Annotated in this window: 43 protein-coding genes and 1 pseudogene; 21 read left to right on the forward strand and 23 right to left on the reverse strand. The window is 68.1% G+C overall.

Translation table 11 applies throughout. The features are described from left to right. Positions 1-70: 70 nt before the first annotated feature. Positions 71-433 carry an Rv3169 family protein gene (locus NN4_RS47205; RefSeq protein ID WP_503826347.1) on the reverse strand — a complete coding sequence of 121 codons (363 nt, stop codon included), beginning with the start codon at positions 431-433 and terminating at the stop codon, positions 71-73. A gap of 81 nt (positions 434-514) precedes the next feature. Here NN4_RS47205 and NN4_RS35180 point away from each other — a divergent pair, with 81 nt between their 5' ends. Both NN4_RS35180 and NN4_RS35185 read left to right on the forward strand, forming a co-directional pair. Continuing rightward, complete coding sequence (locus NN4_RS35180) at positions 515-1,111, forward strand: TetR/AcrR family transcriptional regulator (RefSeq protein WP_246181253.1); 597 nt, start codon at positions 515-517, stop codon at positions 1,109-1,111. A 45-nt stretch (positions 1,112-1,156) separates the two neighbouring features. Continuing rightward, positions 1,157-2,053, forward strand: coding sequence for an extracellular catalytic domain type 1 short-chain-length polyhydroxyalkanoate depolymerase (locus NN4_RS35185; RefSeq protein ID WP_147140305.1), 897 nt, complete (start codon positions 1,157-1,159; stop codon positions 2,051-2,053). Positions 2,054-2,060: 7 nt separating this feature from the next. Here the strand turns inward: NN4_RS35185 and NN4_RS35190 are convergent, their stop codons facing one another. Continuing rightward, complete coding sequence (locus NN4_RS35190) at positions 2,061-4,985, reverse strand: helix-turn-helix transcriptional regulator (RefSeq protein WP_147140306.1); 2,925 nt, start codon at positions 4,983-4,985, stop codon at positions 2,061-2,063. Between the two features lie 147 nt (positions 4,986-5,132). On the opposite strand from NN4_RS35190, the gene NN4_RS46800 reads away from it, so the two are divergent. Further along, positions 5,133-5,627 (forward strand): epoxide hydrolase N-terminal domain-containing protein, encoded by a 495-nt coding sequence (locus NN4_RS46800; protein WP_308633344.1) that lies wholly within the window; start codon positions 5,133-5,135, stop codon positions 5,625-5,627. After that, positions 5,546-6,289 carry an alpha/beta fold hydrolase gene (locus tag NN4_RS46805; RefSeq protein ID WP_308633345.1) on the forward strand — a complete coding sequence of 248 codons (744 nt, stop codon included), beginning with the start codon at positions 5,546-5,548 and terminating at the stop codon, positions 6,287-6,289. The genes NN4_RS46800 and NN4_RS46805 overlap by 82 nt, the downstream gene beginning before the upstream one ends. 56 nt (positions 6,290-6,345) lie before the next feature. On the opposite strand, the gene cysC is transcribed toward NN4_RS46805, so the two are convergent. The 3 genes from cysC to NN4_RS35210 are packed head-to-tail and all read right to left on the reverse strand — an operon-like array spanning position 6,346 to position 10,042. Further along, entirely contained in the window at positions 6,346-8,181 is a 1,836-nt protein-coding gene (gene cysC / locus NN4_RS35200; RefSeq protein WP_147140308.1) for an adenylyl-sulfate kinase, read from the reverse strand. Beyond that, positions 8,181-9,113, reverse strand: coding sequence for a sulfate adenylyltransferase subunit CysD (cysD, locus tag NN4_RS35205; protein WP_135236976.1), 933 nt, complete (start codon positions 9,111-9,113; stop codon positions 8,181-8,183). The genes cysC and cysD overlap by 1 nt, the downstream gene beginning before the upstream one ends. Further along, the gene (locus NN4_RS35210; protein ID WP_147140310.1) at positions 9,110-10,042 is read right to left on the reverse strand and encodes a helix-turn-helix domain-containing protein; all 933 of its coding nucleotides are present in this window, start codon (positions 10,040-10,042) and stop codon (positions 9,110-9,112) included. The genes cysD and NN4_RS35210 overlap by 4 nt, the downstream gene beginning before the upstream one ends. 94 nt (positions 10,043-10,136) lie before the next feature. Between NN4_RS35210 and NN4_RS35215 the strand changes: the two genes are divergently transcribed. The 3 genes from NN4_RS35215 to NN4_RS35225 are packed head-to-tail and all read left to right on the forward strand — an operon-like array spanning position 10,137 to position 13,280. Beyond that, entirely contained in the window at positions 10,137-11,300 is a 1,164-nt protein-coding gene (locus NN4_RS35215; RefSeq protein WP_147140312.1) for a hypothetical protein, read from the forward strand. Beyond that, a complete protein-coding gene (locus tag NN4_RS35220) occupies positions 11,300-12,076 on the forward strand; it encodes an SDR family oxidoreductase (RefSeq protein WP_147140314.1) in 777 nt (258 codons plus the stop codon). Before NN4_RS35215 ends, NN4_RS35220 begins: the two co-directional genes overlap by 1 nt. A 34-nt stretch (positions 12,077-12,110) precedes the next feature. Next, positions 12,111-13,280: a sulfotransferase family protein gene (locus tag NN4_RS35225; protein ID WP_147140316.1), complete on the forward strand. Its 1,170-nt coding sequence runs from the start codon at positions 12,111-12,113 to the stop codon at positions 13,278-13,280. A 179-nt stretch (positions 13,281-13,459) separates the two neighbouring features. Here the strand turns inward: NN4_RS35225 and NN4_RS35230 are convergent, their stop codons facing one another. Next, positions 13,460-14,134, reverse strand: coding sequence for a PaaI family thioesterase (locus NN4_RS35230; protein WP_147140318.1), 675 nt, complete (start codon positions 14,132-14,134; stop codon positions 13,460-13,462). A gap of 200 nt (positions 14,135-14,334) precedes the next feature. Here NN4_RS35230 and NN4_RS35235 point away from each other — a divergent pair, with 200 nt between their 5' ends. Then, positions 14,335-14,991: an HAD family hydrolase gene (locus NN4_RS35235; protein ID WP_147140320.1), complete on the forward strand. Its 657-nt coding sequence runs from the start codon at positions 14,335-14,337 to the stop codon at positions 14,989-14,991. Between the two features lie 284 nt (positions 14,992-15,275). Beyond that, positions 15,276-15,404 (forward strand): hypothetical protein, encoded by a 129-nt coding sequence (locus NN4_RS46700; RefSeq protein ID WP_281289444.1) that lies wholly within the window; start codon positions 15,276-15,278, stop codon positions 15,402-15,404. Positions 15,405-15,574: 170 nt separating this feature from the next. On the opposite strand, the gene NN4_RS35240 is transcribed toward NN4_RS46700, so the two are convergent. After that, positions 15,575-16,177, reverse strand: coding sequence for a TetR/AcrR family transcriptional regulator (locus tag NN4_RS35240; RefSeq protein WP_147140322.1), 603 nt, complete (start codon positions 16,175-16,177; stop codon positions 15,575-15,577). Between the two features lie 21 nt (positions 16,178-16,198). Between NN4_RS35240 and NN4_RS35245 the strand changes: the two genes are divergently transcribed. The 4 genes from NN4_RS35245 to NN4_RS45375 all read left to right on the forward strand — a co-directional run bounded on the left by NN4_RS35245 (position 16,199) and on the right by NN4_RS45375 (position 18,189). Next, complete coding sequence (locus NN4_RS35245) at positions 16,199-16,567, forward strand: hypothetical protein (RefSeq protein ID WP_147140324.1); 369 nt, start codon at positions 16,199-16,201, stop codon at positions 16,565-16,567. Then, a complete protein-coding gene (locus NN4_RS35250) occupies positions 16,564-17,073 on the forward strand; it encodes a hypothetical protein (RefSeq protein WP_147140326.1) in 510 nt (169 codons plus the stop codon). Before NN4_RS35245 ends, NN4_RS35250 begins: the two co-directional genes overlap by 4 nt. 72 nt (positions 17,074-17,145) lie before the next feature. Further along, a complete protein-coding gene (locus tag NN4_RS35255; protein ID WP_246181254.1) occupies positions 17,146-17,910 on the forward strand; it encodes an alpha/beta fold hydrolase in 765 nt (254 codons plus the stop codon). A 117-nt stretch (positions 17,911-18,027) separates the two neighbouring features. Then, positions 18,028-18,189: a hypothetical protein gene (locus NN4_RS45375; protein WP_159080367.1), complete on the forward strand. Its 162-nt coding sequence runs from the start codon at positions 18,028-18,030 to the stop codon at positions 18,187-18,189. Here the strand turns inward: NN4_RS45375 and NN4_RS35260 are convergent. The 3 genes from NN4_RS35260 to NN4_RS35270 all read right to left on the reverse strand — a co-directional run bounded on the left by NN4_RS35260 (position 18,183) and on the right by NN4_RS35270 (position 20,389). Continuing rightward, positions 18,183-18,656, reverse strand: coding sequence for a hypothetical protein (locus NN4_RS35260; protein ID WP_147140330.1), 474 nt, complete (start codon positions 18,654-18,656; stop codon positions 18,183-18,185). The genes NN4_RS45375 and NN4_RS35260 overlap by 7 nt on opposite strands. Before the next feature lie 88 nt (positions 18,657-18,744). Next, entirely contained in the window at positions 18,745-20,022 is a 1,278-nt protein-coding gene (locus NN4_RS35265) for an RNA polymerase sigma factor (protein ID WP_147140369.1), read from the reverse strand. 16 nt (positions 20,023-20,038) lie between these two features. Then, the gene (locus NN4_RS35270) at positions 20,039-20,389 is read right to left on the reverse strand and encodes a YciI family protein (RefSeq protein ID WP_147140332.1); all 351 of its coding nucleotides are present in this window, start codon (positions 20,387-20,389) and stop codon (positions 20,039-20,041) included. Positions 20,390-20,577: 188 nt separating this feature from the next. On the opposite strand from NN4_RS35270, the gene NN4_RS35275 reads away from it, so the two are divergent. After that, positions 20,578-21,927: a cytochrome P450 gene (locus NN4_RS35275; RefSeq protein WP_147140334.1), complete on the forward strand. Its 1,350-nt coding sequence runs from the start codon at positions 20,578-20,580 to the stop codon at positions 21,925-21,927. Positions 21,928-21,960: 33 nt separating this feature from the next. On the opposite strand, the gene NN4_RS35280 is transcribed toward NN4_RS35275, so the two are convergent. Then, positions 21,961-22,776 carry an ABC transporter ATP-binding protein gene (locus NN4_RS35280; RefSeq protein ID WP_246181255.1) on the reverse strand — a complete coding sequence of 272 codons (816 nt, stop codon included), beginning with the start codon at positions 22,774-22,776 and terminating at the stop codon, positions 21,961-21,963. 114 nt (positions 22,777-22,890) lie between these two features. Between NN4_RS35280 and NN4_RS35285 the strand changes: the two genes are divergently transcribed. Further along, complete coding sequence (locus tag NN4_RS35285; RefSeq protein WP_246181256.1) at positions 22,891-25,182, forward strand: ATP-binding protein; 2,292 nt, start codon at positions 22,891-22,893, stop codon at positions 25,180-25,182. A gap of 4 nt (positions 25,183-25,186) precedes the next feature. Here NN4_RS35285 and NN4_RS47035 read toward each other — a convergent pair. From NN4_RS47035 to xylB, 5 genes and pseudogenes are all read right to left on the reverse strand, one after another. Continuing rightward, a pseudogene (locus NN4_RS47035) lies at positions 25,187-25,545 on the reverse strand (mycothiol transferase). Positions 25,546-25,615: 70 nt separating this feature from the next. After that, positions 25,616-26,245, reverse strand: a complete 630-nt coding sequence (locus NN4_RS35295) for a maleylpyruvate isomerase family mycothiol-dependent enzyme (protein WP_147140338.1) — start codon at positions 26,243-26,245, stop codon at positions 25,616-25,618. Between the two features lie 85 nt (positions 26,246-26,330). Beyond that, on the reverse strand, positions 26,331-26,993 hold the full coding sequence (locus NN4_RS35300; protein WP_147140340.1) for a maleylpyruvate isomerase family mycothiol-dependent enzyme: 663 nt from the start codon (positions 26,991-26,993) through the stop codon (positions 26,331-26,333). Positions 26,994-27,181: 188 nt separating this feature from the next. Continuing rightward, positions 27,182-28,906 carry an N-acyl-D-amino-acid deacylase family protein gene (locus tag NN4_RS35305; protein WP_147140342.1) on the reverse strand — a complete coding sequence of 575 codons (1,725 nt, stop codon included), beginning with the start codon at positions 28,904-28,906 and terminating at the stop codon, positions 27,182-27,184. An 87-nt stretch (positions 28,907-28,993) separates the two neighbouring features. Continuing rightward, on the reverse strand, positions 28,994-30,472 hold the full coding sequence (gene xylB / locus NN4_RS35310) for a xylulokinase (RefSeq protein ID WP_147140343.1): 1,479 nt from the start codon (positions 30,470-30,472) through the stop codon (positions 28,994-28,996). Between the two features lie 77 nt (positions 30,473-30,549). On the opposite strand from xylB, the gene NN4_RS35315 reads away from it, so the two are divergent. Continuing rightward, the gene (locus NN4_RS35315; protein ID WP_147140345.1) at positions 30,550-31,065 is read left to right on the forward strand and encodes a hypothetical protein; all 516 of its coding nucleotides are present in this window, start codon (positions 30,550-30,552) and stop codon (positions 31,063-31,065) included. Here the strand turns inward: NN4_RS35315 and NN4_RS35320 are convergent. The 4 genes from NN4_RS35320 to NN4_RS35335 are packed head-to-tail and all read right to left on the reverse strand — an operon-like array spanning position 31,044 to position 35,488. Further along, the gene (locus NN4_RS35320; RefSeq protein WP_147140347.1) at positions 31,044-32,069 is read right to left on the reverse strand and encodes a glycoside hydrolase family 172 protein; all 1,026 of its coding nucleotides are present in this window, start codon (positions 32,067-32,069) and stop codon (positions 31,044-31,046) included. The genes NN4_RS35315 and NN4_RS35320 overlap by 22 nt on opposite strands. Then, positions 32,066-32,533 carry a thioredoxin family protein gene (locus NN4_RS35325; RefSeq protein ID WP_147140349.1) on the reverse strand — a complete coding sequence of 156 codons (468 nt, stop codon included), beginning with the start codon at positions 32,531-32,533 and terminating at the stop codon, positions 32,066-32,068. Before NN4_RS35325 ends, NN4_RS35320 begins: the two co-directional genes overlap by 4 nt. Before the next feature lie 58 nt (positions 32,534-32,591). Beyond that, on the reverse strand, positions 32,592-34,076 hold the full coding sequence (locus tag NN4_RS35330) for an FGGY-family carbohydrate kinase (protein WP_147140372.1): 1,485 nt from the start codon (positions 34,074-34,076) through the stop codon (positions 32,592-32,594). After that, entirely contained in the window at positions 34,076-35,488 is a 1,413-nt protein-coding gene (locus tag NN4_RS35335; protein ID WP_147140352.1) for an L-fucose/L-arabinose isomerase family protein, read from the reverse strand. The genes NN4_RS35330 and NN4_RS35335 overlap by 1 nt, the downstream gene beginning before the upstream one ends. Positions 35,489-35,626: 138 nt before the next feature. On the opposite strand from NN4_RS35335, the gene NN4_RS35340 reads away from it, so the two are divergent. Further along, on the forward strand, positions 35,627-36,601 hold the full coding sequence (locus NN4_RS35340) for a carbohydrate kinase family protein (protein ID WP_147140354.1): 975 nt from the start codon (positions 35,627-35,629) through the stop codon (positions 36,599-36,601). A gap of 44 nt (positions 36,602-36,645) precedes the next feature. After that, a complete protein-coding gene (locus tag NN4_RS35345; protein WP_147140356.1) occupies positions 36,646-38,793 on the forward strand; it encodes a trehalose-6-phosphate synthase in 2,148 nt (715 codons plus the stop codon). 11 nt (positions 38,794-38,804) lie between these two features. Here NN4_RS35345 and NN4_RS35350 read toward each other — a convergent pair whose 3' ends face one another. Then, positions 38,805-39,692 (reverse strand): glycoside hydrolase family protein, encoded by an 888-nt coding sequence (locus tag NN4_RS35350; protein WP_246181258.1) that lies wholly within the window; start codon positions 39,690-39,692, stop codon positions 38,805-38,807. Between the two features lie 59 nt (positions 39,693-39,751). Beyond that, positions 39,752-40,924, reverse strand: a complete 1,173-nt coding sequence (locus NN4_RS35355; protein WP_344318938.1) for an MFS transporter — start codon at positions 40,922-40,924, stop codon at positions 39,752-39,754. 159 nt (positions 40,925-41,083) lie between these two features. Here NN4_RS35355 and NN4_RS35360 point away from each other — a divergent pair, with 159 nt between their 5' ends. Next, positions 41,084-41,848, forward strand: a complete 765-nt coding sequence (locus NN4_RS35360; RefSeq protein WP_147140360.1) for a tyrosine-protein phosphatase — start codon at positions 41,084-41,086, stop codon at positions 41,846-41,848. Between the two features lie 33 nt (positions 41,849-41,881). Here NN4_RS35360 and NN4_RS35365 read toward each other — a convergent pair whose 3' ends face one another. Then, on the reverse strand, positions 41,882-44,167 hold the full coding sequence (locus tag NN4_RS35365) for an ATP-binding cassette domain-containing protein (RefSeq protein ID WP_246181259.1): 2,286 nt from the start codon (positions 44,165-44,167) through the stop codon (positions 41,882-41,884). A gap of 61 nt (positions 44,168-44,228) precedes the next feature. On the opposite strand from NN4_RS35365, the gene NN4_RS35370 reads away from it, so the two are divergent. Both NN4_RS35370 and NN4_RS35375 read left to right on the forward strand, forming a co-directional pair. Beyond that, positions 44,229-45,212, forward strand: a complete 984-nt coding sequence (locus NN4_RS35370) for a helix-turn-helix transcriptional regulator (RefSeq protein WP_147140364.1) — start codon at positions 44,229-44,231, stop codon at positions 45,210-45,212. Positions 45,213-45,312: 100 nt separating this feature from the next. Continuing rightward, the coding region (locus NN4_RS35375; protein WP_147140366.1) for a TRAP transporter permease at positions 45,313-46,985 on the forward strand (1,673 nt) is incomplete at its 3' end.

The raw sequence follows: 46,985 nt of genomic DNA on the forward strand, positions 1-46,985 counted from the left end.
CCGCGGGACCGATGGAACGCCGGTGTCTGCTCGTAGGCGGGGAAGGTCCCGCGGAAGTCGAGGTGCAGGCTCAGCCCATGCTCGTTGCCGCCCAACGTCGCTCGGGTGCCGAGCAGCGGTTCGGTGACCGCGTAGGTGTAGGGGCCGACCGTCCATGAGTCCAACGACGCACGGGAGTATTGAATTCGGTGGACAGGCGAACCACCCGCGCCTGTTTGCCGCCGATGGTGACCATTGCGTAGGCGTCCATCACATTGCGATTCGGGTAGCGGGCCAGCCCGGTCATCACGCTCACCTCGCCGGAGGTGTCGAAGCCGTACATCACCACCCGCTCGGTCCAGCGCAGATCGCTTTGCGCCACATGGTCGAACGTGGTTGCCAGCTGGTGGCACAGCATTTCGTCGTCGGGTACGAGCACCGGACTTCCCTTCATAGAACTGGTGCGGGTCAATATATTACGTTGCACCTCGCAACGTATTTGTTTTGCCGATTCCCGCCCGGTACGCTGCGCCGTGTGACGTCCACCGACCCCACCCGCTCCGCCGCGGGCCGCCCGCGCGACAGCCAGATCGACCACGCGGTGCTCGACGCCACCCGCGCGCTGCTCGCCGAGGTCGGCTACCAGGACGTCACCATCGCCGCGGTCGCCCGTCGCGCCGGCGTCGGCACCGCGCCCATCTACCGCCGCTGGCCCGGCAAGGATGCGTTGATCGAGGACGCGGTCTTCGGCTCCGAAACCCTCTGGTTGCCAGCGGTAACCGAGGACCTGCACGCCGACCTGATCGCCTGGGCCCGCCTATTTCTCGAGCGGGTCGCCGAGCCCGCCACGCGCGCCGCCGTGCCCGGCCTGATGTCGGCCTACCACCATGACCCCGCCCGCTACCGCGCGCTACACGACCGCGCCGATCTCCCCGCCCGCAAAGCCCTCGCCGATCGGATCGCGCCCGCCATCCCCGACGGCGCCGACGAATCCGCCACCACCGACCTGGTTTTCGAGATCCTCGTCGCGCGCACCCTCACCCGCGGGGTGACACACGGCCTCGACGACGCCGAAACCTTCTGTCTCCGAACGGCCGACGCCCTGTACGCGATAATACGTGCCGGAACCTGACGGCGAGTCGCCGCGCGGAACCGTCTTCGGTGTCATAGTGATTCGATGGGTCGGCTTCGTGGCTTCGCCGCCATCGCCAGTGTTGTTTGTCTGCTCGGCATCTCGGGGTGCACGGACTCGTCCGCGCCGGAGGACACCCCGACGGCGCAGCCGCCACCGGTCAGCACCACGGGCAGTACCGATCAGGACCGAACCATCCGCCTCGAATTCGGCGGTAAGCAGCGGTCTTACGTGGTGCACACGCCGCCGCGTTATCAGGAGAGTGCCGCCCTGCCGCTGGTAGTTGCCATGCACTCCTACCCGGGTGATGCGGCGCAGATCGCCACCACCTCTGGCTTGAATGCCAAGGCGGACAAGGAGAACTTCCTCGTCGTCTACCCGGAGGGGTATTCCCGCGCGTACAACGCCCTGATCTGCTGCGGTACGGAAGACGACGTGGGATTCATCAGGACGGTTGTCGCCGCGATGGTCGCCGAGTGGAAGGCCGATCCGAAGCGCGTCTACGCCACCGGTATGTCCAATGGTGGCGACATGTCTTTCAAGCTCGCGGTAGAACTACCCGGCACCTTTGCTGCCATCGCTCCGGTCAGTGGCGGCTTCATCGGCGCGAAGACCGAGGAGGAGTCCTACAAGCCATCCGTACCGGTTTCGGTGGTCACCTTCCTCGGTGGCCGGGACCGCTACAACGGCCAGTTCGAAACCGGAATCACGCAGTGGCAGCAGCGGCTTGCGTGCGCGCCCGCAGAACCGGCCGTTACCTCGGCCAAGGGAATCACCCGCACGACGGCCAGGTGCGGCGACGGCAGCGAGGTCCAGGTCTACCGGATCCCCGAGATGGGTCACGGGTGGGCAGGCGCGGCGCAGGGCACGCTGTCCGAGCCGGACGCCGGGGTGAACGCGACCGATCTACTGTGGGAGTTCTTCGCGGCGCACGCGAAATGACCGCTGATCAGCCCTCGCTCGCCACCAGCTGGTGCGTGTGAGCGGCGGCGGCCGCTTCGGTGCGGGTGGCGACGCCGAGTTTGGTGAGGATGCGGGAGACGTGCACGCCCGCGGTGTTGCCGCTGATGAAGAGTTCGGCGGCGATCTGACGGTTGCTCAATCCCTGGGTGACCAGGCGTAGTACGTCGAGTTCGCGCGGGGTGAGGCCGAAGGTCGACGGGCTTGCGGTTGCCGGTTCGGGCGACTGGTCGGTCAGGGTGAGTCCGGCTCGGTCGGCTGTCTGACGGACCTGCGCAAGCAGGGGAGTGGCGCCGAGATCGGTGGCGATCGTGGCGGCTTCACGCAGGGCTGCTCGCGCCGTGGGCCGGTTGCCTTCCGCGAGTTCGGCTTCGGCGGCACCAAGGAGGCTGCGGGCCAGTTCGTAGGGCTGATTCAATGCCCGCCAGGCTGATACGGCGTCGGACCACGCGGCGGCGCGGTCGGCGCGATGGGCGGCGTCGACGGCAGTGGTGACCGGCAAGGAGTCGGCGAGCGAGTCGAGGTCTATTGGTAGTGCATCGATCTGGGCCGCGAGGACGAGCAGGGGCCACACTTCGTGATGGTGTGCCATGAGATCGTCGGCGGACAGGGTCTCGACGGCGATGTCGGCCGCACGCTGCGCCTGACCTAGCGCGAGTGCGGTCGCGCATTGGACGGTGCGCAGTTGGATCTGGTACTGCCGGGCCCACGGTCCGTCGCTCAGCAGGCCAGCGGCGGTGTTCGCGCTGGTCTCGGCTGCGGTCGAATCACCCTGTGCCAGCACAATTCTGGCGTGCGAGAGCAGCAGAGCCGCCTTACTGAGCGGCGGCAGTCGGTCGGTCAGGGATTCATCGATGAGGGTGAGCGCTTCGGGCCAGCGGCCGAGCGCGGTCAGCGCCTGCGCCCATTTGACCAACAGGATAGGACTGGCCTCGGCGAAGCGGAAGGTTTCGTGGGCAGCCCGCAGGCCCTGCTGTATCGCCGCGATCGCCGCCGCATAATCCCCTGCGGCGACGAGCACCGCCGATTCCCACAGCACCACGGCGATCAGCGTCTGCGGGTCCGCCGCGGCCGCTGCTGCGGCGTGCGCCTTCTCGAAACAGGCGATGGCGCTGTCCTGTTGGGCAAGGGCGTTATCGCGTTGCGCGGTGCCACCACCGGGTTGGCCGATGCCGCCGGTGGCGCTGCCGGGTTCTGCGGCAAAGCCGTCGAATTGGGCGACGGCACTGTCGGATCGGGCAGTGACGCTGGTGGATCGGGCGGTGGCGAGCCCGAGGTAGGCGTAAGCGCGGGCGGCCAGGGACATGGCGCCGAGCTGCTCGGCCACCTCGGCGGCGGCCAGCGCGTTGCGTTCGGCCTCGGTCGTGTTGCCGCTGAAGACCTGGGCGATGGCGAGCTCGGCCAGCACCTCACCGCGCAGCAGGGTCGGCGGATGCACGGGCAGCAACGCCGAGGCGCGTACCAGATCGTCGTCAGATCCCTTGCCGCTCTGGTTCTTCAGGGTGGCCCGGCAATAGAACAACCGGGCGGCAGGCTCCGGCGCGTTGTCGGTATCCACCAGCGGCAGCGCTTCGTCAGCGGCCTCGATGCCGCGTTCGACGATGCCGCCGCGGTAGCAGGTCTCGACGACCTGCTCGAGCACCTGGAGCCGGTCGACGTCGATACGCCCGGCCGCGTCCGGGACGCTGTCCCAGAGTTCGAGCACTCGATCGAGGTGGTGCAGCCGTTCAGCGTGCGCGCCTGCGCTTTCCGCCGCCGCGCGCCAGGACGCGTCGAGTGCCAGCGGCAACTCCCCGGCGGCATGTGCGTGATAAGCCAGCGCACCGGCACTCGATGATTCGCTGTCGCCGGTGAGCGCGTGGGAAAGCCTGGCGTGCAGTCGTTTCCGCTCTGCGGGCAGCAGGTGGTCGTAGACGGCGTCGCGAATCAGGATGTGCCGGAACTCGTACCCGGTGTCGTCCGCGGTGAGGATCTGCTGATCGATCAGTTGACGAAGCGCGCGATGCAAGGCGTCCTGGTCTAGTTCGGTGGCCGATTCGAGCAACGTGTGCCGCACCGGCGACCCCGCGACCGCGGCAAGCCGCAGCAAAGTCTGCGTCTCCGGCGGCAGCCCGGCCTGATAGCCGAGCAACAACTCCGACAGATCGGCGGGCGTGTCCTCCGGCGACGTGCTGAGCGCCTCGACGAACAACGGATTTCCCTTACTGCGCGCGTAGATTCGTGCGATCGTCCCGGGTTCGGGTTCGCGACCGAACAACGCGGCCAGCTGTCTGCCCACCTCATGTCGGGTCAACAGCTCCGGAACCACCAGTCGCACACCAGGATCCCGCCGCAGCGCCGCGACCAGCCTGCGCGTCGCCGCCGAATCCGCAGGACGATAGGTACCGACCAGCAGCAGATCGCGCTGCGCCGAATTGGCCACCAGGAACCCCAGCAGTTCCCGACTCGAATCATCGGCCCAGTGCAGGTCTTCCAGCACGACGACCACCGGCCGGCCCACCGCGAGCTGCTCGAGCACGGTAAGAATTTCGCCGAACAACCGAATCCGATCGGCTTCGCCCTCGGCCGGCCCGGCATGCGCCGCCAGCTCGGGCAGCCACCCCGCCAACGCCGGCCGGGTCACCGGAAGCAGCGCGGCCAGCCGATCCACCCCGAGCTGCCGCACCAGCGCGCGCAGCACCGACACGAACGGCGCATACGGCACACCATTGCCGAATTCGGGACACCGCCCGGTCAACACCACCGTGTCCGCGCTGAGCCGCGAGCTGAACTCGGCAACCAACCGGGACTTGCCGAGCCCGCCTTCACCAGCGATCAGCACGGTATGCACCGCCGGATCCCGATACGCCGCCAGCAATGCGGATACTTCCGCGGCCCGCCCGACAAAGGCACCGCAGACGGGAAGGCTCACCACCCCGCGATCATGCACGGACCGCACGGTTTGTGCCAGCCCCGGCGCCGGACGGGTAAATTAGCACCCCCGCGTAAAGACCTTTGTCCCCACCGAAATAACGAATTCTTGTGATTCGCAAGCCCCCTCGTTACCCGAAGTATTAACGGCATGACAAGCACCGAGCTCCGCCCCTTCCGCATCGAGATCCCGCAGGCCGCCCTGGACGACCTGCACGACCGGCTGGCCCGCACCCGCTGGACCGACGACCTGCCCGGCACCGGCTGGGAGCGCGGCGTGCCGACCGCCTACCTGAAGGACTTGGCCGGCTACTGGGCGACGGAGTTCGACTGGCGCGCCATCGAAGCGGAACTGAACAAGCACCCGCAGTTCACCACCACGATCGACGGGCAGAACGTGCATTTCCTGCACGTCCGCTCGGCCGAGGCCGACGCCACCCCGCTGCTCCTGCTGCACGGCTGGCCCAGCTCGGTGGTCGACTTCCTGGACGTGATCGGCCCGCTCACCGACCCGAAGGCGCACGGCGCGCCCGACGCACCCGCTTCGATCTGGTCATCCCGTCGCTGCCGGGATACGGGTTCTCCGGCTCGGTCACCGAGGCGGGCTGGCACGACGACCGCGTCGCCGCCGCACTGGCCGAACTGATGGCGCGGCTCGGCTACGACCGGTACGGCGTGCAGGGCGGTGACCACGGCGCGTTCATCGCACCGCGGCTCGGCCGGGTGGACGCCGACCATGTGCTCGGCGTGCACGTCAACGCGCTGGTCACCTTCCCGAGCGGTGATCCGGGCGATATGGCCGCGCTGACCGAGGCCGAACGGCAGCGGCTGGGCCGGATGAAGCAGTTCCAGGACGACGGCGCGGCCTACATGAATCTGAAGGGTTCCCGCCCGAACACCATTGCGCAATTGGTGGCGGATTCGCCGGCCGGGCAGCTCGGCTGGATCGTGGAGAAGTACAAGGAGTGGGTCGACCAGTCGCACGAACTGCCCGAGCAGGCGATCGACAAGGACCGCATCCTGGCCAACGTCAGCATCTACTGGTTCACCGAGACCGCACGCAGCGTAGCCAATTTCTACTACGAGCGGTTCCACGACACGAGCATGTTCGCCCCCGCGACGAAGGGCACCGTGCCGACGGGCGTGGCGGTATTCAAGGACGGCGATTACGCGATCCGCCGCTTCGCCGAGAAGGCGCACAACATCACGCACTGGTCGGAGTTCTACTCCGGCGGCCATTTCCCGGCCCTCGAGGTGTCCGACCTGCTCACCGGCGATATCCGGGAGTTCTTCCGCTCGCTGAGCTGAAGCACGAAAGAGGAAGGGGCAGGCGGCAATCCGCAGCCTGCCCCTTCCTCGTCGGTTCAGTCGAGACCCGACAGCCGGGCGAGAATAGTGGCCGCCATCGCCGCCGGATCGCCGTCGCCGGGACGCAGCACGAGTTCGGCCTCGGTGGGCGACTCGTACGGGTCGTCGATGCCGGTGAAGCCGCGGATCTCGCCCGCACGGGCCTTGGCGTACATGCCCTTCGGATCCCGGGCCTCGCAGATCTCCAGGGGCGTGTCGACGAAGACCTCCACGAACGGGATGCCCGCCGCCAGGTGTGTCGCACGGACGCGGTCCCGGTCGGCACGGTACGGGCTGATCAGCGAAACCACTGCGACCACACCGGCTTCGGCGAAGAGCCGAGCCACCTCACCGACCCGGCGGACGTTCTCGACCCGGTCGGCCGCGCTGAAACCGAGGTCGGCATTCAGTCCGTGCCGCAGGTTGTCCCCGTCGAGCAGGAACGCCGGGCGACCCGCCGCGACCAGTCGGCGTTCGAGTTCCACTGCGACGGTGGACTTTCCCGAACCGGACAGGCCGGTCAACCACACGGTGAGGCCACGGGTCGCGCGCTCGTCCCGTCCGACCGCGGTGGAATGCCAGACCACCCGCGACGACGGCAGGCTCGGGCCGGTGATCATGCCCGCGCCAACGGTGTTGTTGGTGGTGTCGTCGACCAGGATGAAGCTGCCGGTGAACCGATTGCGCCGGTACGGATCGAACAGCAGCGGCTGCCGAGTCCGTAGCTGGACGCGGCCTATCTCGTTGAGCGACAACGACTCCGCCTGCTCGTCCCGGTGCAGCGTGTTGACGTCGAGCCGGTAGTCCAGCGTGCGAACCTCGACGGTGGCGGTGCGCGTGGTGTGCCGGATGGTGTAGGTCGCGCCGGGGGTCAGCTGCGACTCGTCGGCGAACCAGCAGACCATCGCGTCGAGATCGCGTCCGGCGGTGGGTCGGTTGTTCGGCCGGCAGATCATGTCGCCGCGGGACACGTCGAGGTGGTCGGCGAGCTGCATGGTCACCGCCTGCGGCGGAAAGGCTTCCGTGACGGGCTTGCCGCCCGGACCCCAGATGGCCGCGACGGTGGTGGTGAAACCAGACGGCAGCACCGCGACCTCGTCACCGGGCTTGAACACGCCACCCGCCACCGTGCCCGCGTATCCACGGAAATCCTGTGCGTGACTGCGGGTTACGTACTGCACCGGGAACCGCGCGTCGATGAGATTGCGGTCGGAGGCGATGTGCACCTCTTCGAGGTGATGCAGCAGGGGAGTGCCCTCGTACCACGGCATGCTCGCGCCGCGGTGCACGATGTTCTCGCCGTCCAGCGCCGACATCGGCACGAAGGTCAGATCGAAGATGTCGAGTTTCGAGGCGAACTGGGCGAATTCGGTGCGGATCTCCTCGAACCGGGCCTGCGACCAGTCGACCAGGTCCATCTTGTTGACGCACAGCACCAGGTGCGGAATGCCGAGCAGGCTGGCCAGGAACGCATGCCTGCGGGTCTGCTCCACCACGCTCTTGCGGGCGTCGACCAGGATCAGCGCGAGGTCGGCGGTGGACGCGCCGGTCACCATGTTCCTGGTGTACTGGATGTGGCCGGGGGTGTCGGCGATGATGAATTTGCGCCGGGGCGTGGCGAAGTAGCGGTGGGCCACGTCGATGGTGATGCCCTGTTCGCGTTCGGCGCGCAGTCCGTCGGTGAGCAGGGCCAGGTTCGGGTAGTCGTCGCCGCGGTCGCGGCTGGTCCGCTCCACGGCGGCGAGCTGGTCGGTGAAGATCGTCTTGGAGTCGAAGAGCAGCCTGCCGATGAGGGTCGATTTGCCGTCGTCGACGCTGCCCGCGGTGGCGAGACGCAGCAGTGTTGCGGTCATCAGAAGTAGCCCTCTCGTTTGCGATCTTCCATGCCCGCCTCGGAGATTCGATCGTCGGCGCGGGTGGCGCCACGCTCGGTGACCCGGGCCGCGGCCACCTCGGTGACCACCTCGGCGGGGGTGGCCGCGGTCGACTCCACGCAGCCGGTGCAAGTGGCGTCGCCGACCGTGCGGAATCGCACCGTGGTCTCGTGCGGCTGCTCGCCGTCGAGGAGTTGCAGGAAGCGGGTGTGCGCCAACAGCATTCCGTCGCGCTGCACCACCGGGCGGCGATGCGCGTAGTAGAGCGGCGGCAGGTCGATGCCCTCGGCGGCGATGTAAGTCCAGATGTCGAGCTCGGTCCAGTTGGACAGCGGGAACACCCGAATATGTTCGCCCGCACGGTGTTTGCCGTTGTAGAGGTTCCACAGTTCCGGTCGCTGGCTGCGCGGATCCCACTGGCCGTACTCGTCGCGGAAGCTGAATACCCGCTCCTTGGCGCGGGCCTTCTCCTCGTCGCGGCGCGCGCCACCGAAGACCGCGTCGAAGCCGCCCTCCTGGATCGACCGGAGCAGCGTGGTGGTCTGCAATCGGTTGCGGGAGGCGCGCGGCCCGGTCTCCTCGACCGCCCGGCCCGCGTCGATGTCGTCCTGCACGCTGCCGACCACCAGCCGCAGCCCGAATCGCGCGACCGTCTCGTCGCGGAAGGCGATCACCTCGTCGAAGTTGTGTCCGGTATCAATGTGCAGTACCGGGAACGGCAGCGGCGCGGGCCAGAAGGCCTTGGCCGCCAGGTGCAGCATCACCACCGAGTCCTTGCCGCCGGAGAACAGCAACACCGGACGTTCGAAAGTTGCCGCTACTTCACGGAATATATGTGCCGACTCGGCCTCGAGCACGTCCAGATGGGGTAGCTCGTAGGTGCTCGCCGTCGACTTCGCGTACTGGCTCACACCGCAAAACTAGAACACGTTTCGGTCGTTGGCAACAGCTCGCCGGGGCTGCGGGCGGGTTTGCGCCCGCCCGACGCGGCGGTCACCGCGTCCGCCGCCGCGACCAGTGCCGTTCCGCGCCGGTCGATTTCGGCACCGGTGATGGACGCGCCGACATACATGGTCAACACCATGTTCTGCCTGCCGTCGCCGCCGTAGGTCGGTGCGGCGAGCAGGCTGACCGGGTGCTCCTTGCGTGGCCGCAGATCCGTGCCGAGGTACACCCGCTCGCCGAGGCTGGTGACCAGCTCGCCGACCAGTTCGCGCAGCTCATCGGGGAGATCGTGGGCGGCGAAACCGGCCAGCATTGAGTACAGCCTGCGGCCCGCCGCGGTGAGACTCTCCACCAGATAGCCGCGCTCGCGGCATTCGGCGACCACCTGCCGCAGCCGCGCCTCGTCCTGCTGCAACGGCACCGTCGAGGGCTTGGTCAGCCAAGCGTCGAACGCCGCGTCGGTGTCCCACAGCACGTACATCAGGCCGACCGGCGGCGCGAAGTGGTAGGCCGCGCCCACCTTGACCATCCCCGGCCCGGTGCTCTCCAGGACCATGATCTGCTCGCCGACCACGGCGGATGCGGTGCAGGTGGTGCGGTATCGCGCGGTGAGTCGCTCCAGCTCGGCGCGGGCGAGCGCGGAGATGGCGAAGCTGTCCTGGGCGACCCGGCCCGCGGCGATGAGCGCGGGGCCGAGGCCGTAGGTCAGGGTGTCGGCGTCGCGCACCAGATAGCCGCCCGCGGTGAGCTCGGTGAGGATGCCGAGACAGGTCGGTTTCGCCAGGTCCAGCGCCCGCGCCAGCTCGGACAGGCCGAAGCGCTTGCCGCGCTGCTCGACGAGGAAATCCAGTACCTGCACCACCCGCACCGTGGGTGCGGATCTACGGCCGACCATTGACCACTCCTAGAACACGTTCTAATCTTGTCTCACACGGAATGTACCAGACCGGTACATATTTGGAACACCTGCCCGATCCACTGGAGACCCTTTGCTGACACAGCCGTTCGCGGATGCCATCGCCGCCGCCGAGCAGATCATCACCGGAGCCGCGCACATCCGCACCGAGCAGGACCTCGTCGAGGGCTACGACTATCTGGCGGGCAGCATTCGTGCCGCCTTACAGATGGCGTGGGCCTACGAGCGGGACTTCCCGTTCTTCGTCCAGTCCACCGGGCCGTACACGAAGATGGGCCTGGACAACCCGGACACGCTCTACTACCACTCGTATCTGCGCCCGGACGCGGAATACATGGTTACCGGAAAGCGCGGCACCACCAGGGATTTGAGCTTCCAGGTGCTGAACGGGAACTACTCGCCGGTGGACGTGCCGGACAGCCTCACGGCCTTCGACGACCGGGCACTGGAGGTCGGGCCGGACGGTTCCTATGAACTCCGCCTCGGTCCCGGCGAAGCGCGGCCCGGCTATGTGCACCTCGCCGCCGACTCGGCCATGCTGGTGGTCCGGGAGGTCTACAGCGACTGGGCGGCCGAGAAGCCGGGCACGATCCGGATCGCGCGGGTCGACGGCATCGGTGACGCACCGCCGCCGCTGACGAAAGACCAGCTGACCAAGCGTTACGGCGTCGCGGGCAAGATGCTGATCTCCCGGATCAAGACCTTCCTGGCTTTCCCGGAGTGGTTCTACCTGAACCTGCCGGTGAACACGATGACCGAACCGCGGTCCACGCCGGGCGGTCTCACCACGCAGTTCTCCTCGGCCGGCCACTACGAGCTGACCGACGATCAGGCGATGATCATCACGGTGCCGAAATCCGATGCGCCGTATCAGGGGTTCCAGCTCGGCAGCATGTGGTACCTGTCGCTGGACTACATCAACCACCAGACCAGCCTCACCGCCGACCAGGCGCACGTGGACCCCGACGGCATGATCCGGCTGGTGGTCAGCGAGCGAAACCCCGGGCTGGCGAACTGGATCGAACGCACCGGCCACGACCGCGGCTATCTCCAATTCCGCTGGCAGCGGCTGGCGCGCGACATGAAACCCGAGGACGGGCCGACCGTCGAGGTGGTGACGGTCGACGAACTGGCGCAGCGCCTGCCGTTCTACGACCAGGCGCGCGTCACGCCGGACCAATGGCGCGCACGAATCGCGGTACGGCAGGCGGCCGTCGCGGAGAGGATGCTCGGCTGATGTTGTTGCAGGACAAGGTTGTTGTGGTCTCCGGGGTTGGCCCCGGGCTCGGTCGCGCCATCGCGGTGCAGAGCGCGAAGGCGGGCGCCGATGTGGTGCTCGCGTCCCGGACCGAATCGCGGCTCACCGAGGTGGCCAAGGAAATCGCCGAGCTCGGCAGGCGCGCGGTAGTGGTGCCGACCGACATCAACGACGAAGCCGCCGCGGCGAATCTGGTGGAAGCCGCACACAGTGCGTTCGGCCGGGTGGACACGCTGGTGAACAACGCCTTCGCGATTCCGCCGATCGTGGACCTCGCCGACGTGGACCTGGATCAGGTGCGCGCCGGCTTCGAGACCAATGTGCTTGCGGCGCTGCGGTTGACGCGGTTGTTCATCCCGGCGCTCACCGAAACCAACGGCTCCGTGGTGATGATCAACTCGGCGGTGCTGCGGCATTCCCGGCGCACCTTCGGGCCGTACAAGATGGCCAAGGCCAGCCTGCTCGCGCTGGCGCAGAGCCTGGCCACCGAGCTCGGGCCGCGCGGCATCCGGGTGAACACCATTGCCCCCGGCTACATCTGGGCCGACAACCTGAAGTGGTACTTCAACTACCTCGCCGAGCAGCGCGGCATCACCGCCGAGGCGGTCTACGCCGAGACGGCGAAGACCATCGACCTGCGCAAGCTGCCCGAGCCCGACGAGATCGCCGACGCCGTGGTGTTCTTCGCCTCGCCGATGGCGCGCGCGATCACCGGGGCCTGTCTGGATGTCAACGGCGGCGAATACCACCACTGACCGGGTGCGGCTGGCTCGCACCACTATTGAGGAGATGACGTTGATCGGTAGGGACGATGTCGGGACCATCGATGATCTGCATGCGTCGGCGACCAAGGTCGTCGGGCTGGACGATTTCGGGGCCGACGACTACCGCGCCGGGCTCGAAGTACTGCTCGAGTCCTATGCCAAGGATGCGGAGCTGACGCCGTTCGGCAACAAGGTGAATCGGGCCTTCCTGCGCGGGGCGCTGATCGCCCGGCTGCTCAGCGAGGCCGCGTGGCAACGCTTTCCGGAGCACGCCGAGGTGGCGATCGAGCGGCCGATCTTCGTGACCGGGCTACCGCGCTCCGGCACGACGGCGGTGCACCGGCTGCTCAACGCGGACCCGGCGCACCAGGGTTTGGAGATGTGGCTCACCGAGATGCCGCAGCCGCGCCCGCCGCGCGAGACGTGGGCGAGCAATCCGGTGTACCAGCGGATCGAGGCTGCGTTCGAGCAGCAGCACGTGGAGCATCCGGAGTTCATGGGCGTGCACCACATCTCCGCCGACCAGGTGGAGGAGTGCTGGCAGCTGCTGCGGCAGTCCGCCATGTCCGTGTCCTACGAGTGCCTGGGCTACCTGCCCACCTACTCCGAGTGGCTGCGCGAGCAGGACTGGACTCCGGCCTACCGCAGGCATCGGCGCAACCTGCAGTTGATCGGCCTGCCGGACGCCGGACGGCGCTGGGTGCTGAAGAATCCCAGCCATTTATTCGCACTCGATGCCATTTTCGCGGTGTATCCGGATGCGCTCGTCATCCAGATGCATCGCGATCCGCGAACCATCATCGCCTCGGTGTGCAGTCTCAACGAGCAGGCGTCGGCGGGCTGGTCCGACAAGTTCCGCGGCTCGGTGGTCGGCGCCGGCCAGTTGGATTTGTGGGCACGCGGCGCCGATCGCTTCCTGGCAGACCGCAAGCGGCACAATGCCGCCCAGTTCTGCGACGTCGACTACGACGACTTCGTTGCCGACCCGATCGGCACCGTCGCCTCGATCTACCGGCATTTCGACCTGCCACTGACCGAGGAGGCGACCGCGGCGATGGCGGCGCTGCACGCCGAAAGCACCTCCGGGGCGGCCCGTCCTGCGCACCGCTACACCCTCGCCGACTTCGGCCTCACCGCCGAGGAAGTCGACGAACGGTTCGCGGCGTATCGGGAGGCGCACTTCCCGGGGCGTTGATCCGGAGGGCAAGTCAGGCAAGGCGTTTCGTGCATGCTTGCATGGTGCGCAGTTTTCGGGCCCGTAGGCGGCAGCTGTCGTCCCACGGGCCCGAATTTGGAATAGCTTGGGCATCGGGGCATCTCGTGCATGGATGCAGCGCGCGCAATTCCGAGGGCGCACGCCGCATCCGCTCGGCGTTACGGCTGGCCGGGCTTGAGGACGATGAACAAGCCGTGCGCTTCGGCGCAGAGGCGGTCCCCGTCGTGCAGGGTGGCGCGCACGTAGACCTTGCGGCCCTCTTGGCGCTCGGCCCAAGCGCGGACCTTCAGTTCTGTGTTCAGCGGAGTGACGGAGCGGTAGTCGACGGTGAGCGAGGCGGTCCTGGTCACCGCACCGGCGTGCACCGCGGCGGCCAAGCCGAGCAGGTCGTCGAAACCGATCGCGATCTGGCCGCCATGTGCGGCATTGTTGCCACCGAGGTGGAAGGTGCGGAAGGTGATGCGCGCGTCGACGCCCTCGCGGTCGGCGTGATCGACGACGAACGGCGGCAGCGTGATGTTGCCGCGGGCGGGCAGATCGTGCCGGGTCCAGGTCGGCGTGGACCATTCGTCGACGATCGCGGCGTCCAACTTGTCGTTCAGCTGCTTGAGAATGCCGATCGTTTCCAGAGCCTGCTCGTCCGACGGGCAGGCGAGCCGCGCGCGATCCATCAGGCCGCGCACCTGCTCGACGAACTCCCCGTAGTGCGGCCCGCCCCTGGTGATGTCGATGGTGCCGTCGTCGTGCGCGTTCATCAGCTCGGTCATCGGCCGGAACGCGCCCTCATGGTGCTCCGCGTTCGGTAGCGAGTCACCGGCCTGCTGTTCGTTCATGCGGAACACGTTATCGGTTGCCCACCGAATGCTCTCGTCACGGGCGGCCGGTGGATCGGCCGATCGGGCCCGAAACCGTCGAAGTGGCCTAGGCTGGTCCGCGATCACCGATCGAGTGACGCGAAGGGGAACAGCAGGTGGGCGGCGCAGTTCGGCCGCTCGGCGCAAGGACGAGTCCGCTGGCGAAAGGCTTTGAGTAGATGGGTATTACGGCAGTTGTCTTCGATATGGACGGCGTACTGATCGACTCCGAGCCGGTGTGGGAGCGGGTGCGCCGGGACTATGTCGCGGAGCGGGGCGGGCAGTGGCTGCCCGACACCCAGCAACGGCTGATGGGCATGAGCACCCGCGAATGGTCGGAATACCTCAGCACCGATCTGGGCGTCGACGCACCGCCGGAGACGGTGGCACAAGAGGTGATCGAGCGGATGGCCGCGCAATACGACCGCAAGGTCCCGCTGCTACCCGGCGCGATCGACGCTGTGCAACGCATGAGCGAGAAGTGGCCGCTCGGCGTGGCCAGCTCCTCCCCGCGAACGCTGATCGACGTCGTCCTCGGCCGCACCGGCCTGATCGAATTCTTCACCGTCACCTTCTCCACCGAAGAGGTCGACCGCGGCAAACCCGCCCCCGACGTCTACGTCGCCGTTGCCGCCTTCCTCCGCCAACGCCCCACCGACTGTGCCGCAGTAGAGGATTCGAGCAACGGCATGCGCTCCGCCCACGCCGCGGGCATGCGCGTCATCGCCGCCCCGCGCCCCGAATACCCACCGGCCCCCGACGCCCTGGCCCTCGCCACCCACGTCATCACCGACCTGGACGAACTGACCCCCACCCTGGTCACCGAACCAGCCTGACCGCAGGGGACGCGACTGCGTCGAATCGAGGTACCCGTCGGAATTCGGCGACTGCGCAGATTCGCGAGTGATCCCGTCGCCGGGTCCCGTTCGCAGGTGACCATGATGCCGTGCGGCCATGGAGGCGGCGGTTCTCAGGGGAGTCCGCCATCAGGTCCCGTCCGTAGATGGTCACCGCGCCGAGAGGGACACGGCGGCGCCGACTCGCAGGTGATGCCACCGTCATGTCCCGTCTGCAAGTAATCGTCGTGCCGCGCGGGACATAGTGACGCCCAATCGCGATCATGTCCCGCTCGCAGTACGTCACCGTGCAGGCGGGACCTGGTGGCGTCGAATTGCGGGTGATGCCGCCGTCATATCCCGTCCGCTGGTGGGGACCGTGCCGCGCGGGACACCGTGGCGTCGAATCGTGAGTGGCCCTGCCGTCATGTCGCGTCTGCAGGTCGGCGCCGTGCCGAGGGGGACGTGGTGGCGAGGGGACACGGTGGCGCTGATCTGCGAGTGATGCCGCCGTAGTGTCCCGTTCGCAGGTGGTCGCCGTGCTGAGGGGGACGTGGTGGCTGGGGATCCGTCAGGGCTCGGGTCAGGGCTCGTCTGGGTGGTATGAGGCGAGGAGGGTGCGGGCGGCGGTGGGGAGGTCGGTGTCGAGCCAGGCGGGGAGGGTTGGGGAGTGGGCGTGGCGGCGTAGGGCGGCGTAGGGGAGATCGACTACGGCTCGGCTGATCGCGTCGATTTCGCGGTCGCCTGCGCGGCCGAAGCGGGCGGTGGCGATGCGGCGGAGGTGGTCGAAGAGGGGGGCGTTCATGGTGGTCAGGCGGGCGCGGAAGTCGTCGTCGGGGCCGCCGTCCAGGAGATCGCTGGGGCGCAGGTTCAGGAGAAGTCTTGCGTCATCGGGTAATTCGCGTCCGAAGGTGAGAGCGGCGCGGACCATGTCGACGCCCGCTTCGATCGCGTCGGGGTGCTCGGCGGCGGTGAGTACGCCGCTCTGGAAACGTTCGAGGGCGCGCAGCCAAGCGGCGGTAAGCACACCGTTGCGGTTGCCGAAGCGGTGGTACAGCGTGCCGACCGGCGCGCCACTGGCCTCGGCGATCGCCGCGACACTGGCGGCGCGGGGTCCCTCGGCGAGCACCAGGGCGCGTGCTGCGTCGAGGATCACGTCGGTGTCGTGCTTGCGGGGAGGTGCCATGTACTAGTACGTTCCTTCTATATGGAGCGTTTGTCCTATATTGATGAGCATGCCAGATCCGTCGACGCGAATCGCGACCGGGCCTGGAAGGCACTGCTGAAAGTCGTCTGCAAGGACCCGGCGGATCCGTCCACCGTACCGAGCGGTTTCGTACTGGAAGCTGCGGAGGTCCCCGCCCGGCTGGCAATGAAAGGGCGGCACTGGTTTTCGGAGTACGCCCTGGTCTTCGAGTTGGAGGAAGAGGGGGCGAGCCGGACCCGTATCGGCGCGAAGTCGTGGGGCAATTTCCCTGGGCTGCACGGCAAGATCTACCGCGCGCTCGTCATCGGCAGCGGCGGGCACAAGATCGTGGTCCGCCGGCTGCTGCGCCAGATCGCGGCCGCCGCATGATCCCCGGGTTGGTCTGGGGCGCCACCGACGCCGAGCGCGAACACGCACTCCCGTGCGACGCCCTGCAACCCACCGGGGTGCAAGCGGATCGAGCCATCAGCATCGACGCACCCCACGGCCTGGTCTATGCCTGGCTGTGTCAATTACGGGTCGCGCCATACAGTTACGACCTGCTCGACCGCTGGGGCCGCTCCAGCCCACGGCATCGCGATCCACAGCTCGCGGAACTCGAAGTGGGACAACGCTTCATGGGTCAGTTCGACCTGGTCGCCTTCGCGCTGAGCCAGCACATCACCCTGGTCACCGGGAAGATCGCCGTCACCTACGCGGTCCGTCCCGGGGGCGACGGCACTCGCCTGGTGGTCCGGGTGCGCATGGGCGGTCCCCGAATTATCGGACGCCTGTTGGCCTTCGGCGACGTCATCATGATGCGCAAGCAACTGCTGACGTTGAAAGAGCTGGCCGAAGCCGAGGATCGCGCCGAGCCACGAGTCGAACTGCAGTAAGGCTGTGTCGCGCTACGCAGTGAGTCGGGTCCGGTTCATGCGGTCTGCCGACGTTCGAGGATGATCTTGGCCATGGCAAAAGATGTTCAGCTCGGCGCCGTGCGCACCTGGTACGACGACACAGGCGACGGCGAGCCGGTGCTGTTGCTGCACGGCGGTTTCGTGGATTCTCGCTCATTCGAACCGGCCGTCGCCGGCCTGGCCGAGCACTTCCGCGTCTACCGCATGGATCGCCGCGGCCACGGCCGCACCCCCGACGTCGCGGGACCGATCTCCTATGACCTGATGGCCGAGGACACCATCGCGTTCCTCGACAAGGTCGTCGGCGGCGCCGCGCATCTGGTCGGCTACAGCGACGGCGCGGTCGTCGCCCTGCTGGTCGCGCTTCGTAGACCGGATCTGGTCCGCAAGCTCGTCTCCATCAGCGGCAACTTCCGCCACGACGGACTACTGCCCGGCGTACTCGACGGTTTTGCGCACGAAGAACCGATGCGGCGCTTGGCCGCTCGGTACGGCGAGGTGTCACCCGACGGCGAGGAGCATTTCCGGGTGGTCGCCGAGAAACTGCTGTCGATGGCGCGCGCCGAGCCCACCCTGACGGTCGAGGAACTCGCGCGCATCACCAGTCGCACCCTCGTCATCGCCGCCGACGACGACGCGATGAGCTTGGAACACACGATCGCCCTCTACCGGGCCATCCCCGATTCCGAGCTCGCCATCATCCCGGGCACCTCGCATCTGCTGGTGGTGGAGAAGCCCGCCGAGGTCTACCGCGTCGTGGGCACCTTCCTCAACACCGACGCGACCCGCACCTGGCAGCCGATCCGCCGCGCCTGAGTGGGGAGTGTCCCGAACGTTTCTATCCGGTAGCAGGAGCCCGGCGGCGCAAGATATTTGGGCAAACTATGTGCTAATAGTATCGCTGCTGGGCATCCGACCAGTCATGCTGAACGCATGGACTTCATGAAACCAGCCGAGCAGCTGTTGGCGCAGGTCGCGGCGAAGTTCGGCTCTGCGGAAGCGTTCCTGGACCGGTTGGCCGACGTGCGCGCCGAATATATCGACGACACCGTCGAGATGCCGCGCGTCGTCGGCGGGTTGCCCACGATTTACTGAAACTGGTGAAGTTCGGCTACATCGAACTTCCACAGCTCGAACCCGTCGGGCACGGTGTCGCCGACCGAAATCCGGTCGCGCGCCCAAGTGCCTGCCAATGCGTGCGGCTCGGCGCCGCCCGCGGCGGTGAGAATCGGCAGCGGATGGGTGCGCCGCCGCCCGGCCTGCTCCACCGCGGCCGCCTTGTCCACATAGCCGAGCTGATCGTGATTGAGGATGTATCGCCCGGTGCAGCCGTGCTCCGGCGGCCGCAGCGCCGCGACGGATGCCGCGGCCGCGTACAGATTCTCCGCGCCCAGCTGCCGCCGAGCCCACACCACCCGGGCGGGCACGGACAGCAGCCGTTCGATGCCCTGCACGCTGTGATTGCCGATCCAGGCGTGTTCCACCATCCGCGCACCGGGCTCCACATATCCGATCAGCCGGTAGTCGTCGTCCAGGAGCACTGCTCGATAGAACTGTCGCACGCGGCCGGATTCCTTTCGGAGGTAAGCGGTTTCGTAGCATGCTCACACTCGATTGCGGTGTAGCGATTACCACGGCGTTACAACCGAACTAGCGGGCCCCGCTGTCCTGCGCGCGGTCGAGCAGCAGCGCGCGCTCGGCCTTATTACCGGTCAGCTCGGCGGCGCGGATGAATTCGGCACCCGCTTCGGCGTGCCTACCGAGCTGGCTGAGCAGATCGCCGCGCACGGCGTAGTAGAGGTGGTAGGTGTCCAGCGCGCCCGAAGCCGCGAGCGCGTCGACGAGGTCCAGCCCCGCCGCCGGTCCGTGCACCTTGCTCACCGCCACCGCGCGATTCAACTCCACGATCGGCGACGGAAAGCGTTCGGCGAGCACGGCATACAGCCCGGCGATGCGCCGCCAATCGGTGTCCTGCGGCGTCGCCGCCATGGCGTGCACGGCGGCGATCGCGGCCTGCAACGCGTAACTGCCCGGCAGCAGGCCGCGGTCTCTGGCGACCGCGTTGGCGCGCCCCAACGCCGCGAACCCACGCCGGATCAGCAGCCGATCCCACCGTGCCCGGTTTTGATCGGCAAGCAGCACAACATCATTCGCCGGACCGGTGCGCGCGGGCAGTCGCGAGGCTTGCAGTTCCAGCAGCGCGACCAGCCCGTGCACCTCGGGTTCGACGGGCAGCAGCTCGGCCAGGATGCGGGCCAATCGCAGTGCGTCCTGGCACAGCTCGACGCGGATCCAATCCTCGCCCGCGGTCGCCGCATATCCCTCGTTGAAGATCAGATAGACGACCGCGAGCACCGAGGCCAGCCGCTCGGTCAACTCCTCGCCGCTGGGCACCTCATAGGGCACCTGCTTGGCGGCGATGGTTCGTTTGGCGCGCACAATGCGTTGCGCCACCGTAGATTCCGCGACAACGAAAGCGCGGGCGATCTCCTCGGTGGTCAAGCCGCCGAGGAGTCGCAGAGTCAACGCCACCCGCGACTGCTCCGGCAGGACCGGATGGCAGGCGGTGAACATCATCCGGAGCAGATCGTCCGCGACCGCGGCGTCCGGCTCGGGTTCGTCCGGCGTCTGCTCGGTCACCAGCTGGTGACCGAGCAGCGCGAGCTTGCGGGCGAAGGTCTGATTCCGGCGGATCCGGTCGATCGCCCGATGCTTGGCGGTGAGCATCAGCCAGCCGCCCGGATTCGGCGGCACCCCGTCGCGTGGCCGCTGTTCCAACGCCGCGACCAGCGCGTCCTGCGCCAGCTCCTCGGCCGCGTCGATATCGCCGACGACGCGGGTGAGCCCCGCGACCAGTCGCGGCCATTCCATCCGCCACACCGTTTCCACGGCGCGGTGGGTCTGCTCGGGCGACCGGTCCGGGCTCATCATCCGTGGTGGCCGATCAGGCCTCTTCGGCGATCTGCCGGAGCTCGACCTCGATCTCCCACTCGGGGCCGTGCACGTCGAGGAAGCGTGAGGTCCACTCGACCGCTTCCTCCTTGGTTTTCGTCTGCAAGATGCAGTACCCGCCGACAATCTCTTTGGACTCGGTGTACGGCCCGTCGATCACCGTCTGCTTGCCGCCGGACTGCTTGATCGTGGTGGCCTCGCTGACCGGGGTCAAGCCGTTGGTGTCCAGCAGCACGCCGGCCTTGGTCATCTCCTCGATCACCTTGCCCACCCGGTCCATCAGCGCCGCGTCCGGCTCGGGCGCGGTGGTGGGGTCGAGGTGGATCAGCATCATGTAGCGCATCTCGGGTCCTTTGCTCGTCGTCGTCAGGATCGTCCGATCCTCACCTCACTGCATCGAACGGCCACCACCCGAATCGACACTCCTCCGAAGATTTTCCTCGAGTATTTTCGGCGCGGAACGGCAGGCCACGGTTTCCGCGGTATTGCGGGAAGCATTCGCGGCAGGGAGCATAGCGGTGGAGGGATGTCATGGAACCTGGTGGCGGCGATACGTTCGCAGCGATCCCCGGACCCGGCGGCGCGGGTGACGGCCTCGCCGAGATCGTGGCGGCGGGTGGTCTGCACAACTACCAGCTGAAACTGCATGCCGTCTACGGTCCCGTCGTCCGTTTCCGGTTGCCCGGCGCGGAGACGGTGGTGTCGATCGCCGACCCGGTGCTGCTGGAGGCCACCGCGAAGGTCGACAAGCGGCCCGAGAAGCTATTCGAGTTCCTGGCGCCGCTGCAGGAATCGGATAATTTGCAGACGCTTTCCGCCGAGGAGCACACGCCGTGGCGGCGAGTGTTGCTGTCGGTGCTGGCCGGGCGGCGCTCGCACGAGGCGCATTTCGGGCAGTTCGTCGCGCTGACCTGCGACACGGCCGATCGGTGGGCGGACTCGGACGGGCCGATTGCTTTGCAGCAGCACCTGAGTGAGCTGTCGCTGCGGATGATCTGTGATTACGCGCTCGGTGCCGGTGCGGACTCGCCGGAGCAGGCCGGGCGGATCGTGTCGGCCTTCGAGGATGTGCTGACCGACCAGTTGGCTCGGCTTTATCAGGCCGATCTGCCGGGAACCGAGGTCGAACGTAGTGCCCGTGCGCAGCGGGCCTTGACCTTTCTTCGGACCACCGTGGATGACGTGCTCGCCGCGCATCAGGATGCCGCACGGCAGACCGACGGCAGCGACCTGATCGCCGCACTGGCCGCGGCCGGCCAACCGCCGGCGCGGATCCGCGACACCGTGCTGATGACCATGCTGGCTGCGCACCACACCACCGGCGTCGCGATCTCCTGGACCTTGTATCTACTCGCGCAGCACCCTGAAGTCGCGGACCGCGTCGCCGAAGAAGTTGCGGACGTACTGGGGAACCGGCCCGCGCCGGACTACGCGGATCTGAAACGCCTGACGTACCTGAAGATGGTGCTCGAGGAATCGATGCGGCTCTACCCGCCGGGCCCCTACGGCGCCCGCGAAATCTCGGAAGACCTTCGCGTGGGCGACTATACGATCCCGGCTGGGACCACGATCTTCTATCCGATCTGGGCCGTGCACCTCAACCCCGAATACTGGCCGCAGCCAGAGGTTTTCCGCCCAGAACGTTTCTCCGCAGCGGAATCCGCCGGACGTCCCAGGCTCGCGTACATCCCCTTCGGCCTCGGCCCGCGCAGCTGCGAAGGCGCCGCGCTGGCCATGGTCGAAGCACAACTGGTGCTCGCGGTTCTACTGCGACGCTTCCGATTCGAGCTTGCCCCTGGGCATTCGGTGGTTCCCGTCGAACGCTTCGTCCTGTGGGCGGCCGATGACATCCGGATGAACCTCACGCCACGCGTCACCTGATCCAGCTCTGGAGCACGCGGTTCTGCTTGCGGCTCAGCGCTGTTCGCCAGGCCAGACGGCTCGAGCGTGTGCGGCACGCGCGGTCCACCGGCCGTCGTAGCGGACTTCGACAGGGTGCGCGAAGGCGCTGGTGACGTTCTCGGTGGTGAGGATGTCGCGCGCGGGGCCAGCGGCGACAGTGTGGCCGTCGGCGATCAGCAGCGCGTGCGTGGTGGTGCTCGGCAGCTCCTCCAGATGGTGGGTGACCAGGACCGACGCGACCTCGGGATGCGTGTCACCGAGGGTATCGATGGTCTCCAGGAGTTGTTCGCGGGCAGCGAGATCCAGGCCGGTGGAGGGCTCGTCGAACAGCAGCAGGCGTGGTTCGGCGATGAGCGCGCGGGCGATCAATGTGCGGCCGCGTTCACCTTGGGAGAGCGTCGGCCAGGTGCTGTCGGCCTTCCCGGTGAGGCCGACGGTATCGATCATCGCATCCGCACGGCCGAGCTGATCCGGCGTTGGCGTCCAGCGCATCGGGGTGTCGATGGTGGCCGTGAGACCGGTCAGCACCACCTCACGAATGGTCAGCGGATAACGCAGCGGGTGGCGCGGATTCACATGCCCGATCGAATGGCGCAGGCGTTGCAGTTCGACGCGGCCCAACTGTTCACCGAGCACCCGAACCGTGCCCGAGGTGGGAAACATGACCGCGCCACAGAAACCGAGCAGGGTGCTCTTGCCCGCCCCATTCGGCCCGAGCAACGCCCAGTGTTCGCCTGCGCGCACGGTCAGCGAGATACCGTTGATGATCTTCTTGCCCTCGCGGCGGAACGTCACATCCGTCAGTTCGAGCACCGGTGCGCCGGTCACGTGCATGCCTCCTTCGGAAAGGGGCAGTTTAGCCAGCACGAACCCCACCGACGTACCCGGCATCTTCCGGCAAAACGCCCGGGGGCCACGGTCGTCCGTGCGAAGGTAATCGGCGTGGCGTGGCACGTGACAGGAAACCTCCCCGCCGAAGTGACCAGCTTCGTCGGGCGGGCCGGCGAAGTCGCCGCCGCCAGGAAACTGCTGTCCAGCACGCGGTTGCTCACGCTGACCGGGCCGGGCGGTGTCGGCAAGACCCGGCTGGCCCGGCGGGTGGGCGACACGGTGCGGCGCGCCTTTCCCGACGGTGTGTGGCTGGTCGAGGTGGCTCACGTCAACAACGGTGAGCTGGTGGCGCTCAGCGTCGCCCAGGCGCTCGGCCTGCGCGACGACACCAGCGCGCCGCTGAACGGCCTCACCGACTACCTCGGCGGCAAGCACCTGCTGCTCGTCCTCGACAACTGCGAACACCTCATCGACGCCTGCGCCGAACTCGTCGACCGGCTGATCGCGAGCACGCCCGAGGTTCGGGTACTCGCGACCAGCCGGGAGCCGCTCGGTGTGCTGGGGGAGCAGGTGCTGCCGATCGCGCCGCTGCCGGTACCCGAGGTGGACGAGGACTCCGGCGAAGTCGACGCCGCGGACAACGCGGCGCTGCGGCTGCTGATCGACCGGGCCACCGCTGCGAATCCCGAATTCCGGGTCAGCGCTGCCAATCTCGGTGCGCTGGCCGGGATCTGCCTTCGGCTGGAGGGCATTCCGCTGGCCTTGGAGCTTGCGGCGTTGCGGCTGCGGGCTTTCACCCCCGACCAGGTGCTGGAACGCCTCGACGACACCATGCGCCTGCTCACCACCGGACTGCGCACGGCACCGGAGCGGCAGCAGACGCTCGAGGCCGCCATCCGCTGGAGCTACGACCTGTGCACCCCGGACGAACAACGCCTCTGGGAGCAGCTCGCCGTGTTCGCGGGCGGCTTCGACCTGGCCGCCGCCGAGGCGGTGTGCGTACTCGAGCCGCCGGGCGCACTGGTCGACGCGCTCACCGGTCTAGTCGACAAGTCGGTGCTGAGCCATCGCCACGACAGCGACGGCACCGGCCGCTACAGCGTGCTCGAACCACTGCGCCAGTTCGCGCTGGCGCGGCTCGCGGCGCACGGCGACGAGTACGCCGTCCGTATCCGGCACCGCGATCACTATTACCGTGTCGCGCAACGCGGGCGCACCGAATACTGGGGTGCGGCCGACGTCGTCTGGTTCCGGGACGTCACCCGCGAACACGCGAATCTGCGTGCGGCGCTACAGTTCGCGCTCGCCGACCCGGACGGCGCGCATCGCGGGTTACAGATCGCCGCCGAGCTGCGGCCGTTCTGGGAGCACTATCGGTTCCTGCTGGAGGGCTATCGCTGGCTGATGGACGCGCTCGGCAAAGATCCCGCGCGCACCAGCGACCGGGCGCGGGCGCTGACCGCCGCGTCGATCATCGCGGCCATGCTGTCGGACACCGAGTCGGCGAACGAGTATCTGCGCGAATGTGTGTCGATAGCCACGGAATTGGGTGCCGAGGAGGTGCTGGTCGAGGCGACGCTGCTGTCGGCGGTGCTGGCCTTCGCCGAGTCTGGTCCGGTGCGTGCGCTCGAGATCGCCGAGGATGCGGCCGTGCGGGCGCGGGCGTGCGGACACCACGGCACCGAGATGGAATGCCTCGCGTTCGCTTATGTCTGCGCGATGGTGCTGGCGGACGATCGTGCGGGGGCATTGGCCGAGCAGTTCCTGGCGAAGTCCACCCAGCACGGTTCGCATCTGCTCGGCGGACTCGCCTCGTGGGCGGTCGGGACGAATCATTGGCGAAATGGGCACGAGGACAAGGCGATCGAGGAGCTCCGGCGCGCCCTCGAGCTATTGCGACTGTTCGATCGGTGCGTGTGGACCGCCTCCGCGTTCGATGGGCTCGCCTGGGTCGCGGCGGCAGGTCGTGACCTGAGCCGTGCCGCTCGGCTGATGGGTGCCGCGGCGACCGTGCGGCACGGCAGCACGCAGCGGCTCGCGCACGCGATGACCGACGTGGTCGGTGACAAAGTCCGGTTGCAGGTCTATGGGGCCATGGGGGACAAGGAGTTCCGGTCCGCCTTCGACGGTGGTGCCGCGCTCGGCCTCGACGAGGCAGTGCGCTACGCGCTCGGTGCCGAGCAGGCTGTCATTCCGCCGAAATCCCTTGCCGTCGAAAAACTCACGCGCCGCGAACGGGACGTGGCGCGATTGGTGGCCGACGGTTACAGCAACAAACGCATCGCCGCCGAACTGGTCATCTCGATTCGCACCGCGGAGAGCCACGTCGACCACATCCTGACCAAGCTCGGCTTCACCTCGCGCGCCCAGATCGCGGCGTGGGTCAGCAGGCACAGCCCCTGACCGGTCAGTCGCCGGTCGCGCCGGCGCTGCGCTCGCGCAGCAGGTCGGCATGCCCGTTGTGCCTGGCGTACTCCTCGATCATGTGCCGGTAGACCCAGCGGAGGTTGTACTCCAGGTCGGGCCGCCTCGGATGCTTGAAAGTGTGGTCGAGCGGCAATCGGCCACCGCGGCATCGGCCAGTTCGATCTCGCGCCGCAGTGCCGCGAAATCGGCGGTGGGATCAGCGGTTTCGGTGTCGTTGAAGTCGCCATCCAGGTTGTCTTCGCTGCCGCAAACGTACGGCACGGGCTGGGCCGCGGCGGCGAGCCGGAACCAGCCGCGTTCCACCTCGGTCATGTGCCGGACCAGGCCGTGCAGCGACAACGTGGACGGTTCGGCGGAACGCCGTTTGAGCTGTTTCTCATTCAGTCCCGCGCACTGCGATTATCGCGTGCTAGCCCGAGCGGGTGAACCGCTGTGCCTCGGCCCCGTGCAGTGTTCCGGCGGGCAGCCTGCGCCCGCACAACACCAACAGCAGATCCTGCGCCGCACCGGACACCACCTCGCCGGACCCATAGCGCCAATCCAGATCGTCGGCGCGCAACTCGATCCCCTTCAAATCGACCCCGAAAAACTTGACACTCTTCGGATTGATCGCATCCTGCACTATCCGCAACCGATCCTCCGGCACCTTCCGCCCCAGCCCGAGCCCCACCGTGATATCCAGCCCATGAATAACGTCATGACTCAAAGCCCCCGCGAACCCGCCACCCGGCGGCTTCCACGGATGAGCAACGTTGTCCCAGAGCGACTTCAACAGATCCTCCGCCGTCAGCTCCGCCGCATCACGCCGCGCCACCCGATCCGCCATCCGATGAAAACTCCCCGCCGCCCGCACCATCTCGACCGCGAACCGAGCCCCCGACAACCGATACGGCATGGTGATATGCGCAACCACCTCCCGCACCCGCCACCCCCGGCACAACGTCGCCCCATCCCACCTCTCGGCCGCGAGCCCCGCCAGCAACTCGGCAAGCTCGGTCCGCTCAGCAGTAATCGCCCTACGCACCCCGATATCGCTCATCGTCTCTCCTCGCCGGAGATCATCCCTCCTACCGCCTTCAGGCGCCAGAGGACGAGCGAATTCGCCGGGCAGCCGCTCTCGGCCGCTAGACCGGGAGGTGGCGGCGGTGGCGGCCGCGTTGGCCGGCGCGGGTGAAGCGGTTGGCTTTGAGGCCGTGTAGGGAACCGTCGGGGAGGATGCGGCCGCAGAGGATGAGGAGGAGGTTTTGGGCGGGGCCGGAGAGGATTTCGCCGGTGCCGTAGTGCCAGTCCATGTCTTCGGCGCGGAGTTGGATGCCGTCGAGGTCGACGCCGAAGAACTTCAGGCACTGGGGGTTGATGGCGTCGAGGACCGGGCGGAGTCGGTCTTCGGGGACTTTTCGGTCGAGTCCGAGGGGGACGGTGATGTCCAAGCCGTGGACGACGTCGTGGCCGAGGGCGGCGGCGAGACCGCCGCCGGGGGGCCTCCAGGGGTGGGCGACGTTGTCCCACAGAGATTTCAGGAGATCTTCTGCGGTGAACTCGGCGGCGTCCAGGCGGGCGGCGTGGTCGGCCATGCGGTTGAAACCGCCTGCCGCTCGGAGCATTTCGTAGGCGAAGCGGGGTTCGGAGAGGCGGAAGGGGAGGGTGATGTGCGCGAGGACCTCGCGCACCCGCCAGCCGCGGCAGAGTGTCGGTGCGTTCCAGCTGTCGGCGTCTAGTCCGGTCAGTATTTCGGCGAGGTCGGTTCGTTCGGCCGTGATCGCCCTGCGCACGTCGCTATCGGTCATTGTGTCTCCTCGCCGTGGTCTCCCCCCACGCCGTGAGATGCCACCCGACCGCGCCCGTTGTCCGGCCGAGCGGTACCCGGCGGTGGACTGAGCTGCGAATTGTCGGGATTGTCCCGTTCGGGTGATGCTATGCGCAGACGGCGCGGAGTGGGTTCTCGGCGTTTCAGACCGGCGTGTCGCGCGGGAGATCAGGCGGGTGTGAGGAAAGTTCCGGCGTGCAGGGTGCTGCCGAAGCCTGGAGCGAAGGTGCCGTACTCGTAGACGACCTGCCCGCCGACCAGCGTGGCGGCGACGGCGCCGTCGTTGCGGTTGACCATCCGGTCCAGGCCCGCAATGCCAGGAAATGGGGCTTCGGCGTAGGCGGCACTGGAACCGTCGAATCCCGCCGGGTCGATCACGGCGATATCGGCGCGCGCACCCTCGTGCAGGCGGCCGGTGTCCAGCCCGTACCAGTCGGCCAGCTCGCCGGTGAGCCGGTGCACGGCCGCCTCGATCGGCATGAACTTGCGCTCGTGCACCCGCTCCAGCATGCGCAGGCCGAAGTTGTAGAAGGCCATATTGCGCAGGTGCGCACCGGAATCGGCGAATCCGACCTGGACGTGCGGGGAGCGTTGCAGCCAGTCGAGCACGTCGTCGCGATCATTGGCGATGACGGTGCGCCAGCGCAGCTTCGCCCCATGTGCGACGGCGAGATCGAGCAACGCGTCGGCCGGATGGATGCCGCGCTCGTCGGCCACCTCGCCGAACGACTTGCCGACGACCTCCGGCTCGGGGCAGGACATGATCTGGGCGTCGTACAGGTCCCGATGCCACACCCGCGGACCGTATTTCTTCGCGAGGTCCTTGCGGAACTGCCTGCGGTAGCCCTCGTCGGCCAGCAACTCGCCCCGTTTCAGCACGTCGCGGATGTTGAGCGCCGCGACCCCGGAGCCGAACTCCTCGAACACGACCAGATCGACGCCGTCGGCGTACACCTCGAACGGCACCGGCAGGTGCTGCCAGCGGAAAGCGGCCTTGCCCAGGGTGTTCGCGATCCACGCGGCGGTGGTCGCGGCACGCGCCGTGGTGCGATCGGCTTTCACGTCCATGCCTGCGATGAGGGTCGTCTTGAGCGGCTTACGGAATCGCCCGGCACTCTGCGCGAAGTAGCGCGCGATCTCCAGCCGTGAGGTGAGGTTCGGCGTGCTCTGATGAATCCGATTCCGTTGCCGCAGAATGCCATTCAGCGCCGCGTACTCGCGCCAGCTCGCATAGGTCGACGGCAGCTGCCTGGTGGGGAAGCGCGTCCCCTCCAACTTCGAGAACGAGCTGCGGATGGTGGACAGGCCGAGAAATCCGGCGTCGAGCGCGTCGGTCAGCATCCGCCGCATGCGATTCAGCTCGTCGCCGGTGGGCCGCGCCTGCGGGTCGGTGGCGCGACCGAGACCCATGACGGCCACCCGGATATCCGAGTGCCCCAGCAGCGCAGCCACATTCGCGCCGAGTGGGCGTGCGGCGAGCGACTCGACGTAGGTGCGCGGGCTGTCCCAGTTCTTGTGCTCCTTGACCGCCGAGTGCACGGCGTCCCAGGGCAGCGCCTCGACCCGGGCGAACATGTCCGCGCAGTCGTCGGCCTCGGCGTAGACCGTGGACAGCGAGCAGTTCCCGATCACCACGGAGGTGACGCCGTGCCGCACCGACTCGCCGAGTCCGGGACTGCCGAGCACCTCGGCGTCGTAATGGGTGTGCACGTCGAGCATGCCCGGAATGACCCACTTGCCCGAAGCATCCAGGTTCCGTGCGCTATCGGGCAGCGGCTCGGCGCTGACCGCAACCACCTTGCCGTCCTTGATGCCGACATCGGCCGTGCGCGGCGCGGAACCCGCACCGTCGAAGACCGATCCGCCGCGAATCACCACGTCACACGGTTGCATCTGCGCTCCCTCGACTGACCGCCGGTATCCAGTACTACCGGTAATGACTACATCGTCGCACGGGTTCGCCGTCTATGTTCAGCCCAGTCAGTCATGACCGCGTCGCCGCCGTCGCCGTCGCGGCACATGCGTCGCCACTCCCATGCTCGACGAGCCGTAGAGATCGCCGTGTGCCCGTTGATATTCCGCACGAATGCGCCGACCGATCGCGGGTGCGGCGGGAGCCGGGATCTCGGCGGCGGTCCGGGCGGGCCAGGTGGGTGGTTCCGCCGCATCGCTGAGCGCCCAGGCCGCCTGCCTGGCCGCACCGAGCGCGACGTATTCGATCGGTTGCGGCACAGTGACGGGGACGCCGAAGATCTGGGCGGCGATCTCGGCGACCAGCGCGGACCGGGCGGCCCCGCCGATCAAGAGGATGCGCCGCACACCGGTGCCCCGCGAGCGCAGATGATCGAGCGCCTCCGCCATATTGCAGAGCATGCCCTCGAAGGCGGCCCGGGCAATGTGGCTGGGCCGCATGGTTTCCGGACGCAAACCATGCAGGCTGCCGGTGGCGTGCGGCAGGTTGGGGGTACGTTCGCCGGACAGGTAGGGCAGCAGCACGAGCCCGTCGGCGCCCGGGGGAGCCTGCGCGGCAAGCGATTCCAGCGTGACCAGGTCGACGCCGAGCAGATCGGCGGCGTACTCCAGCACACGCGCGGCATTCAACGTGCACACGAGCGGCAGGAATGCTCCTGTCGCGTCCGCGAATCCGGCCACCGCGGCGGTGGCGTCGGCGCTGGGCACGGCGCTGCGGGCGAAGACGGTGCCGCTGGTGCCGAGCGACACCACCACGTCACCGTCGCCGATGCCGAGACCCAGTGCGGCACCGGCATTGTCGCCGGTTCCGGCCGCGACGAGCACGCCGGCGGGGGTGCGCCCTGCGGCCTCGGCAGGCTCGAGTACCCGAGGCAGTTCCGGCGTGCGACCGCGGAAGCCCAGGGCGAGTAGGTCTTTGCGATATTCGCAGTCGGCCGGCGACCAGTAGCCGGTGCCCGAGGCGTCGCCGCGATCGGTGGTCGGCTCGGGCTCCGGCGTCCCGGGCCCACCTCCGCGCAACCGCCAGGTCAGGTAGTCGTGCGGCAGCATGATCCGGGCGGTGCGGTCGGCGAATTCCGGCTCGTGATCGGCCAGCCAGCGCAGCTTGGCCACCGTGAAGGCGGCGACCGGCACGCTGCCGACCGCGTCGGCCCACGCCTGCGCGCCGCCGAGCTCGAGAATCAACTCGTCGGCCGCCGCCGCGGAGCGGATGTCGTTCCACAGCAGTGCGTCGCGCACCGGACGGCCCTCGGCATCGAGGGCGACCAAGCCGTGCTGCTGACCGGCAACGGCGATCGCGTCGACCTGGTCCAGCAATCCATCGCCCGCCGCGCGTAGGGCGTCCCACCAGGCCTCCGGCGCCACCTCGGTGCCGTCTGGATGCGGCGCATGCGCCTGGTGCAGGATCTCGCCGGTGTCCGCGTCGCAGACCACCACTTTGCAGGACTGGGTGGAGCTGTCCACTCCGGCCACCTTCGCCGCGCACATAGCTCCACCTTGCACCCGAAGCGGTCGCGCTCGGCGCATTTCGGGCAATCGCCGGCCGGATCGGGCACACTGGCCCGGTGACCGACGATCCGGACCGACCTGCCGACGTGCATGTCCGGACCGGCGCCGGAACCCCGGTGCCGGAGCTGACCGACGACGTGTTCACCGGAATGCTCGACGAGCCACCCGATCCGGAATGCCCGTTCATCGTGATCAACCGCGGCGACCACGACTACATCCAGACCCGTCTGCTCCCCGACGGTGTCTACGAGATCGAGCATCGCGCCGACGGGTCGGACGAGCTGTTCCAGATGTACACCTCCGACGCCCGCCTGGTGCGCGACGTGATGTGGGCGTGGGTGGACGAAGACCCGTGGTGGCGGGACACGGTCGCTTGGTATCGGGTCGATCCGGCCGTCGCCGAGGTGCAGACGGTGCTGGATGACTTCGAGGATCTACTGGGCGGTATGTCGGTGCTGGACGGCATCGAGGCCGCGATGGACGACGCGATGGCCCGCGCGGACGAGTTGCTCGCCATGGACTTCGACGAGTTGCCGCCGGAGCCCGGCGATCAGCGCGACGACACGGCCTGATACCACCACGCGGTGGTCGCGATCTCCGCATCCTCCAGCGGCAGATAGGTTTCGGAGTCCCGCCAGCCGAGCGCCTGCACGGTGACGCGCAGGTCCCGGTCGAAGCAGATGGGGTCGCGCACATGCCAGCGGTACATGCCGTAGCGCTGGTGCGGTTGGTAGATCTCATCGGCGGGCAGCACCTGCGGCAATCCGAGGTACTGCGTGGAGTACGGCCGATACGCCCCGTTGATGTCGAAATTCCAAGCGCCGCCGAAGTAATCCTCAGTGCCGGTGCCGCACAGTGTCGGGAACTCGGTATCGCCGTCCATATAGAACTTGAACTCGCCCTCGCCCCACCAGCGCGGGGCGTTGGGCTGAATTGCCTGGTAGGTACCGACATAACGCCCAGGCCCGGGCACCGTGTCCAGGACGGTATGGATGGCGGGGCTGCCCACCGGCGCACTGCGCGACCACCGGGCGTGCAGGTAGCCCGCGTCCGCGGGCACCTCCTCCTCGCTGTAGGTGATCTGGTAGTACACCGGAACCGTTCGGCCGCAGTTGTTTTCCAGCGTGATCCTGGCGTGCCCGCGAAACGGCATGGACCAGTAGCTGTTCAAGCCGCCGGCCGGGGCGACCACGATCATCTCCGAATCGATCAGGGCCAGTTCGTCCCAGCCGTTGCAGAACAAGTCGCCGAGCGGCGCCTCGATCGCGGGTTCGGCGGCCTCGTCCCAATACATCCGTAGCGTGATGGCCCGCAGGGCGGTGCGGTCGGTGGTCAGCCAGCAATGCCGGAGTACGCCGGGGCCGGAAATGTCTGCCAGGGTCGCAGTTTCGCCATCCGTGAGCAAGATCGAGGGCGATATCTTCCAGCCGATACCGAGCAGCCGCGCCGCGTGCGCGCCGGTGCCGGTGGTCGCGCGGGCGCCGCCGCCGGGAGCGCCCGTCGGATTCTCCGCGCTGATCGACCGCGTGCGCGTGCCGTCCAGCCGCCATAGTTCCGCCGGGCGCTCGGGGGTCATAACCCGGGCCAACCGTATCGACTCGCGGTGGCCGCCAGACCCGCCTGCCGGGAGCCCGGCCCTGGTGCCGCCGGTGCGGGTGCGTTGGCCGGATATTGGGGCGCGTCCATTTGCTGGGCTACTTCACGGCGGAGCTTCTCCATATCCAGCCACTTGATGTTCTGGACCAGTTCTTCGAGGGCCTCGGGCGCGAGGTAGCCCGACTCGTTGTACACCAGCAGGCCCTCCCGGTACGCCATCAGCGTGGGGAAGGCGGTGATCTGCGCCGAGACCTTCATCGCCTCCTCCGCGACGGCGTCGACCATGCCGTGCACGACGTCGGGATGTCGTTCCGCCGAGGATTCGTAGACCGGGGCGAATCGCGTACACCAGCCGCACCAGTCGGCCCACCAATCGACGAGCACGATGGGGTGGCGGGCGATGACAGCATCGAAATTGTGCGGGGTCAGTGTGACAGTGGGCATGAAATCCTCGTTTGATGTCCGACAGAGCAACCCTGCATCCTCGCATGATCAACGAGGATCAGGAAAACACCCCCTTGCGGTGCTGTTCGGCCGCCAGGAAATGCGTAATAGCAGTGCTGCATTCATACAGTTCGCGGTAGTGCCGATAGTACGAATCGTATTCTCCGGTACGTCCAGGATAGGGCTCGACGGTGCTGATCACCGGATTCCACTTCGCGGTGTCGACACCCGCCGCCTCGGCCGCCAGTAGGGCATCGCCCAGACACGCGCCGATCGTCTCGGCCGGGAGTTGCTGCGGCAGCCCGGTCACGTCGGAAACGATCTGTGTCCACAACCCGCCCTTGGTGCCGCCGCCGACCGCGACCAGCCGCCCGGCCCCGCCACCGGCCTCGGTCATGGCCGCGAGGTTGTGCCGCACGCCGTAGGCGATGCCCTCCAGCACCGCCCGGTACAGCTCGGCGCGCCCGTGACCGAGGGTCAGGCCCGCGATGATGCCGCGGGCAGCCGGATCGAACAGGGGAGTGCGCTCGCCGGCGAAATAGGGCAGCACCAGCAGTCCCCGGCTGCCGGGCGGCACCTGGGCGGCTGCCGTGACGAGGTCGGCGAATTCGCCGCCGACCAGAGTGCGCAGCCAGTCGGTCACCGCGCCCGAGGTCGCCATGCCCGCGGCGAGAGTGTATGTGCCCGGCCAGGTTCCGCAGGTACTCCACAGGCCGGGATGCGGGCGTGGATCTTTCAACACCTGGACCAGGAACATGGTGGTGCCGTACATGATCATCGCGTCGCCCGGCGCGCGCACGCCGACGCTGGCCGCCTCGGCCCAGGCGTCGATGGTGCCGGTCGTGACCGGAAGTCCGACGGGCAGACCGGTACTCGCCGCCGCCTGCGTCCCGACCCGCCCGACGACCTCCGTCGGCCAGGCGAGTTCGGGCAGCCGCAGGCCGGGCGCCACCTGTTCGGCCCAGTCGGTGGCCCATTCGCGGCGCCGCAGGTCGTACATCGGCACGCACTGGCTGGCGGATTGGTGATCGAGCACGTATCGGCCGGTGAGCCGGTGCACCAGAAAGGAACTCGCCATCAGCAGCATGCCGGTGTCCGCGGCGACCTGTGGTTCGTGGCGGGCGAGCCAGCGCAGCTTCGGCCCGACGGCTTGGCTGGTGATCGGTGACCCCGCCCGCGCCAGCACGTCCGCAGCGCCGAATTCTGCGGTGAGCTCAGAGATTTCGGTGGTCGCCCTGGTGTCGAACCCGTACAGGATGGCGGGCCGCAGCGGACGGCCGTGCGCGTCGGCGGGCAGCAGGCACGGGCCGATGCCCGAGACCGCGAGCCCGTCGAGGGTGGCGCCGTCCGCCGCGTCGACGAGCTCGCCGACGATCGCGACGAAGTCGGCCCACCACACCTGCTCCGCATCGTGTTCCACCCAGCCCGGTCGCGGCATTGAAACGCAGTGCGCCCGTTCGGATCTGGCGAGCACCACACCGCGTTCGTCGGTCAGCACACCCTTCGAGCTGGCGGTGCCGATGTCGACGCCGAGGAACCGCATCACCGGGTGAACTCGTCGAGGGTGACGCCGAGTAGGTCGCAAGTCGCCCGCAACGCAGCCCGGTGGTCGCCGGGCACCGCGTGAATGTGGTTGGCGCCGAAGCGGGACAGGAAATCCTCGGCCCGGGCATCCAGCCGGGCGAACGCGTGCGGCCATTCCCAGGTGGACTGCTTCATCAGCGCTTCGTTCGTCTGGTCGTCGTAGGTCTCGAAGTCGCCCAGCATCAACTGCATTCGATACTCGCCGTCCTTGCGCGTCAGCCGGGCCAGTGTCATGGCACCCGGTGCGGCGAGGTGATGCACCGAGGCACCACCCGCCGGAAAGAAGAACACCTCCGGGTACAGGTGCACCTTGGCGAGGTTCTCCGCCGGGTCCGCGCTGCGAGCCGCGAACCAGGTCGCGTGCTGGCCCGAATTGCACAGATCCCAGATGTCGCGGTCGGCGTGGTAGTGCCGCACATCGGCGAAAAGCACCGGGGTTCCCGCGATCTGCTTGAGCAGCTGCATGGTCAGCGCACCGTCCATGTCCGCCTCGGTGGCGCACACGTGTGTTTCCTTCGGCCCGTTCCAGTCGTAGGGGTCGTTGAGGAAGGCCTCGGTGATGTCCATCGTGGCGAAGTACTGGGTGAGTTCCGGCTGGCCCTTGATCCCCGAGAAGTCCAGGCGCCGTTCGGCGATCAGCTCACGCACCGCCAGATACGAGCGAATCTGGCGCTCCAGGATGTCCGGTGTCAGCTTCGCGCCGTCGTAATGTACGCCCGCGGCATGGCGTTCCAGCCACTCGCGGGCCGCCGTCGCCTCGCCCGCGTCGGCCAGTTCGGCACGCCGCACGATCTCCCACTGATCGATCTCCTCGACATCGATGCCGAAAAGCCGTTGCCACTGATCGGTATTGGCGACCGCCGTGTTCATCCCCATCGGTCGCCCGCCGAACCGGCCGAAGGTACTGCCGCGCAGACTCGCCACCGCCGCGGCCGCACGGGCCCGCACGCCGATCTCCTCGATCAGCGCGGGATCGTCCGGGTCGCCCCATAATCGGGTATGGTCGCGCCCGATCTGGTCGAGCGCGCCGCCAGCGGCCAGCATGCCGACCATGCCGGGCTGCACCGGGTCGATATTCGACAACAGCAGCAGGGGACCGGGCGTCGCGCCCGCCGCGAGCATGGTGAAATGCGGGAAAGCCCAGACGGCGTAATGGAATACGGTCAGATCGACGTCGGCCCCCGCCACGCTGCGCGCCACCGAGGTGGCCAGCGCGTTGTCGCTGACGGCGGCCGCGCCACACACCACCTCATGCCCGGCGCGCGCCTGCGCCGCCACCAGGTGATCCTCGGTGGTCCCGATGAAGTCCGCGATCCCCGCGTGCACATAGTCGCGACCGTCGGACATGCTGATTACACCGATACGGGCCATGCCGGTCCCTCCGCGCGGGTGGGTGGTCGGATAGACGGTTGCATTCCAGGAATACCAGGGTGCAGGCGCCGTTCGCGGCGATTCGCGAAATCGCGCGACCACCCCGGTGGATGGCGTGCGGATTGCTAAGGTCGCCGGATGGGAACGGACCCGGCGGGGCGGGTCGATGCCGCGACCTCATCGAACGGCCGGCACTACCGCACCGAGGTGCTCGTTGTCGGCGCCTACTTCGCCGATCTGGTTTTCCACGGCCTGACGCGGCCCGTTCAGCCCGGTACCGAGGTGTTTGCCAGCGGCTTCGCGATACTGCCCGGCGGCGCGTTCACGCCCGCGATGGCGATGCGCAGGCTGGGGCACGAGGTGGTGTGGTCCACCGACTTCGGCACCGACCTGTTCAGCGAACAGGTGCTGGCGGCGGCTCGCGCGGAGGGCCTGGACGACAGCGGCTTTCGCTTGCACTCGACGCCGGTGCGCAGCGTCACCGCGGCGTTGTCGTCCCCCGCGGACCGGGCGATGGTGAGCTACCAGGACCCGGTGGCCGCTTTTCCGCTCGCGACGCTGCTGCGCGAACACCGGGCACAGGTGGTGATCCTGCCGCAGCTGCGGTACGGCGAGACCGTGTACGCCGCCCTCGACGTCGCGCATCGGCTCGGGACGCAAGTTTTCATGGACTGCCAGGACGTCCCGGGCACGCTCGACACACCGACCGTGCGTGAGATCCTCGCCGAGGTAGACATTTTCGCGCCGAACGCCGACGAGGCCTTGCGTCTCACCGGTGCGCCGACCCTCGATGCGGCCATCGATATCCTTGCCGACCTGGCGAATACGCTCGTCGTCAAACGGGGGAGCGGCGGCGCCATCGCGGTCCGGGAGGGTGAGCGGTGCGAGATCGACGCCGTCGCTGTCGAAGTCGTCGACACGACCGCAGCGGGCGACTGCTTCAACGCCGGCTTCCTGCACGCGCACCTGGCGGGACGCGCGCTGCCGGACTGTCTCGCCACCGCCGTGGCCTGCGGTGCGGCCGCGACCACGGCGCTCGGATCCAGTGCCGCGCCGGACTTGACCGAGCTACCCGGATGGCTCGCCCGGGTGCCGCGTGCCCGTCAGCTCTGAAATTCCGCACGGTTTCTTGATGCGTTCCTGCTATCGTTGCGTAGATGGCAACCGGCGAGGGTTCCAAAACTGTTGAGCCGGAAGCAAGTTCACCCGGCGAACGATGCCGCGGGGGTCCCGGAAAGATCCTGGTCACCGATCTCGACGGCACCCTGCTGGGCGGTACTCCCACCGATCGGCTGCGACTGCGCAACGCGCTGATCCGGCATCCCGAGGTCACGGTGGTCTTCGCGACCGGGCGCGGCCTCGAATCGATCCGTGAGGTACTGCGCGACCCTGTTGTCCCGCAGCCACGATGGATCATCGCCGACGTCGGCGCGAGCATCATCGACGGGGCGGACCTCACCCCGGTCACCGCGCTGCAAACGGCACTGCGCGCGGGCTGGCCCGGTGGCGAGCGCGTACGCGCTGCCCTGCGCCACTTTCCAGCGCTCACCTACCAGCACGGTGTGCCGCAGGACGGACGTTGCTCGTTCCACTTGCCGCCCGCGGGCTTGACACCAGCACTGATCGACGCCGTGCACGCGCTGGGTTGCTCGTGGCAATACTCGGCCGACACTTACTTCGACGTCCTGCCCGCCCACGCGAGCAAGGGCAACGCGCTCGTCGCGCTCGCCACGCAATGGGGCTGGTCGATGGACGCGGTGCTGGTCGCGGGCGACTCGGCCAACGACCGTTCGATGTTCGGCCGCGGCGCCCACGGTGTGATCGTCGGCAACGCCGAAAGTAACCTGCTGAGCGCGGTGCCCGCCGCCGACGCGGCACATCGGCCGGATCTGCCCGGCGCCGCCGGAATCCTGACCGCCCTACAGGATCTCGGCTGGATCGAGCCAGACTTCCCGCTGGTGGTGGGCTACCACCGCGCGCCGATCACCTGGACGCCTGACGGCTGGCGCAGCCCATCGAGCCCCAATGGCATCCTGCCGACCCTGCACAGTGTGTTCACCGGAAATCTGCGGGCCGTGTGGGCGGCGGGCGTCGTCATCGAACCCCACCAATCCGCCGCGCACCTCGACGATCACGACACCGGCCTGCCCCTGGCCTTTCTGCCGCTGACCTCGGCCGAATGGAGCGGATACTTCCACCGGGCCTGCAAGGAAGCGCTGTGGCCGGTGCTGATGTCGCAACCGCACCGCGCGCGTTTCGATCCCGCCGCCTGGGCCGAGTATCGCGCGGTGAACCGGCGCTTCGCCGACCACATCAGCGCGCACGCGGCGCCGGGCGCGACCGTATGGCTGCACGACTACAACCTGTGGCTGGTGCCGGGCCGGCTGCGCGAGACGCGACCGGACCTGCGGGTCGGCCTGTTCCACCACACACCCTTTCCTGACCCGGACGTCTTCGCCGCGCTGCCGCCGGCCGCCGAGATCCGCACGTCCCTCGGTGGACTGGACTGGGCCGGCTTCCACACCGAGGTCTTCGCCGACCGCTTCCTCGGGTCACTCACCGATCACGCCCGACTACCCGTGGTCGGCGTCCACCCACTGGGCATCGACCGCGCCGCGATCGAGCAGCTGGCCCGCAGCCGTCCGCTCGGTTGCCGGAAACGCGAAGGGCACGTGGTGCTTTCGGTCGAACGCCTGGATTACATCAAAGCCCCGGTGCAGAAGGTCGACGCGATCGGCGAGCTGCTGGCCCGCCAGCCCGAACTGCGCGAGGCGCTCCGGTTCCGGCTCGTCTGCCCGCCACCGGAGCCCGGCCTCACCGCCTACGACGCGACCAGGCAGCTGCTCGAGCGCCGGATCGCCGAGGTCAATAGCGCCTGGTCGACCGGCGGCTGGCAACCCATCGAATACTTCCCGGAGTTCTTGAGCTTTCCCGAGGTCGTCGACCACTATCTCGCCGCGGACGTGTTCTGGGTGACGTCGCTGCAGGACGGGATGAACCTGACCGCCAAGGAATTCATCGCGGCGCAGGCAGCTGTCGGCGGTTGCGGTGTGCTGGTGCTCTCGCGGCACACCGGTGCTGCCGCACAGTTGGCGGCCGGAGCCTTGCTCACCGAACCGAATTCGCCGACGGATCTGGTCGACACGCTGCTGCATGCGCTGAATCTGCCGCCCGCGCAACGCGGGGAGCGACTGGCCTGTCTGAGTGAACTACTCGGGCAGCACAATCCGATCGAGTGGGCCGCCGAGATAATCGCCGCCATCCAGAATGCCCGGCGCACTGAGTCCACTGGCCGGGCCGCCTGAGCCGAATCAGGTTACCTCGGCACGGCATTCACCGCATGCGGGTCGCGTGGCGGCGGGAAGCTGAGCCGAGCGAGGTGGACCCCGCCCTGCCCCCACCCCGCCCTTGTCACCCACCAGCGGTGGTCGTCGTGCACCACTTCGGCGGCGTGCGCGGCGATATGACCGATCTTGTCGCCGATCCGGAAGCGAAAAGGGCTGTCGCTGCGGAACACATCGGTGCCGACATAGCGCGGGCGCGGGCCGATGAACAGGTACCACCAGCCGTTGTCCTGGACGACGAAGGGGGACTCGGTATTTCCCGCCTCGGTGCCTTTGGTCGGGTCGGTGTAGGCGATATGTCGTTCGCCCCAGTGCACGAGATCGGTGCTGGTGCGGTACGCGACCACATGATGACCGCCCGCAGGTTCGCTGGTCGCGCAGTAATACATCACCCACTGGTCGCCGACCCGGGCCACCATCGGGTCGCGAGCGTCGTAACCGTCCTGGAACAGCGGACCGGAACGCGTACGCGCCCAGTGGAACAGATCGGTCGAGGTGGCCAGGTTGATCGCGGCGGCGGTCCGGTCCGTGCCGCCGCCCGCATAGAACATGTAGTAGCGCCGGTGCGCCGCGATGACGAACGGCGCCCACAGATGCGTCTCCCCGTAGTCCGGGTCGACGTGCAACGCGGACGGCTGCTTGGTCCACGGCCCGAACAGGTCGTCCGCGGTCGCATGCGCGAACTCCGTCTCGTCGAACGGATCCGCCGGCTCGGGATGCGTGATCCCGAACAGATGCCACCGGCCACCCGCGGCCCGAACGATGGTGTGATCGTTGATGTACCACGGCTCGGACTCGCCGAGACCGGGATCGTAGATCCGGGTGAAGGCGCCCGCACGCACCACATCGCGTATCGCCATGCCCACCATCATCCTCGTCATGGTCGCGCCGCTGTGCTGATCACCCGCACCGATGCGGTTCAGTGCCGGGTGCGCAGCGCTCCCGCGCCCGCCGCTGCCGCCAGGACGAACAGCACCGGAATCGCGAGACCGACCGTGAGACCGTGACTTTGGGCGACGTAGCCGATCAGCACGGGGCCGGTGAAGAAGCCGAGATAGCCGACGAACGACACGTTGGCGATGGCGCGGGCGGGTGCGACGCCGGCCACGGTGCCGCTCGCGGCGAAAGCCAGCGGCAGCGTGCAGGAGATGCCGAGGCCGAACACCGCCAACCCGATCAGCGCCGCGGTGGTGTCCCCGATCAGCAGTGCCGTGCCCAGGCCGAGTCCGGCCGCGACGGTGCCGATCAGGAACGGCCGCACCGGGCCGGACCAGGCGACGAGCTGATCGCCGAGCAGGCGTCCGGCACACATCGACCCGGCGAACAGCGCGAAGCCCAGGGCCGCGACCGTGGTGCTGGCGTGCGTCTCGTCGCGCAGGTAGACGGCGGTCCAATCATTGGCCGCGCCTTCGGCCAACGCCACGCAGAACGCCAGTACGCCGAGGACGATCAACCTGGTCGGCCAACGCCGTGCGCTCCCACCGGCGACCTCCGCGCCACGCACGGTGCGGTCGGTGGCCGACGGCAACATCCCGCGCGCGCCGAGCACGGCCGCGGCGGCGACCAGCACGCTGACGCCGAGGAAGTGGCCCGCCAGCGTCACCTGCGCCCGCTCGACCGCCGCACCGACCAGCGAACCGCCGATCATCCCCAGGCTGTGACAGGCGTGGATGCCCGACAGCAGCGGCCGCCCACTGGCCTGCTCCACGGCCACCCCGTGCGCGTTCATCGCGACGTCCACCACACTGTTGAGCACCGCGAACACGAGCAGCGCTGCCGTCAGCCCGGCCAAGTTCCCGGCGACCAGCAGTCCGGACAGCGACAGCGCGAACGGCGGCACCGCGAGGCGCAGCGTGGCGCGGCTCCCGAACCGCAGCGTGACGAACTTGCCGAGTTGCAGGCCGAGTACGGCCCCGATGTTCAACCCCGCGAACGCTGTTGCCAGCCCGGCTTCGTCGAGCCCGAGCTCGTCCTTGATCGTCGGCGTGCGCGCTACCCAGGTGGCGAACAGCGACCCGGTGAGGAAGAAGGTCAACCGAACCGACCACAGCGCCGACCGGATGTCGGTGGTGGATGGGCCCGAAGTCAGCATCGGCACCGGCGCGTGCTCCTCTCAGCAGACCCTCGCGAGGTCACGAAGCGGCCAGCGAAGCACGAAAGCCAGCGCCCGGCAACATCTTTACGCTGTGCTCGCCGTAGACTGGTGGTGCGACCCCGGCGAGCGTTGATCCGGGCTTGCAGAGAGTCAGTCATGGATAGCGACCTCACCTCGCGCCGGTGGGTGAAATTCGCCGAGATCGACAATGCGCGCGATCTCGGTGGTCTGCCCGTGCAGGGCGGCGGCGCAACTCGTTTCGGTGTTGTCTATCGATCCAGCACACCCCAGCAGTTGTCCGAATCGGACCTGGCCCATCTGCTCGGGCCGGTGGGTTTGCAGACCCTCGTGGATCTGCGGACGCCACTGGAGGTTACGCAGGAGGGGTACGGCAGGCTCGCCGAAAGCGCCGTGCGGCTGGTGAATCTGCCGGTATGCAAAGTGGCGAGTACGGCAGCACCCAGCGAATCGGTGCCGGACGCGCAGCGGTTCGATCTACGGCAGCTCTACCACGAACTGCTTTCCGGCAGTGCCGACTCCGTGGTGTCCGCCGCACGATTGATCGGTGACGCGCGTCGTCATTCGGTCGTGTTCCATTGCGCCGCAGGCAAAGATCGCACCGGCATCCTGGCCGCCGTGCTGCTCGACGCGGTCGGCGTGCAGGCCGAGGCCATCGTCGCGGACTACGCCCTCACCGCAGAACGCATCGTCCGCATCCGCGCCCGCCTCGACGCCCTGCATTCCTACCGAGGTCTCCCGCCGGTGCGGACCGGAATCCTCGGCGTCGACCCGGCCCCGATGCGCCGCTTCCTGCGCGACCTGCACACCGACCACGGTGGCGCCGCCCGCTGGCTGCGGGCGAACGGCCTCACCGACCTCGAACTGGCCGCCCTGCGCCGCGCGATGGTCGAGCAGTCCTGATCGGCGCGGATCCAGCGCTGCGACTAGAACCTCCTATGCCGCATCGACCAGGCTCCGCCGCAGATAGTCGGCGGTAATCGAGTTCTCGGCGGCGAGCAGCGCGGCGGGCGTGCCCGTGAACACGATCTCCCCACCGTGCTTACCGCCGTCCGGGCCGAGGTCGATGACCCAGTCCGCCCGTTTGACCACCTCCAGGTCGTGCTCGATGACGATGACCGTATTGCCCGCGTCCACCAGACGGTCGAGCAGCGACATCAGCGTGTCGACGTCGGCCATGTGCAAGCCGGTGGTCGGCTCGTCGAGGACGTAGATGCCGCCGCTGCGGTGTAGATGGTCGGCCAGCTTGATGCGCTGGCGTTCCCCGCCCGACAGCGAGCTGAGCGAACGGCCGAGGGTGAGGTAGCCGAGCCCGACATCGTTCAGCGACCGCAGCGGCTTCCGAATCTTGCTGTCCGCGTGCCCGTCCCAGAAGTCGAGGGCCTGCTCGGCGGTCATGTCCAGCACGTCGGCGACGGACGCACCGCGCACCGTGTACCGGAGCACCTCGGGCCGGAATCGCCTGCCGTGGCAGACCTGGCACACGGTGGTGATCGGATCCATGTACGCCAGATCGGTGAAAATCACTCCCGCGCCGCCGCATTCGGCACAAGCGCCATCGGAGTTGAAGCTGAACAGGCCCGGCTTCACCCCGTGCTCCTTGGCGAACAGCTGCCGCAGCGGATCCATGATGCCGATATAGGTGGCCGGGCTGGAACGCCGGGACGCATGGATTGCCGACTGGTTCACCGCGATCGCGTCCGGGTGCGCGGCCAGAAACGCGCCGGAGACCAGCGTGCTCTTACCCGAGCCCGCGACACCGGTGATCGCGGTGAGCACACCGGTCGGGAACCGCGCGGTGACGTTCTTCAAGTTGTGCAACGCGACATCGGTGACACTCAACCATCCTGTCGGCGGGCGAGTCTCGTCCTTGACCGGTTGCACCCGGCGCAGCCGCTCACCGGTCAACGTGCCCGAGGCACGCAGCTTTTTGACCGTGCCCTGGAACATGACCTGTCCGCCGTGCCCGCCCGCACCGGGGCCCATGTCCACCACATGGTCGGCGACCGCGATGACGTCGGGGGAGTGCTCGACCACCAGCACGGTATTGCCCTTGTCGCGCAACTGGACCAGCAGGTTGTTCAACCGGCCCACGTCGCGCGGGTGCATGCCGACGCTCGGCTCGTCGAAAATGTAGGTCATGCCGGTGAGACTGGAGCCGAGGTGCCGAACGACTTTGAGCCGTTGCGCCTCACCACCGGACAGCGACGACGTCTCCCGATCCAGCGACAGGTAGCCCAGGCCCACCTCCTCGATCCGGCGCAGCCGGGCAATCGCGGCCTCGGCGATCGGCCGGGCGATCGGATCACCGATGGCGCCGAGCACCTCGATCAGATCCGTCACCTCGAACCTGCCGTAGTCGGCGATGCCGAGCCCGTCGATCCGGCTGGCCAACGCCGCCGCGTTGAGCCGCGCACCGCCGCAGGCCGGGCAGACCTCCTCGGTGACCACTTCACGTGCCGCCGCCCGATTCTTGTCCGAGAGCGCGTCGAGATCGCGCTTGATGTAGAGGCGATCGAACCGTTCGAGCAGACCCTCGTAGGCGTTGTTGCCCATACTTCCGGTCCTGTTCGGCCGTGGTACCCGAAAACCGTTGCCGCGCAGAAACAGTTGCCACTCTTCGGCGGTGAAGTCGCGCAACGGCTTGTCCGGATCGAAAAGCCCCGACTCGGCGTACAACTGCCACTGAAAGGTGCCGATGGCGAACGGCCGGAAGGTGATCGCTCCTTCGTTGAGCGACTTGTCGGTGTCGAGCAGCTTGTCCAGGTCCGGCCGCACCACGTGGCCCAGCCCGCCGCATTCCTGGCACATGCCGAGCGGGTCGTTGAACGAATAGCTGGTCGCCTCACCGGCACTCGGCTCGCTGTGCCGGGAGAACAACACCCGGATGATCGACTGGATGTCGGTCATGGTGCCGACGGTGGAGCGGGAGTTGCCGCCGATCGGCCGCTGGTCGACCACCACTGCGGGGGCGAGATTGTCGATCGCGTCGGCCTCCGGGCGCTCGTACTTCGGTAGCCGGTTGCGGATGAACCAGGTGTAGGTCTCGTTGAGCTGGCGCTGCGACTCGACCGCGACGGTGCCGAACACGATCGACGATTTGCCGGACCCGGACACGCCGGTGAAGACCACGATCTTGCTCTTCGGGATCTCCAGGGAGACGTTGCGCAGGTTGTTCTCGCGGGCTCCGACGATCTGGATGGTGTCTCGCTCTGCATTCACAACGCCACGGTAGGTGGCAATGAGGTCAGGATCGGTCCTCATTGCCCGCCATACTGAAACAGTGACCGAGACCGCCGCGCGACTGTTGCAATTGCTGTCTCTTTTGCAGACCCGCCGGGAATGGCCGGGCCCTGAGCTGGCCGAACGCCTCGGCGTCACCGTGCGCACGGTGCGCCGCGATATCGAGCGGCTGCGTGAACTGGAGTATCCGGTGCACGCCAGCCTCGGTGCGGTCGGCGGATATCGCCTGGAAGCGGGGACCGCCTTGCCGCCGCTGTTGCTCGACGACGAGGAGGCGGTGGCGATCACCCTTGGCCTGCGCAGCGCCGCGCAAGGCTCGGTCGCCGGCATCGAGGAGTCGGCGGCGCGGGCCCTGGTGAAACTCCAGCAAGTGCTGCCGTCCCGGCTGCGCGGCCGGGTGGACGCCATCGACTCGACGACGGTCTCGCTGGGTGGCCCGGCCACCGGGCCGCGCGTCGACCCGCAGACCTTGGTCGTCCTGGCCGCCGCGGCCCGCGACGGCGAGCGGATCCGCTTCCGCTATCGGGACAAGGGTGACGCGGAGACCAAGCGATTCGCCGAGCCGCACAGCCTCGTCTCCGCGGGGCGCCGCTGGTACCTGGTCGCCTGGGACGTCGACCGGGCCGATTGGCGGACCTTCCGTGTCGATCGGATCGAGGCCCCCTTTCCGACCGGAGTGCGGTGCGCACCAAGGGAATTACCCGCCGCCGATGCCGCGGCCTTCGTCACCGCTCAGCTCGCCCACTCCCGGCCGGCGCGCCGCGTGGTCATCCTGGTGCACGCCTCGGCCGAGCGATTAGCCGAGATTTTCCGCGTGCGACCCGAGGAGGTCGAGCCGATCGACGATCGCAGCTGCCTGATCCGCACCAGCGCCGACTCGCTGGAGTGGACCGCCCTGCGGATCGCCCACCTCGGCGTGGAGTTCGAGGTGCGGGAACCGCCGGAGATGCAGACCATGCTGCGCGATCTCGGCGCCAAACTCCTTCGGGCGGCAGGAGATCCGCAGGACGACGAGCCGAGATGACGCCCGCTGGTTGCCCGGGCCGGCCGCAAACTGAAAGGCGACCGGTACCCCTGTTTTCAATACCCGTATACAACCGGGCGTGCGTTGCTATCGTTCCGCCATGTCGAACACGGCGGGCGAGCGTTTGGATGCCGAGGCGCCCGTGGAAGATCGGCCCTCCTTGCTGGAGGTCGATGATGAGGAGAAGCCCGCCCGGGTACTGACCGGCTGGGCCGAGCGGATAGTCGCGGTGACGTCGTTCGTTGTCGCGATGCTGGTGGTGTGGCAGGTATTTCGGCCGTTGCCCCAGGGCAGCCAGTACTACCTGGTGGTGTTTCTGGCGGCAACCTTGCCGATGGTGTTCCTGGCGTACCGGTCCGGCGTGCGGGTGCTCGATCGAGCCGACGGACCCGGCGTCTTCGATTGGTTACTCGCCGTCGTCGCCGTGGTGGTGTGCCTGTATCCGGTGCTGCCGTTCACGATCGGCTCCGGCGGTGGCGGATACAACGCCTTCCTGGATCGGCAAGGACTGCTCGATCCGGTCGACGTCGGCATGGGCGCGGTGCTGCTGATCCTCGTGCTGGAGGCGTGCCGACGCACCACCGGCTGGGTGCTCGTCGCGGTCTGCCTGGTGTTCGTGGCCTACGGGTATTACGGCGGGTTCCTGCCGCAGGACTGGACGATCGCGCACGCGGGCTTGGACTTCGGGCAGATCGTCGACGCGCTGTTCAACTCGGGCAGCGGGTTCTACGGCACGCCACTGGATGTCGCGGCCACCTATATCGTGCTGTTCACGCTGTACGGGGCCGTCCTCGAATTCTCCGGTGCGGCACAGTTTTTCGTAGACCTCTCGGTGGCCGCGTTCCGGCGCTCGCGCGGCGCGGCCGGACGGACCGCCGTCGCGTCGGGCTTCCTGCTCGGCACGGTGTCGGGCTCCGGAACCGCGACGGCCGTGACGGTCGGCGCGGTCACCTGGCCGATACTCAAGCGGGCAGGCTATCCACCGGAGCAGGCGGGCGGCATGCTCGCGGCCGCCGGTGTCGGCGCGATCCTTTCGCCGCCGACCCTGGGGGTCGCGGCGTTCATCGTCGCGGAGTACCTGGAGGTCTCCTACGTCACGGTGCTCGGCTGGGCCTTGATCCCGACGGTTCTCTACTATCTCGGCATCCTGCTGGCCGTGGAGATCGACGCGCGCCGGTTGGGCACCAAACCGGTGGAGACGGACGGTGTTTCGGCCTGGCGGTTGCTGCTGCGCTTCGGTTACCACTTCCTGTCGCTCATCGCGATCGTCGTGCTGCTGCTGATCGACGTGAGCGCCACCCGCGCCGTCGTCTACGCGACGGTGCTGGCTTTCGTACTCTCCTTCCTCGACCCGCGTACCCGCGCCAATGCGCGCTCGCCGCGGCGGGTGTTCTACGCGATCGGCAGCGGTGTGCGCGCCGCGCTGCCGGTGGTCGCGGTGTGTGCCTCGGCGGGCGTGATCACCGCGATGACGACCAAGACGGGTCTCGGCGCGCAGCTGGCCGCCCTGCTGGTCCGGGCGGCGCGAGCGTTGTCCGACAACCACACCGTGGTGCTGGCCTGCACCGTCGTGCTCGCCGCGATCGCGCTCGCACTGCTCGGCCTCGCGGTGCCGGTGACCGCGTCGTTCATCATCGGCTGGGCGATCATCGGACCTGCGCTGCTCGCGCTCGACGTGTCACCCCCGGCGGCCGCCATGTTCGTCTTCTACTACTCGGTGTTGTCGGAGGTGACGCCGCCGACGGCGCTGGCCGCGGTGGGCGCGGCCGCGGT

The sequence above is a fragment of the Nocardia ninae NBRC 108245 genome (genome assembly GCF_007990755.1).
Classification (GTDB): Bacteria; Actinomycetota; Actinomycetes; order Mycobacteriales; family Mycobacteriaceae; genus Nocardia; species Nocardia ninae.

Coding starts and splice junctions, on each gene's coding strand:
- NN4_RS47205 (WP_503826347.1), bottom strand. CDS start 433: ATGAAGGGAAGTCCGGTGCTCGTACCCGACGACGAAATGCTGTGCCAC.
- NN4_RS35185 (WP_147140305.1), top strand. CDS start 1,157: ATGGGTCGGCTTCGTGGCTTCGCCGCCATCGCCAGTGTTGTTTGTCTG.
- NN4_RS46800 (WP_308633344.1), top strand. CDS start 5,133: ATGACAAGCACCGAGCTCCGCCCCTTCCGCATCGAGATCCCGCAGGCC.
- cysC (WP_147140308.1), bottom strand. CDS start 8,181: ATGACCGCAACACTGCTGCGTCTCGCCACCGCGGGCAGCGTCGACGAC.
- NN4_RS35210 (WP_147140310.1), bottom strand. CDS start 10,042: ATGGTCGGCCGTAGATCCGCACCCACGGTGCGGGTGGTGCAGGTACTG.
- NN4_RS35220 (WP_147140314.1), top strand. CDS start 11,300: ATGTTGTTGCAGGACAAGGTTGTTGTGGTCTCCGGGGTTGGCCCCGGG.
- NN4_RS35225 (WP_147140316.1), top strand. CDS start 12,111: ATGACGTTGATCGGTAGGGACGATGTCGGGACCATCGATGATCTGCAT.
- NN4_RS35230 (WP_147140318.1), bottom strand. CDS start 14,134: ATGAACGAACAGCAGGCCGGTGACTCGCTACCGAACGCGGAGCACCAT.
- NN4_RS35235 (WP_147140320.1), top strand. CDS start 14,335: ATGGGTATTACGGCAGTTGTCTTCGATATGGACGGCGTACTGATCGAC.
- NN4_RS46700 (WP_281289444.1), top strand. CDS start 15,276: ATGTCCCGCTCGCAGTACGTCACCGTGCAGGCGGGACCTGGTGGCGTC.
- NN4_RS35240 (WP_147140322.1), bottom strand. CDS start 16,177: ATGGCACCTCCCCGCAAGCACGACACCGACGTGATCCTCGACGCAGCA.
- NN4_RS35245 (WP_147140324.1), top strand. CDS start 16,199: ATGGAGCGTTTGTCCTATATTGATGAGCATGCCAGATCCGTCGACGCG.
- NN4_RS35250 (WP_147140326.1), top strand. CDS start 16,564: ATGATCCCCGGGTTGGTCTGGGGCGCCACCGACGCCGAGCGCGAACAC.
- NN4_RS35255 (WP_246181254.1), top strand. CDS start 17,146: ATGGCAAAAGATGTTCAGCTCGGCGCCGTGCGCACCTGGTACGACGAC.
- NN4_RS45375 (WP_159080367.1), top strand. CDS start 18,028: ATGGACTTCATGAAACCAGCCGAGCAGCTGTTGGCGCAGGTCGCGGCG.
- NN4_RS35265 (WP_147140369.1), bottom strand. CDS start 20,022: ATGAGCCCGGACCGGTCGCCCGAGCAGACCCACCGCGCCGTGGAAACG.
- NN4_RS35270 (WP_147140332.1), bottom strand. CDS start 20,389: ATGCGCTACATGATGCTGATCCACCTCGACCCCACCACCGCGCCCGAG.
- NN4_RS35275 (WP_147140334.1), top strand. CDS start 20,578: ATGGAACCTGGTGGCGGCGATACGTTCGCAGCGATCCCCGGACCCGGC.
- NN4_RS35295 (WP_147140338.1), bottom strand. CDS start 26,245: ATGAGCGATATCGGGGTGCGTAGGGCGATTACTGCTGAGCGGACCGAG.
- NN4_RS35300 (WP_147140340.1), bottom strand. CDS start 26,993: ATGACCGATAGCGACGTGCGCAGGGCGATCACGGCCGAACGAACCGAC.
- NN4_RS35305 (WP_147140342.1), bottom strand. CDS start 28,906: ATGCAACCGTGTGACGTGGTGATTCGCGGCGGATCGGTCTTCGACGGT.
- xylB (WP_147140343.1), bottom strand. CDS start 30,472: ATGTGCGCGGCGAAGGTGGCCGGAGTGGACAGCTCCACCCAGTCCTGC.
- NN4_RS35320 (WP_147140347.1), bottom strand. CDS start 32,069: ATGACCCCCGAGCGCCCGGCGGAACTATGGCGGCTGGACGGCACGCGC.
- NN4_RS35325 (WP_147140349.1), bottom strand. CDS start 32,533: ATGCCCACTGTCACACTGACCCCGCACAATTTCGATGCTGTCATCGCC.
- NN4_RS35330 (WP_147140372.1), bottom strand. CDS start 34,076: ATGCGGTTCCTCGGCGTCGACATCGGCACCGCCAGCTCGAAGGGTGTG.
- NN4_RS35335 (WP_147140352.1), bottom strand. CDS start 35,488: ATGGCCCGTATCGGTGTAATCAGCATGTCCGACGGTCGCGACTATGTG.
- NN4_RS35340 (WP_147140354.1), top strand. CDS start 35,627: ATGGGAACGGACCCGGCGGGGCGGGTCGATGCCGCGACCTCATCGAAC.
- NN4_RS35345 (WP_147140356.1), top strand. CDS start 36,646: ATGGCAACCGGCGAGGGTTCCAAAACTGTTGAGCCGGAAGCAAGTTCA.
- NN4_RS35350 (WP_246181258.1), bottom strand. CDS start 39,692: ATGGCGATACGCGATGTGGTGCGTGCGGGCGCCTTCACCCGGATCTAC.
- NN4_RS35355 (WP_344318938.1), bottom strand. CDS start 40,924: ATGCTGACTTCGGGCCCATCCACCACCGACATCCGGTCGGCGCTGTGG.
- NN4_RS35360 (WP_147140360.1), top strand. CDS start 41,084: ATGGATAGCGACCTCACCTCGCGCCGGTGGGTGAAATTCGCCGAGATC.